The 57,671-nt window shown below is 64.7% G+C and carries 47 protein-coding genes and 1 tRNA gene (2 of these 48 running past the window's edge); 27 read left to right on the top strand and 21 right to left on the bottom strand.

From position 1 onward, the window contains the following. A protein-coding gene (locus tag K4G67_RS07965) for an intermembrane phospholipid transport YdbH family protein (protein ID WP_239805849.1) crosses the window boundary here: on the bottom strand, positions 1–1,390 show its 5' portion. The gene continues 1,817 nt to the left of window position 1, outside the view; only the first 1,390 of its 3,207 coding nucleotides appear in the window; its start codon is at positions 1,388–1,390; its stop codon lies off the left edge, out of view. A 176-nt stretch (positions 1,391–1,566) separates the two neighbouring features. On the opposite strand from K4G67_RS07965, the gene radC reads away from it, so the two are divergent. From radC to K4G67_RS07915, 10 genes are all read left to right on the top strand, one after another. Further along, positions 1,567–2,277 (top strand): RadC family protein, encoded by a 711-nt coding sequence (radC, locus tag K4G67_RS07960; protein ID WP_239805886.1) that lies wholly within the window; start codon positions 1,567–1,569, stop codon positions 2,275–2,277. Positions 2,278–2,398: 121 nt separating this feature from the next. Further along, entirely contained in the window at positions 2,399–3,709 is a 1,311-nt protein-coding gene (gene purB, locus K4G67_RS07955) for an adenylosuccinate lyase (RefSeq protein WP_239805848.1), read from the top strand. 95 nt (positions 3,710–3,804) lie between these two features. After that, a complete protein-coding gene (locus tag K4G67_RS07950; protein ID WP_239805847.1) occupies positions 3,805–4,125 on the top strand; it encodes a LapA family protein in 321 nt (106 codons plus the stop codon). Beyond that, entirely contained in the window at positions 4,122–4,796 is a 675-nt protein-coding gene (gene pyrF / locus K4G67_RS07945; RefSeq protein WP_239805846.1) for an orotidine-5'-phosphate decarboxylase, read from the top strand. The genes K4G67_RS07950 and pyrF overlap by 4 nt, the downstream gene beginning before the upstream one ends. A 12-nt stretch (positions 4,797–4,808) precedes the next feature. Next, positions 4,809–5,321 carry a GNAT family N-acetyltransferase gene (locus tag K4G67_RS07940; RefSeq protein ID WP_239805845.1) on the top strand — a complete coding sequence of 171 codons (513 nt, stop codon included), beginning with the start codon at positions 4,809–4,811 and terminating at the stop codon, positions 5,319–5,321. Then, entirely contained in the window at positions 5,318–5,956 is a 639-nt protein-coding gene (locus K4G67_RS07935) for a phosphoribosylanthranilate isomerase (protein ID WP_239805844.1), read from the top strand. Before K4G67_RS07940 ends, K4G67_RS07935 begins: the two co-directional genes overlap by 4 nt. Positions 5,957–5,998: 42 nt before the next feature. Continuing rightward, positions 5,999–7,246, top strand: coding sequence for a tryptophan synthase subunit beta (trpB, locus tag K4G67_RS07930; protein ID WP_239805843.1), 1,248 nt, complete (start codon positions 5,999–6,001; stop codon positions 7,244–7,246). Then, entirely contained in the window at positions 7,243–8,034 is a 792-nt protein-coding gene (trpA, locus tag K4G67_RS07925) for a tryptophan synthase subunit alpha (RefSeq protein ID WP_239805842.1), read from the top strand. The genes trpB and trpA overlap by 4 nt, the downstream gene beginning before the upstream one ends. Further along, positions 8,031–8,882 carry an acetyl-CoA carboxylase, carboxyltransferase subunit beta gene (gene accD / locus K4G67_RS07920; protein ID WP_239805841.1) on the top strand — a complete coding sequence of 284 codons (852 nt, stop codon included), beginning with the start codon at positions 8,031–8,033 and terminating at the stop codon, positions 8,880–8,882. The genes trpA and accD overlap by 4 nt, the downstream gene beginning before the upstream one ends. Then, positions 8,866–10,206 (top strand): bifunctional folylpolyglutamate synthase/dihydrofolate synthase, encoded by a 1,341-nt coding sequence (locus tag K4G67_RS07915; protein ID WP_239805840.1) that lies wholly within the window; start codon positions 8,866–8,868, stop codon positions 10,204–10,206. Before accD ends, K4G67_RS07915 begins: the two co-directional genes overlap by 17 nt. On the opposite strand, the gene K4G67_RS07910 is transcribed toward K4G67_RS07915, so the two are convergent. Continuing rightward, on the bottom strand, positions 10,203–11,939 hold the full coding sequence (locus tag K4G67_RS07910; RefSeq protein ID WP_239805839.1) for an AmpG family muropeptide MFS transporter: 1,737 nt from the start codon (positions 11,937–11,939) through the stop codon (positions 10,203–10,205). The two genes, K4G67_RS07915 and K4G67_RS07910, sit on opposite strands and share 4 nt — an antisense overlap. A gap of 92 nt (positions 11,940–12,031) precedes the next feature. On the opposite strand from K4G67_RS07910, the gene K4G67_RS07905 reads away from it, so the two are divergent. Next, positions 12,032–12,991, top strand: a complete 960-nt coding sequence (locus K4G67_RS07905) for a pseudouridine synthase (protein ID WP_420830016.1) — start codon at positions 12,032–12,034, stop codon at positions 12,989–12,991. Beyond that, positions 12,988–13,530 (top strand): 16S rRNA (guanine(966)-N(2))-methyltransferase RsmD, encoded by a 543-nt coding sequence (gene rsmD, locus K4G67_RS07900; RefSeq protein WP_239805837.1) that lies wholly within the window; start codon positions 12,988–12,990, stop codon positions 13,528–13,530. The genes K4G67_RS07905 and rsmD overlap by 4 nt, the downstream gene beginning before the upstream one ends. A gap of 89 nt (positions 13,531–13,619) precedes the next feature. On the opposite strand, the gene K4G67_RS07895 is transcribed toward rsmD, so the two are convergent. Further along, the gene (locus tag K4G67_RS07895) at positions 13,620–14,252 is read right to left on the bottom strand and encodes a hypothetical protein (protein ID WP_239805836.1); all 633 of its coding nucleotides are present in this window, start codon (positions 14,250–14,252) and stop codon (positions 13,620–13,622) included. A 127-nt stretch (positions 14,253–14,379) separates the two neighbouring features. Between K4G67_RS07895 and K4G67_RS07890 the strand changes: the two genes are divergently transcribed. Next, positions 14,380–16,695, top strand: a complete 2,316-nt coding sequence (locus tag K4G67_RS07890; RefSeq protein WP_420830015.1) for an ATP-dependent helicase — start codon at positions 14,380–14,382, stop codon at positions 16,693–16,695. A gap of 52 nt (positions 16,696–16,747) precedes the next feature. Here K4G67_RS07890 and K4G67_RS07885 read toward each other — a convergent pair whose 3' ends face one another. Both K4G67_RS07885 and K4G67_RS07880 read right to left on the bottom strand, forming a co-directional pair. After that, a complete protein-coding gene (locus K4G67_RS07885; RefSeq protein ID WP_239805835.1) occupies positions 16,748–18,196 on the bottom strand; it encodes a DEAD/DEAH box helicase in 1,449 nt (482 codons plus the stop codon). A 271-nt stretch (positions 18,197–18,467) separates the two neighbouring features. Then, on the bottom strand, positions 18,468–18,962 hold the full coding sequence (locus K4G67_RS07880; RefSeq protein WP_239805834.1) for a hypothetical protein: 495 nt from the start codon (positions 18,960–18,962) through the stop codon (positions 18,468–18,470). Positions 18,963–19,197: 235 nt separating this feature from the next. Between K4G67_RS07880 and K4G67_RS07875 the strand changes: the two genes are divergently transcribed. Both K4G67_RS07875 and K4G67_RS07870 read left to right on the top strand, forming a co-directional pair. Continuing rightward, the gene (locus K4G67_RS07875) at positions 19,198–20,631 is read left to right on the top strand and encodes an FAD-binding oxidoreductase (RefSeq protein WP_239805884.1); all 1,434 of its coding nucleotides are present in this window, start codon (positions 19,198–19,200) and stop codon (positions 20,629–20,631) included. 147 nt (positions 20,632–20,778) lie between these two features. Next, on the top strand, positions 20,779–21,558 hold the full coding sequence (locus K4G67_RS07870) for a SapC family protein (protein WP_239805833.1): 780 nt from the start codon (positions 20,779–20,781) through the stop codon (positions 21,556–21,558). Between the two features lie 231 nt (positions 21,559–21,789). On the opposite strand, the gene K4G67_RS07865 is transcribed toward K4G67_RS07870, so the two are convergent. Beyond that, positions 21,790–22,773: an N-formylglutamate amidohydrolase gene (locus tag K4G67_RS07865; protein WP_239805832.1), complete on the bottom strand. Its 984-nt coding sequence runs from the start codon at positions 22,771–22,773 to the stop codon at positions 21,790–21,792. Between the two features lie 156 nt (positions 22,774–22,929). Between K4G67_RS07865 and cpdR the strand changes: the two genes are divergently transcribed. The 5 genes from cpdR (at position 22,930) to K4G67_RS07840 (ending at position 28,447) form a co-directional block, all read left to right on the top strand. Further along, on the top strand, positions 22,930–23,307 hold the full coding sequence (cpdR, locus tag K4G67_RS07860; RefSeq protein ID WP_239805831.1) for a cell cycle two-component system response regulator CpdR: 378 nt from the start codon (positions 22,930–22,932) through the stop codon (positions 23,305–23,307). 131 nt (positions 23,308–23,438) lie between these two features. Continuing rightward, positions 23,439–23,513, top strand: a tRNA-Val gene (locus K4G67_RS07855). A gap of 153 nt (positions 23,514–23,666) precedes the next feature. Next, positions 23,667–24,890: an NADP-dependent isocitrate dehydrogenase gene (locus tag K4G67_RS07850; RefSeq protein ID WP_239805830.1), complete on the top strand. Its 1,224-nt coding sequence runs from the start codon at positions 23,667–23,669 to the stop codon at positions 24,888–24,890. A 92-nt stretch (positions 24,891–24,982) separates the two neighbouring features. Beyond that, positions 24,983–26,608: a GNAT family N-acetyltransferase gene (locus K4G67_RS07845; protein WP_239805829.1), complete on the top strand. Its 1,626-nt coding sequence runs from the start codon at positions 24,983–24,985 to the stop codon at positions 26,606–26,608. A 48-nt stretch (positions 26,609–26,656) separates the two neighbouring features. Then, on the top strand, positions 26,657–28,447 hold the full coding sequence (locus K4G67_RS07840) for a cation:proton antiporter domain-containing protein (RefSeq protein WP_239805828.1): 1,791 nt from the start codon (positions 26,657–26,659) through the stop codon (positions 28,445–28,447). 19 nt (positions 28,448–28,466) lie between these two features. Here the strand turns inward: K4G67_RS07840 and alaS are convergent, their stop codons facing one another. The 6 genes from alaS to dapA form a co-directional block, all read right to left on the bottom strand. Further along, the gene (gene alaS, locus K4G67_RS07835; protein ID WP_239805827.1) at positions 28,467–31,127 is read right to left on the bottom strand and encodes an alanine--tRNA ligase; all 2,661 of its coding nucleotides are present in this window, start codon (positions 31,125–31,127) and stop codon (positions 28,467–28,469) included. Between the two features lie 88 nt (positions 31,128–31,215). Next, positions 31,216–32,241, bottom strand: a complete 1,026-nt coding sequence (gene recA / locus K4G67_RS07830; protein ID WP_338026406.1) for a recombinase RecA — start codon at positions 32,239–32,241, stop codon at positions 31,216–31,218. Positions 32,242–32,376: 135 nt separating this feature from the next. Further along, positions 32,377–34,851, bottom strand: a complete 2,475-nt coding sequence (locus tag K4G67_RS07825; RefSeq protein ID WP_338026405.1) for a response regulator — start codon at positions 34,849–34,851, stop codon at positions 32,377–32,379. After that, positions 34,848–35,432, bottom strand: a complete 585-nt coding sequence (locus K4G67_RS07820) for a DUF2062 domain-containing protein (protein WP_239805826.1) — start codon at positions 35,430–35,432, stop codon at positions 34,848–34,850. The genes K4G67_RS07825 and K4G67_RS07820 overlap by 4 nt, the downstream gene beginning before the upstream one ends. 141 nt (positions 35,433–35,573) lie before the next feature. Continuing rightward, positions 35,574–36,056 (bottom strand): SsrA-binding protein SmpB, encoded by a 483-nt coding sequence (gene smpB, locus K4G67_RS07815; RefSeq protein WP_239805825.1) that lies wholly within the window; start codon positions 36,054–36,056, stop codon positions 35,574–35,576. A 60-nt stretch (positions 36,057–36,116) separates the two neighbouring features. Next, complete coding sequence (gene dapA, locus K4G67_RS07810) at positions 36,117–36,998, bottom strand: 4-hydroxy-tetrahydrodipicolinate synthase (protein ID WP_239805824.1); 882 nt, start codon at positions 36,996–36,998, stop codon at positions 36,117–36,119. A 204-nt stretch (positions 36,999–37,202) separates the two neighbouring features. Here dapA and K4G67_RS07805 point away from each other — a divergent pair, with 204 nt between their 5' ends. The 3 genes from K4G67_RS07805 to K4G67_RS07795 are packed head-to-tail and all read left to right on the top strand — an operon-like array spanning position 37,203 to position 40,449. Continuing rightward, a complete protein-coding gene (locus tag K4G67_RS07805) occupies positions 37,203–39,182 on the top strand; it encodes a lytic transglycosylase domain-containing protein (RefSeq protein WP_239805823.1) in 1,980 nt (659 codons plus the stop codon). Between the two features lie 37 nt (positions 39,183–39,219). Beyond that, a complete protein-coding gene (greB, locus tag K4G67_RS07800) occupies positions 39,220–39,699 on the top strand; it encodes a transcription elongation factor GreB (protein WP_239805822.1) in 480 nt (159 codons plus the stop codon). Between the two features lie 12 nt (positions 39,700–39,711). Next, entirely contained in the window at positions 39,712–40,449 is a 738-nt protein-coding gene (locus K4G67_RS07795; RefSeq protein ID WP_239805821.1) for a 2OG-Fe(II) oxygenase, read from the top strand. A gap of 99 nt (positions 40,450–40,548) precedes the next feature. Here the strand turns inward: K4G67_RS07795 and K4G67_RS07790 are convergent, their stop codons facing one another. Continuing rightward, positions 40,549–41,208 carry an outer membrane protein gene (locus K4G67_RS07790; protein WP_239805820.1) on the bottom strand — a complete coding sequence of 220 codons (660 nt, stop codon included), beginning with the start codon at positions 41,206–41,208 and terminating at the stop codon, positions 40,549–40,551. A 272-nt stretch (positions 41,209–41,480) separates the two neighbouring features. Here K4G67_RS07790 and rlmN point away from each other — a divergent pair, with 272 nt between their 5' ends. Both rlmN and K4G67_RS07780 read left to right on the top strand, forming a co-directional pair. Beyond that, entirely contained in the window at positions 41,481–42,707 is a 1,227-nt protein-coding gene (gene rlmN, locus K4G67_RS07785) for a dual-specificity RNA methyltransferase RlmN (RefSeq protein WP_239805819.1), read from the top strand. Between the two features lie 79 nt (positions 42,708–42,786). Then, positions 42,787–43,383: an FMN-dependent NADH-azoreductase gene (locus tag K4G67_RS07780; RefSeq protein ID WP_239805818.1), complete on the top strand. Its 597-nt coding sequence runs from the start codon at positions 42,787–42,789 to the stop codon at positions 43,381–43,383. Between the two features lie 73 nt (positions 43,384–43,456). Here the strand turns inward: K4G67_RS07780 and secA are convergent, their stop codons facing one another. Together secA and K4G67_RS07770 are read right to left on the bottom strand one after the other, a co-directional pair. Continuing rightward, positions 43,457–46,225, bottom strand: coding sequence for a preprotein translocase subunit SecA (secA, locus tag K4G67_RS07775; RefSeq protein ID WP_239805817.1), 2,769 nt, complete (start codon positions 46,223–46,225; stop codon positions 43,457–43,459). Between the two features lie 109 nt (positions 46,226–46,334). After that, complete coding sequence (locus K4G67_RS07770) at positions 46,335–46,604, bottom strand: hypothetical protein (protein ID WP_239805816.1); 270 nt, start codon at positions 46,602–46,604, stop codon at positions 46,335–46,337. Positions 46,605–46,706: 102 nt separating this feature from the next. Between K4G67_RS07770 and argJ the strand changes: the two genes are divergently transcribed. Together argJ and K4G67_RS07760 are read left to right on the top strand one after the other, a co-directional pair. Further along, the gene (gene argJ / locus K4G67_RS07765; RefSeq protein WP_239805815.1) at positions 46,707–47,927 is read left to right on the top strand and encodes a bifunctional glutamate N-acetyltransferase/amino-acid acetyltransferase ArgJ; all 1,221 of its coding nucleotides are present in this window, start codon (positions 46,707–46,709) and stop codon (positions 47,925–47,927) included. Beyond that, a complete protein-coding gene (locus K4G67_RS07760; RefSeq protein ID WP_420830011.1) occupies positions 47,924–48,724 on the top strand; it encodes an inositol monophosphatase family protein in 801 nt (266 codons plus the stop codon). Before argJ ends, K4G67_RS07760 begins: the two co-directional genes overlap by 4 nt. Here K4G67_RS07760 and trxA read toward each other — a convergent pair. From trxA to tsaE, 6 genes are all read right to left on the bottom strand, one after another. Continuing rightward, positions 48,721–49,041, bottom strand: coding sequence for a thioredoxin (gene trxA, locus K4G67_RS07755; protein ID WP_239805814.1), 321 nt, complete (start codon positions 49,039–49,041; stop codon positions 48,721–48,723). The two genes, K4G67_RS07760 and trxA, sit on opposite strands and share 4 nt — an antisense overlap. Positions 49,042–49,117: 76 nt before the next feature. Further along, positions 49,118–52,600 carry a double-strand break repair helicase AddA gene (gene addA / locus K4G67_RS07750; RefSeq protein WP_239805813.1) on the bottom strand — a complete coding sequence of 1,161 codons (3,483 nt, stop codon included), beginning with the start codon at positions 52,598–52,600 and terminating at the stop codon, positions 49,118–49,120. Beyond that, on the bottom strand, positions 52,597–55,662 hold the full coding sequence (gene addB, locus K4G67_RS07745) for a double-strand break repair protein AddB (protein WP_239805812.1): 3,066 nt from the start codon (positions 55,660–55,662) through the stop codon (positions 52,597–52,599). The genes addA and addB overlap by 4 nt, the downstream gene beginning before the upstream one ends. Next, a complete protein-coding gene (locus K4G67_RS07740; protein WP_239805811.1) occupies positions 55,655–56,389 on the bottom strand; it encodes a nucleotidyltransferase family protein in 735 nt (244 codons plus the stop codon). Before K4G67_RS07740 ends, addB begins: the two co-directional genes overlap by 8 nt. Then, positions 56,386–57,429, bottom strand: coding sequence for an aminoglycoside phosphotransferase family protein (locus K4G67_RS07735; RefSeq protein ID WP_239805810.1), 1,044 nt, complete (start codon positions 57,427–57,429; stop codon positions 56,386–56,388). Before K4G67_RS07735 ends, K4G67_RS07740 begins: the two co-directional genes overlap by 4 nt. Beyond that, positions 57,426–57,671 carry the 3' portion of a tRNA (adenosine(37)-N6)-threonylcarbamoyltransferase complex ATPase subunit type 1 TsaE gene (tsaE, locus tag K4G67_RS07730; protein ID WP_239805809.1) on the bottom strand. It continues 219 nt past the right edge of the window, so 246 of the gene's 465 nt are visible here — the last part of the coding sequence; the start codon falls outside the window, past its right edge; its stop codon occupies positions 57,426–57,428. Before tsaE ends, K4G67_RS07735 begins: the two co-directional genes overlap by 4 nt.

Here is a 57,671-nt window from a genome sequence, read left to right as displayed (position 1 = left end):
TCCGTGCACCCCCCCCTGCATAATCCGCCATGCGCAGGCGGAGCTGCGGCCTGTCCCCTTCCCCGTCGATCGCGCCCACGATCCGGGGCATATCCGCGCCCCCGGTGGCGAAACGCGCGCGATGAAGGCGCAGGCTTTCGTCCAACCCGATCTGCACCTGACTGAGCGAGAGCAGCGGCGCGCCGTCCCCGCCGCGAAGGCCCGCACGCGCGATGGCAATGCGTGCGCCCCCTTCGTCGGCCCGCGCCTGCAGCGTGGCTGTGAAGGACGCGCCCGGCATCGACCGGCGCAGCACGGCGCGCAACCGGCCCGCAATCGGCGCCAGCAACGTGTCGGCGGCGGATTCCTGTACCTGTTGCAAGGCCGGATCGACGACACCGGACAAATCGAACCCGCCGCCGGCCACATCGCCCGCCAATTGCCAGCGATCGAACCCGCCCGCGCTTCGGATAATACCATCGAGCGAGAGGCGCGCGACCGCGGCCCCGGCAAACACCGCATCGCGGGCCGACAGGTCGAAATCCGCCACCATCGCGCCGCTGTCGCGCACGGATACGGCAAGCGGACCGTTGAGCGCACCGACCGCATTGCCGCCCACCGCAACCCGCCCGGTGCGCAGCGTGCCGGCCACCATGGCGCGGCTCATGTCCGCTTGTGCCTCGCCGCGCACGGTCCAGCTTGCCTGCACAAGCGACAGGTCCGATTCGGGGCACCTCGCCGCATCGGCGCGCAACGGCCCGACAAAGCGCGGTGTCTCGTCCGCGATGGCGAGACGGCCATAAAGGCTCAACCCGTCAATGGTGCAGCCCATGCCGGAAAGCCGCGGCACCACTGCCCCCATCGTCGCGGCGAAACCGTCGCGCAGATTGCCCCCGCCGGCAAGCTTCACCCCCAGATTGCCATGCGGCGACAGCACGCGCGCCCGCCCGTCCACAATATCGATGTCGAGATCGGGCAGGCGAAAGGGCTCCCCCGTGCTTTCGGGATAGAGCAAACGATCGAGCGCGCCGAAACTGACCCTGTCGCCGTGCAGCATGCCATAAAGCCGGGGCCGTACGAGCCGTACTCCCGTTATCTCCGGAACGCCGAAGCGCAGCCGCGTAGCCACCACCGCCTGTTCGATCACAAGGTCGGGACGGTCGCGGTCCCCCACCACGATATTGGCGAGTACCTGGCGATCCGGGCCGATTTCGGCAATGTCGTAGCGGGCGGGCAGGTCCATATCGGCGAGCATGTCGTCGACCACGCCGCGCACCAATCGTTCGCGCGCGATCCATATGCCAGCCGCGAGCAGAACCACGACCACGAGAACGCCCGCGACGAAGCGAGGCCATCGACGGCGGCGCACGGGCGAATCGCCACTCGCCCTATCGTCCTCGCCCTGCGTCATTGCGTCCTGCCGTCATTCCTCGTGCGTCCGCGCGGATCCGCGGCGGCGCAGACTTGCGCAGCATCGCGGCGAAAGGCAATGGAAAGCATGATCTGTCCACACACCTTCCCGGCGCGGCGCCCCGACCCTCATTTATGGCACGCGGCATCGTGACCAAACCGCAGGATGAATTGCCGATGGCAGCAGCACCCGCAGCATCGGCCGCGCCGAAAGCCGGAACCGACCCCAGCGGCCATCGCGCACGCCTGCGCAAGCGTCTGCTCGAAGGGGGGAACGACGCCTTGGCCGATCACGAGATCGTCGAATATCTCCTTATGACCGCGATCCCGCGCCGCGACGTCAAACCGCTCGCCCGCTCGCTCATGAACCGGTTCGGAAGCCTTGCCGGGATCTTCAACGCCGACAGGACCGCGCTCGAAAACCACCCCGGCATGGGGGAAACCAGTGCCGCGGCGATGAAGATCGTAGGCCTCGCCACGCGCCGGCTCGCCCGCGCGGAGGTCATGGACAAGCCCGTGCTGGGAAGCTGGCATGCCTTGCTAGACTATCTCACCATCGACATGGCGCATCTGCGGGTGGAGCGTGTGCGCGTGCTGTATCTCGACAAGCAGAACCGGCTCATCCGGGACGAACATCTGGGCGACGGCTCGCTGGACGAGGCCGCGATCCACCCGCGCGAGGTGATCGGCCGGGCCATGGAGCTGGGCGCTGCCGCGCTGATCCTCGCGCATAATCACCCCAGCGGCAATCCGCAGCCCAGCCGCGCCGACGTTCAGATCACCAATCGCATTGCCGAGGCAGGGCGCCTTTTGAACATCGCCGTGCACGACCATGTCATCATCGGGCGCGAGGGGACCGTTTCCATGAAGGCGAAGGGCCTGATCTGAGCCGCCGTGATCTGAGCTGACGTGATCTGACCCGAATTGCGCGGCCCGCCCTTGCCAAATGCGCAGCCGCACCCTAGCCGCGCGGCCAAAGCCCCAATTCTTGCGAACCGGAGTATGCCCGATGGTCCCACGCTATGCCCGCCCCGCCATGACCGCGATCTGGGAGCCGGAAGCGAAATATCGCATCTGGTTCGAGATCGAGGCCCATGCCACGCAGAAACTGGGCGAATTGGGCGTCGTGCCCGAAAGCGCAGCAAAGGCATTATGGGACTGGTGGGCGACCGAGCCTGCGATCGACGTGGAGGCGATCGACGCGATCGAGGCGGTGACCAAGCACGATGTCATCGCGTTCCTTACCTGGGTCGCGGAACAGGTCGGCGACGAGGCCCGCTTCATGCATCAGGGCATGACGAGTTCCGACGTGCTCGACACGACGCTCGCGGTACAGCTCGACCGGGCGGCGGCGATGCTGCTCGATGACATCGACGCGCTGCTCGCCGCGATCAAGAAGCGTGCCGAGGAACACAAATACACCCCCACCATCGGGCGAAGCCACGGCATTCATGCCGAACCCGTCACCTTTGGCCTGAAAATGGCAGAGGCCTACGCGGAATTCAGCCGGTGCCGCGAACGGCTCGAATTCGCACGGCGCGAAATCGCCACCTGCGCGATTTCGGGAGCGGTCGGAACCTTTGCCAATATCGATCCGTCGGTCGAGCGTCACGTCGCGGAAAAGATGGGCCTTGCGATCGAGCCTGTCTCGACGCAGGTCATCCCGCGCGACCGTCACGCGATGTTCTTTGCCGTGCTGGGCGTCATCGCGAGTTCGATCGAGCGGCTTTCGGTGGAGGTGCGGCACCTGCAACGCACCGAAGTGCTGGAGGCGGAGGAATATTTCTCCCCCGGCCAGAAAGGGTCGAGCGCCATGCCGCATAAGCGCAACCCCGTGCTGACCGAAAACCTCACCGGGCTTGCCCGCGTGGTGCGTTCCGCCGTGACGCCGGCGATGGAAAACGTGGCGCTGTGGCACGAACGCGACATTTCGCATTCCTCGGTCGAACGGTTCATCGGGCCGGATGCGACCATCACGCTCGATTTTGCGCTCGCGCGGCTGACGGGGGTGGTGGAAAAGCTGCTCGTCTATCCCGAACGCATGCAGAAGAATCTCGATCGGATGGGCGGGCTCGTCCATTCGCAGCGGGTTCTGCTCGCGCTTACGCAGGCCGGTGTCAGCCGGGAGGATGCCTATCGCCTGGTGCAGCGTAACGCGATGAAAGTATGGGAATCGGATGGCGAACTGTCATTGCTCGACCTGTTGAAAGCGGATGGGGAAGTCACCGCCGCCCTTTCGGCCGAGCAGATCGAGGAGAAATTCGATCTCGATTACCATTTCCGGCAGGTGGACACGATTTTCGACCGCGTGTTCGGTTGACCGGGGCCGCGTTTGCAGCAGGGTTGGCCAAACAGGCGTTGCGGCGTAGGCTGCACGCCCAGACGATCCGCGCTTGAGAGGAGGCCAGGAACGCCATGCAGGTTCTTCGCACGATAATATGGGTGGCGCTGCTGGTGGCGCTCGCGCTGTTTGCGGCGTTCAACTGGTATCCGGTCGATGTGCGGATCTGGGAAAACCTCGTGCTCGAAACGAAGCTGCCGATGGTGATCCTGGCCGCGTTTTTGATCGGGCTGGTTCCGATGTGGCTTTATCACAAATCGGCGAAATGGCGGCTCAAACGGCGGATCGCCTCGCTCGAAACCTCGCATCGCAGCCTCGTGTCGAGCCAGCAGGCCGAGCCCGCACACCCCGTTTACAATGCAGACGACGCCACCCTGCGCAGGACAGAGCCATGACCAATCCCGTTTATCTCGCGCTCGACGTGCCGCAGCTCGATGCGGCGAAATCGCTGGCGCAGAAGGTCAAAGGGCATGTCGGCGGGTTGAAGCTGGGCCTCGAATTCTTCTGTGCGCACGGGCACCACGGGGTGCATGAGCTGGCGCAGCTCGGCCTGCCGATCTTTCTCGATCTGAAACTGCACGATATTCCCAATACGGTGGCCGGCGCGATGCAGGCGATCCACGTGCTCGAACCCGCAATCGTCACCGTCCATGCGAGCGGGGGCCGTGCCATGATGGAAGACGCCAAGGCCGCGGCCGGCGAACATACGCGCGTCGTCGCCGTGACCATGCTCACCAGCCTCGATGACAAGGACCTGTCGCGCACCGGCGTTGCCGGCACCGCCCACGATCAGGTGATGCGCCTTGCCGAGCTTGCCGAGAAATCCGGGCTCGACGGGATCGTATGTTCGGGCGAGGAAGTCGCCGCCGTCCATGCACAGTGGAAGGGCGGCTATCTCGTGGTGCCCGGCCTGCGCCCCGCGGGCAGCAAGACGGGCGATCAGAAACGCACGGTCACCCCGCGCGCCGCCCGCGACAATGGAGCAAGCGTGCTGGTCATCGGACGGCCGATTTCGAAAGCGCCGGACCCGCTCGCCGCGGCGCGCGCGATCGAAGCGACGCTGTAGCCTGTCGATCCCGTGACCTTTGAACCTGCGATACGCCGGGCGGGGCCGGATGACGCCGCCATGTTGAAACCCCTGCTCGAAGGGGCGTATCGCGGCGAGCATGCGCGGCTGGGCTGGACGCACGAGGCCGACATCGTTCAGGGCGAGCGCATTGCCGAGGCTGAGCTTAGCGCGATGTTGCGCGATCCCCTGGTCCACATGCTACTGGCCACCGATCGCGCGACGGGGGCCGCCATCGGCTGTGTCGCGATCACGGAGAGGGGCGGCGGGCTTGCCTATCTCGGCATGCTGTGCATCGCGCCCGAATTGCAGAGCGCGGGCCTTGGCACCATGCTGCTTCACGCAGGGGAGGAGCGCGCCGCGTCCAGCGGCGCCGCGCGGATCGAGATGACCGTCATCGAAAATCGCGATACGCTGATCGCTTGGTATCTGCGCAAGGGATACAGGCAGACGGGCGAACGCCGCCCCTTCCCCGTGCCGCAGACGCCGCCGCTGTTCTTTATCGTTCTCGAAAAGGCGCTATGATCCCGCGCATCAAGATATGCGGCGTCAACACGTCCGCGGCGATGGAGGCGGCGATCGCCGCGCACATCGATTATGCGGGGCTTGTGTTCTTTGCCCGGTCGCCGCGCCATGTCGAGGCGGGCACCGCGCGCCAACTGGCCGCTCTCTCGGGCGATTCGATCCGGCGCACCGGATTGTTCGTGGATGCGGGCGACGAGGCGATCGCGGAGGGTGTCGCCGCCGGCAAGCTCAGCGCCATTCAGTTGCACGGTCATGAAACGCCGGAACGCGCCGCCGCCCTTCGCGCCCGGTTCGGCATCGCCGTGTGGAAGGCGCTTCCCATCGCGGGGCCGGACGATATTGCGCGGGCGCGCGATTATACGGGCGCGGTCGACATGCTCCTGTTCGATGCGAAAACGCCAGTGGGACAGCTTCCGGGCGGGATGGGCCTCCGCTTCGACTGGTCGCTCGTGCATGGGTACGATGGCGCGGTGCCCTGGGGCCTGGCGGGCGGGCTTTCGCCGGCGAATGTCGCCGACGCCATTGCCGAGGTGCGGCCCGCACTCGTCGATGTGTCGTCCGGTGTGGAAAGCGCGCCCGGCGTGAAGGATGCCGCCGCCATCGCCGCCTTCGCCCGCGCGGTTCGCACACGCTGACACGTCTGGACTTCGCCGCGATGCTCTGCCAATCGCGGGCGCATGGAAACCACATCGCAAACCGGCATGCCCAACAGCTTTCGCAATCAGCCTGACGAGCGCGGCCATTTCGGCCAGTTCGGCGGGCGATATGTGTCCGAAACGCTGATGCCGCTGGTCCTCGATCTCGACCGCGAATATCGTGCGGCGAAGGAAGACCCGGCCTTCGACGCGGAATTTCAGGATCTCCTCACCCATTACGTCGGACGGCCCAGCCCGCTTTATTTCGCAGAGCGGCTGACCGAGGAATTGCGCAAGGATGCACCGGCGGGCAAGGGCGCGCAGATCTGGTTCAAGCGCGACGAACTCAATCACACCGGCGCGCACAAGATCAACAATTGCATCGGGCAGATCCTGCTCGCCGTGCGCATGGGCAAGACGCGGATCATCGCCGAAACCGGCGCAGGACAGCATGGGGTGGCGACCGCGACGGTGGCGGCGCGTTTCGGCCTTCCCTGCGTGATCTACATGGGCGCAAAGGACGTAAAGCGGCAGCAGCCCAACGTGTTCCGCATGCGGCTGCTCGGCGCGAAGGTCGTGCCGGTCCGTTCCGGTTCCGCCACGCTGAAGGACGCGATGAACGATGCCATGCGCGATTGGGTCGCGAATGTGCATGACACCTTCTACATCATCGGAACGGCCGCGGGGCCGCACCCCTACCCCGAAATGGTCCGCGATTTTCAGAGCGTCATCGGCCGCGAGGCGCGCGAGCAGATGATGCAGCGGACAGGGCGCCTGCCCGACCTGCTCGTCGCGGCGATCGGCGGCGGGTCGAACGCGATCGGGCTGTTCCATCCGTTTCTCGACGATCCGGATGTCGGCATGCTGGGGATCGAGGCGGCGGGCCACGGGCTCGACAAGGAGCATGCCGCATCGCTCGCGGGCGGATCGCCGGGCATCCTCCACGGCAACAAGACGTACCTGCTGCAGGACGAGGACGGGCAGATCATCGAGGGCCACTCGATCAGCGCAGGCCTCGACTATCCCGGCATCGGGCCGGAGCATAGCTGGCTCATGGAATCGGGCCGGGTCGAATATTCGCACATCACGGACACAGAAGCGCTCGACGCGTTTCAGCTGCTCTGCCGGACGGAGGGTATCATCCCCGCGCTCGAACCCAGCCACGCCATTGCCGCGGTCGTGAAACGCGCGCGCGAAATGCCGCAGGACGCGATCATCCTCGCCAATCTGTGCGGACGCGGGGACAAGGACATCTTCACGGTCGCCGAAGCGTTGGGAGTGGATCTGTGAGCCGCTTTGAAAAGGCATTCGGCAAAGGGCATCCCGCGCTCATCTGTTTCGTGACGGCGGGCGATGGCGATACCGCCGCCAATCTCGACGCGCTGGTCGCGGGCGGCGCCGATGTGATCGAACTGGGCATGCCGTTCACCGATCCCATGGCCGACGGCCCGGCGATCGAGAATGCGAACCTGCGCGCGCTGGCCAAGGGCACGACGACGCGGGACATACTCGACCTGGCGAGCGGGTTTCGCACCCGCCATCCCGACGTGCCGCTCGTGCTCATGGGCTATGCCAATCCGATGGTGCGGCGCGGGGCGGACTGGTTCGCGCGCGCGGCGAAGGATGCCGGCGTCGACGGGGTGATCTGTGTCGACATCCCGCCCGAGGAGGATAGCGAGCTTGGCGCGCATCTTCGCGGCGAAGGGCTCGACATCATTCGCCTTGCCACGCCGACCACCGACGCGGCGCGGCTTCCCGCCGTGCTCGACGGTGCGGGCGGGTTTCTCTATTACGTGTCGGTCGCGGGCATCACCGGCAAGCAGCAGGCCGCGATGGACTCCATCGAGACGGCGGTCGCCGCATTGAAGGCCCGCACGAAGCTTCCGGTGGCGGTCGGTTTCGGCGTGCGCACCCCGGAACAGGCGGGCGCCATCGCGGCGGTCGCCGACGGCGTCGTGGTTGGCTCCGCGCTCGTCGAGCTGATCGCGGAACATGGGAACGCGGCGCCGGACCCCATTCGCGACCTGACCAAGGCGCTTGCCGATGCGGTTCACGGCGCAAGAAAGGATATCGCATGAGCTGGCTCACGCAGGTACGCAATCGCCTGCCTTTTACGAAAAAGCGGGAAACGCCTGACAATCTTTGGGTCAAGTGCCCGTCCTGCGAAGAAATGCTCTTCGTCAAGGATTACGAAGAAAACCTCTGGGTCTGCCCGAACTGCGAACATCATGGGCGGATCGGTGCCGATACCCGTCTGAAGCAGATCATGGACGAAGGATACGAGGTGCTACCCTCCCCTTCGGTTAGCGAGGATCCGCTCAAGTTCCGCGACACCAAGAAATATGCCGACAGGCTGAAGGCTGCGCGCCACAACGCGCCGCATCCCGACGCGCTGACCAATGCGCTGGGCACGATCGACGGGCGCCGCGCGGTCGTCGCGGTGCAGGATTTCGGCTTCATGGGCGGGTCCATGGGCATGGCGGTGGGCGCGGCCTTCCTCGCCGGGGTGGACCGCGCGGTGAAGGAGAAATGCCCGTTCGTCATCTTTACCGCGGCGGGCGGCGCGCGCATGCAGGAGGGCATATTGTCGCTCATGCAGATGCCGCGCACGACCGTCGCGATCCGAAGGCTGAAGGATGCGGGCCTGCCCTATATCGTCGTGCTGACCGACCCGACCACGGGCGGCGTCACGGCAAGCTATGCCATGCTCGGCGATATTCAGATGGCGGAACCCGGCGCGCTTATCGGCTTTGCGGGACAGCGCGTCATTCAGGACACGATTCGCGAAAAACTGCCCGCCGGGTTTCAGCGTGCCGAATATCTGCTTGAACACGGGATGATCGACATGGTGGTCGACCGGCACGACCTGCGCGAACGGCTGGTGACGATCATCGATTATCTGATGGCCGGTGCCAAGGCCGCCTGAACCTGCACGCCCGCGCGATTTCGCGACGTCGGACGATCCGCGGGTTCAGGAGCAGCTGAACCGGCTGGCCTCGCTCTCGCTGCCGCAGGGGCGGTTGAGCCTTGGCCCCGTGCGGCGATTGCTTGCCGCACTGGGCGATCCGCATCTGCGCCTTCCGCCGGTGTTTCATGTCGCGGGCACCAATGGCAAGGGGTCGACCTGTGCGTTTCTGCGCGCCATGCTGGAGGCGGCTGGAAAGCGGGTCCACCAATTCACCAGCCCCCATCTCGTGCGTTATAACGAGCGGATCCGCATCGCCGGTGAACTGGTCGGCGATGCCATGCTGGCCGATCTGCTGGCCGAGGTACTCGACGCGAGCGGGACGAGCGAGGCGAGCTTTTTCGAGATTACGACGGCGGCGGCGTTCCTTGCCTTCGCCCGGAACGACGCCGATGCCGCCATCGTGGAGGTAGGGCTTGGCGGCAGGTTCGATGCGACCAATGTCATCGCGGAGCCCGCGTGTTGCGGGATCGCGTCGCTCGGGCTCGACCACGAACAATTCCTGCTCGCGCCGGAGGATGGCGCGCCTGCCGAACCGATGGCGCGGATCGCGTTCGAAAAGTCCGGCATCGTAAAGCCCGGCCGCCCGGTCGTCACGCAATCCTATGGCCCCGATGCGCAGGCCGAGGTGGAACGTGCCGCGCGCACGGCCGGTGCGCCGCTTCACATGCGCGGGGCGGACTGGTCGATCACGGGCGGCGACATGATGGAATATCATGATCGTCACAGCGCGCTGACCCTGCCCCCGCCCGCCCTTCCCGGTGCGTTTCAGGTTCAGAATGCCGGGCTCGCCATCGCGATGCTCCGGCATCAGGATTTCGTCGCCGTGTCGCCCGATGCGATCGCGGCGGGGCTGCGCGATGCGCGTTGGCTTGGCCGGCTTCAATGGCTGGGCAAGGGGCCGCTGACGGCGATGGCGCCGGGGTATGACGTGCTGCTCGACGGGGGGCACAACCCGGATGCGGCGCGCGTGCTCGCGGCATATTGCGCGACATTGGATCGGCCCTTGCATGCGGTGATTGGCATGCTCGCGAACAAGGATGCGGAGCGTTTCCTCGCCCTCGTCTCACCGCATATGCAAAGCGTGACCGGCGTTCCGATACCCGGCCATCCGCATCATCCGCCCGAACGGATCGCGATGCTGAGCGGCGGGGGCACGGCGCGCAATGTGGGCGACGCGATAACCCGTATTGCCGGGCGCGGCGATGGCGGCGTCATCCTCATCGGCGGTTCGCTCTACCTCGCGGGCGAGGTGCTGCGCGTCAACCGCGAATTGCCGGACTAGGCGGCGCGGGTGCCGCGGCCCGCCACGCGTATCCATTCCAGTACGCACAGCACCACCGCCACCGCCCCGATGAGCGCGGTGAGCAGGAACACGTCGTAATAACCGCGCTCCTCGATAAGCTGTCCGAGCGCGCCCCGGCCCAATGTTCCGACCAAGAGCGTCAGCGAGGCAAGCAGCGCATATTGCACTGCGCTATACCCCTTCGCCACGATGGACGAAAGCCACGCGATATAGGCCGCGCCCGCAATCCCGACGGCAAGATTTTCGCCGGCGATGGTAATCATCAACCGCGCGAGCCGCTCCGTCCCGCCGAATGTTTCGACGAGGAACGTGAAACCGATCGCATCGCTGACCGCCTGCATCGTGGCGCCGCCGATGGCGAGATCGGCATAAAGCAGGTTCGTCGCCGCAGCCAGCACCGCCCCCAGCGTCAGCACCGCCATCCGGCCGAGCACGGTGATGAGATACCCGCCAAGCGCCAGCCCGAGGATGATCGCGCCCACGCCAAAGAATTTCGACGCGACGGCCACCTCGTCATTGGTGTAGTTCAGCTCGCCAAGGTAGAACGGATAGGCGAACGTACCCCATATCGCATCGCAGATCCGGTAAGTCAGCACGAGCGCGAAGATCAGCACGAGCGACCACCCCATCCGCCCGACAAATTCGGTGAGCGGCAGGATCAGCGCACGGTAAAGATGGTCGGCAACCGGGTTGGCGGCCTCCGCGCCATCCGCGCTTTCCAAAAGCACGTGGCGGCCCTCGCGCTGCATCCTGACCAGCCACGCCGCGATAAAGGACGGCAGCACGATCGTCGCCACCACGATGAGCGGACCATAGGTCGCCGTGAATTGCGTCGGATCGGGGCGCAATTCGGGCACGGCGGTCATCGACCGGTACATGAACAATCCCACGGTGACGAGCGCCCAACCCCACAGCAGCCCCACCGCGGCCAGCGCATAATGGCGGACCTTCGGCGTCAGCTCGCCCTTGGTGTAAAGCTGCTCCAGTTCCTCCGCACTCGCCGCGACGCTGGCCGCGCTGCCGGCACGGGCATCGGGCGCGAACAGGCCGACGATCCCGATGAACAGCATGATGCCGCCCATCATGACATAGGTTCCCGGCCATCCGATCCGCTCCGCCACGATCAGCGCGAGCGCACCGCCGACGAGCGATGCGAGCCGGAAGCCCATCTGCGTGATGGTGGACAATATGTCGATCGTCGCTTCTTCATCGGCGATGTCGATGCGCCAGGCATTGATGACGATATCCTGCGTCGCGCTGGCAAAGGCGCCGACCGCGGCCAAGAGGGAAAACCACCCGAGGCTCTCCCCCGGATTGAGCAGCGACATGGTGATGAGGATGATGCCGAGCAGCAATTGCGCCGGCGCGATCCATTGCTTGCGCTTGCCGAGGCGGCGGACAAACGGAATATCGACCCGGTCCACGAGCGGCGACCACAGGAACTGAAACGAATAGGCCAGCCCGATGAGCGAGAACACGCCCATCGTTTCAAGGTCGACATCGGCCTCCGTAAACCAGGCATAAAGCGTGCCGAGGAACAGCGCGAAGGGCAGGCCCGAGGCAAAACCGAACAGCGCCATATAGGCCGTCTTGCGGTTGCGCAGCGCGGCGAGCAAGTCCCGCCATCCAGGCTTTTTCCCCTGTTCGGGCGCGGCGTCGGCCGGGGTTTGTTCGCCGGTTGGCGTAGAATCGTTGCTCGTCGTCTCGGTCAATTGCCGCTCCTGTCCGTGCCGTGTCACCGGCGCCGCCGATGGTGTTAGAGCATCGCCGCACGTCTGCAAACGCCGCCGCCCGTTTCATGTCCATGCTTGTAACCAAAGAGCCGATGGCGCATGGCGCAAACGTGAACGACAAGCAACGCCCCCCATCGCGATCGTCCCGCCGGACGGACGGTTCCTCCCGCAACCGCCCGCGCTCCGAACGCGGCGATTTCGACCGCGCCAATCCGGATCGTGGGCGCCCGCGCAAGAAACCGGCGGGCCGCGACACGACGCGTCCCGAACCTTCGCTTCCCAAGCGTGAAGGCGACCGCATCGCCAAGCTGCTCGCGCGCGCAGGGGTCGCCTCGCGCCGGGAGGTGGAACGCATGATCGAGGATGGCCGCGTCACGCTTGACGGGGAAAGGCTCGACACACCGGCGGTGGTGCTGACCTCGCTGCGCGGTGTCGCGGTCGATGGGAAACCCGTCGGCGCGGCGGAGGCTCCGCGCCTGTTCCGCTTTCACAAGCCGAGCGGCCTGCTCACGGCGGAGCGTGATCCGAAGGGGCGCGCGACGATCTATGATGCGTTGCGCAATGCCCTGCCGCGCGGGGCGCCGCGGGTGATGCCGGTCGGACGGCTCGACCTCAATACCGAAGGGCTGCTCCTCATGACCAATGATGGCGAGTTGAAACGCGCCATGGAATTGCCGAGCAGCGAGATCCCGCGCACCTATCGCGCGCGCACATTCGGCGACGTAAGCCAGGAACAGCTCGAGGATCTGATGGACGGGATCGAGATCGAAGGTGTGCGATACGGCAGCATCGATGCCAATCTGGAACGGCGCACGGGCCGGAATCAGTGGATCGAACTGACTCTGACCGAGGGGAAAAACCGGGAGGTTCGCCGTGTGCTCGAACATCTCGGGCTGCAGGTTTCGCGGTTGATGCGATTGTCCTACGGTCCGTTCGCGCTGGACGATCTGCCGCGCGGCGCGGCGGATGAAATCCGGGGCAGCGACGTTGCGCAGTTTCGCAAGCAGATCATGCGAAAGCCCGCACGATGAGGATCATTGCCGGCGAATGGCGCGGGCGTGTGATCACCGCGCCCGATGGCGACGCCACGCGTCCCACGGCGGACCGCACGCGCGAAACGCTGTTTTCCATGTTGACGAGCAGGCTCGGCAGTTTCGACGGGCTGTTCGTGGCCGATCTGTTTGCAGGGTCGGGCGCGCTCGGGCTCGAAGCTCTTTCTCGCGGCGCGGCGCGGGCGTTGATGGTGGAGCAGGATGCCGCCGCGATCCGGGCACTGCGCCGCAATATCGCGAATTTGCGGGCGCAGGACCGCTGCGACGTGCGGGCGGCCTCCGTGCTTTCGCTCGGCCCGGCGCGGGAACAGCCCGATCTTGTCCTGATGGATGCGCCCTATGATACCGGGGCGGGATCGGTGGCGCTCGACCGGATGAACCGGCTCGGCTGGATCGCGCCCTCGGCCTGGATCAGCATCGAAACCGCACGCGGCGAAGACGTTTCGGTCAATGGCTTCGAGGTCGAAACCGTCCGCCATAGCGGAAAGGCCAGCCTGCATCTCCTGCGCCTGCGTTGAGGCATGATGCTCGCGGCCACGGCGAGGCGCGCATGGAAAAGGGCGGCCGCCTGCACGGGACCGCCCTTTTCCCTCTACCTGTATAGCGTTTACATCTCGCTTGCAGGCTTGCCGGGCCAGTAGTCGAGCGGCTTGGGCCCGCGCTGTCCTGCGGCATAGGGATTGATGCAGCTGTCGGTGACGGTGGCGCTGCACACCGGATATTCGGCGGGCTGCGTCGCGCGGGCACCGGCCTGCACGATTTCCTTCTTCACATAGCGGACCTGGCCATTGTTCGACGCCATCGACCCGCTATTGTTCATGGCGCTGCTGGTGGTGGTGTTTCTGGCGGATGCGGAATTGCCCTGCATCTGGTTGCGCATCTGCGTCGTGACGGCATCCCATGCGGCGCCGCGCTGATCCGCGTTCATTGCATAGAGCTTGTTGCGCTGCTCGGTCGTGAGGAGCCAGAACGCCTGCTGCTCCATGGGTTCGAGCATCCAGAAATCGGTCTGCTGCGCTTCGGGCAGGTTCCAGTAGCTCGTCTGACGCTCCATCGGCCAGCCATCGTACATCGACCGATCATTCGCGGGCCAGCCTTCATACGCGGACATCTGATCCGCGGTCATTTCGTAGGACGCGCCGTCTTCCATCATCGCGTTGTTCGACATGCCTTGCGCCGTCGCGGCCAGGGGGGCTGCGCCGAGCATCAATGCCGCACCTGCCATCAGAATGTTTTTCATAAAAGTCCTCCTTCATGTATTCGCCGTTCACCATAGTTACGTCCCGTCCGGCAAATTGTTCCGTTGGGACCGGCACCGGCGCTTGCGCGTGGGCGCTGCGTTCCCTACCTGTTCGCGTGTGACGCATATCGATCCCCCCGCCCCCGCCCGCCTTTCAGACGACCATCGTAAACAGCCGTGGCTGCGCGGGCTGAACCCGCCGCAACGCGATGCTGTGCTTACGACGGAGGGGCCGGTGCTCATGCTCGCCGGCGCCGGAACGGGGAAGACCGCGGCCCTTACCGCGCGGATGGCGCATCTCATCGCGACGCGCCGCGCCTGGCCGAGCGAGATTCTGTGCGTGACCTTCACGAACAAGGCCGCGCGCGAAATGCGCGAGCGCGTCGGCCATCATATCGGTCCTGCGGTCGAAGGCATGCCGTGGCTCGGCACGTTCCACGCCATCGCGGCCAAGATGCTGCGCCGCCATGCCGAGCTTGTCGGGCTGCAATCGAATTACACCATCATCGATACCGATGATCAGCTACGCCTGCTCAAACAGCTGATCGCCGCGAACGACGTGGATGAGAAACGCTTTCCGGCAAAGCAGCTTGCCGGGCTGATCGACCGGTGGAAGAACCGGGGGCTGAACCCCGGCGATCTCGATGCGGAGGAGAACGAGGCCTATGCCAACGGGCGCGGCGAACAGTTCTACCGCCTGTATCAGGACCGGTTGAAGGCGCTGAACGCATGTGATTTCGGCGATCTGCTGCTCCACATGCTGAACATCCTGCGGCGCGAGGCGGATGTCCTGGATCACTATCGCAGCCGTTTCAAATATATCATGGTGGACGAGTATCAGGACACCAACACGGTGCAGTATCTGTGGCTGCGCATGATCGCGCAGAGCAAGGGGCCGGACGGGCACAATATCTGCGTCGTGGGTGACGATGATCAGTCGATCTATTCATGGCGCGGCGCAGAAGTCGCCAATATCCTACGGTTCGAAAAGGATTTTCCCGGCGCGAAAGTGATCCGGCTCGAACAGAATTACCGTTCCACGCCGCAGATCCTCGCCGCCGCGTCACAGCTCATTGGCGCGAACAGCGAGCGGCTCGGCAAGACGCTCTGGACCGAGGCGGACGCCGGCGAGAAGGTCAAGGTGATCAGTGTGTGGGACGGGCCGGAGGAAGCACGGCGTATCGGCGAAATGGCCGAGACGATGATGCGCGACGGCATATCGCTCGACCGCGCGGCGATTCTCGTGCGGGCGCAGTTCCAGACCCGCGAGTTCGAGGACCGCTTCATTCAGATCGGTCTGAACTACAAGATCATCGGGGGCTTTCGTTTCTACGAACGGGCGGAGATCAGGGATGCGATCGCCTATCTTCGCATCATCGCGCAGCCGAGCGACGATCTCGCCTTCGAACGCATCTATAATACGCCCAAGCGTGGGCTGGGTCAGAAGACGCTTGAAAAGCTGCACCACCATGCGCGGGCGAATGCGATGCCGCTGGCCGCCGCCGCGCTAGACATTTGCGACAGCGACGAATTGCCGGCGCGGGCGCGCAATACGCTGCTCGCCCTGATGCGCGATTTCGCGCGTTGGCGCGAGGAGGCGAAGACGCTTTCGCCTGCGGAGCTGGCACGCATCGTGCTCGACGAGTCGGGCTATACCGAGGCGTTGCAGAAGGAAAAAAGCGCCGAGGCGGCAGGACGGCTCGAAAACCTGTCCGAACTCGCCCGCGCGATGGAGGATTACGAAACGCTGGGCGCATTCCTCGAACATGTCAGCCTGGTGATGGACAATGATCGCGTGGATCAGGAAAACACGCTGACGATCATGACGATCCACGCGGCCAAGGGACTGGAATTCGACTATTTGTTCCTGCCCGGCTGGGAAGAAGGGGTGTTCCCGTCACAGCGCGCGCTCGACGAAGGGGGGCTGCGTTCGCTCGAGGAGGAGCGGCGGCTGGCCTATGTCGCGATTACGCGGGCGCGGCGGCACTGCACCATACTCTATGCCGCCAATCGCCGCATTTATGGACAGTGGAACAGCGCGATCCCTTCCCGTTTCATCGAGGAATTGCCCGACGACATGATCGATGCGGAAACCACCATGTCGGGCGGCGCGTCGCTATGGCGCGCGAACTGGTCGGAACGGGACGACCCGTTTGCCCATGTGGCGAAGGCGCAACCTTCGCGCACGCAGACGCGGGGACCGGGATTCAAACGGGCCAGCGCCGGCAATTTCGACGCCGCACCCAAACGCATTGCGGAATCCCGACGCAGCGCGGCAAGCTTCGCCGCCAAGCCGCGCTCCGACATCGCCGTCGGACAGCGTGTGTTCCACGACAAGTTCGGTTATGGCGAGGTGCAGGGACAGGAGGGCAACAAGCTCGAAATCGCGTTCGAGAGCGGAACCGTCAAGCGCGTGATCGACAGCTTCGTGCAACTGGCCTGAAAATGCGCCGTCCTTCCGCCCGGTTACAGGGCGGAAGGACGGCAATAGCGGTTCAGGTCGCCGAAACCGCGAGGAATTCGGGAACCGGCCCATTCCATTCGCCCGCGGGGGTCGGCATCTGCGCCTTCGGCTCGCGCCGTGGTGGGGCGGGCGCCGGTGCTGCATCGGCGGCGGCGGTATCATCTGCGGACCTTGCGGCGCGATCCTTGCGCGGCCGCGCAGGCTGATCGTCCGCGTTCTGTCGTTTCGTTCTGCGGGCGCGCTTCGGCTTTTCCCCTGTGTCTTTTTCGCCCGTATCCTTTTCGCGACTGTCCTTTTCGGGGGCAGGCGTCGTATCTGCGGCCGCAGATTCGGCATCTTTCTTCTGCGATTTCGCGGGCTTGCCCTGCGCATCTTCGAAGCTTTCGAGCTTTGTCCCGGTCAGCTTCTCAATCTCGCGCAGCGCCTCCGCATCGGCTTCGGTGACGAAGGTAAAGGCACGGCCACTCGCCCCGCCGCGACCGGTCCGGCCCACCCGGTGCACGTAATCGTCCGGGTGCCACGGCGCATCATAGTTGAAGACGTGGCTCACCCCTTTGACGTCGAGACCGCGCGCGGCGACGTCGCTGGCGCAAAGGATGTTGATCTCGCCCGCCTTGAACCGTTCCAGCTCCTTCGTCCGGCTAGACTGGTCCATGTCGCCGTGGATTTCGCCCGCCTTGAAGCCATAGCTTTGTAGGTTCTTGGCCAGCTCCTTCACCGTGGTCTTGCGGTTGGAAAACACGATGGCCGTGCGAACATCGTCTTCCTTGAGCAGCTTGCGCAGCATGCCGCGCTTGCCCCGCGGGGTGACGGGCACCTTGAACTGCGTGATGTTGACATTCGTGGTCGCGGCGCGCGCCACCTCGATATGCTTGGGATTGGACAGGAACTTATCCGACAGCTTCTTGATCGGCGGGGGCATGGTCGCGGAAAAGAGCAGGGTCTGCCGCTGCGCCGGGAGTTTGGTGCATATATTCTCGATATCGGGAATGAAGCCCATGTCGAGCATGCGATCCGCCTCGTCGATGACGAGCAGGTCGCAGCCGGTCAGCAATATCTTACCCCGTTCGAACAGATCCATCAACCGGCCCGGCGTCGCGATCAGCACGTCGACCCCTTCGTCGAGCGCGCGGACCTGGTCGCCCATCTGCACCCCACCGATGAGCAGCGCCATCTTCAGATCGTGGTTGACGCCGTATTTCTCGAAATTTTCGGCAACCTGCGCGGCGAGTTCGCGCGTCGGTTCGAGGATGAGCGAGCGCGGCATGCGGGCGCGGCGGCGGCCATGGGCAAGGATGTCGATCATGGGAAGCACAAAACCCGCGGTCTTGCCCGTGCCGGTCTGCGCGATGCCGATTAAGTCGCGCATCATCAGCACCGAGGGGATCGCCTGCGCCTGGATCGGCGTGGGCTCGTCGTAACCGGCCTCTTCAACCGATTTCAGCAATTCTTCGGAAAGGCCGAGATCGGCAAATTTCATGAAGCACTCTATTCAAAGGGGATACGAAGAACGGTCGCATCCGGGACCGGGTGCCGACCGATGGGCGGACGGCAACGATGGGATGACAACAGGCCGCGGCGCATGCGATCACGCCCCGCATCCCTGCTGTATTCGGCGGCAAGCCGGGATATGCCCGCATTCGAAAGGCCTTGATCAAAGCCTCGGATGACTGCGGCGAACCGTCCGCGCGGCTATGGAGCAAAGCAGGAAAAAGTCAAGTTCTCCCTCGTATTTGCGGGTTTGCCGAGAATTAATCTTCCGCTGTCATGCCGCGAAAACTGCTGAGCGTGCAATCGGCGCCGGACCGGGCGTGCAACTCTTCCCGCCCGGCGCAGATCCGCCCGTCACTCGGCCGCTCGACGTAGAAGCCGGAGTAAAAGCTTTCGACAGGGCACGACCGTTCGAAATTCGCGCTGTAGATGCGGCGGTCGCGCATGAAAAGCAGCAGCCGCCCCTGCCCCAACCGAACGCCCGCCACATCGGCGAGAGGCAGGCATTCCTCGCTCTTTTCCGCGAGCGGCCGCAATTGCGTGACCGTCTGCCGCTGCGGATCGCGCTTTTGCGAACCGAAGGGCGTAACCCTCACCACGATGCGGCTTCGCGTCTGTTCGAAGACGAGATCGTCGCCGGGAAAATGCACGGCGTCGTCGGCCTCGTTCGGGTTCCAGCCCATCTCCGCCGCGCCGAACGCGAACGCCCCGCTGAGCAGCGAAAGTGGCGCAATCCAGAGGATGTCGAAAGCCATTATGATAGTCCGGAACCCACCCCTTATCGGTTGAACGTCAACCGATATGAAACCGCTGCTGTGCAGGTGCAACATGCAATTTGGGGCCGTCTGCACGTCTCGCCTTGAATGATGGCTTAACCTCGTGAATTCGATCGGCAATTTCCTTGCCGCGCAGAAATCGGGCCACGCGCGTCTGGCGGGGCGCCGCAAACGGGGGCGACATGGCGTGCGCGATCTGGCAAGGCGCGATGCCATGACGATTGCGAACGACCACGATTCCGAAACCTTCCTTGCACGCGCGCACGACATCCTGGGCGACAAGGGGTTGAGCCGCGACGCGGATATCATGGAACCCTGGCTGACCGATTGGCGCGGACGCTATACCGGCCGCGCGCTCGCGCTTGCGCAGCCTGCCGATACGGCGCAGCTTTCCCGCATCGTGGCACTGTGCGCCGAACATGGCGTGCCGATCGTGCCGCAGGGCGGGAACAGCGGCATGGTCGGCGGGGCCACCCCCGATGAAAGCGGCGATGCGCTGCTCCTTTCGCTGCGCCGGATGAACGCCATGACCATCGACGGCGATGCCCGCACCGCGCGATGCGGCGCGGGCGTCGTGCTTCAAACCCTTCACGAAGCGGCGGAGGCGGAGCGGCTGCGCTTCCCCCTTTCGCTCGGCGGGAAAGGGTCGGCCACGGTCGGTGGGTTGATCGCGACGAATGCGGGCGGGACGCAGGTGCTGCGTCACGGGGCGATGCGCAGCCTCGTCGCCGGGATCGAGGTCGTGCTCCCCGATGGACGCATGCTCGACATGACGGCGGCGTTGAAGAAGGACAATCGCGGTTTCGACCTCAAGCAATTGTGGATCGGTTCCGAAGGGACGCTCGGCATCGTCAGCACCGCGGTACTGCGCCTTTCGCCCGCCATCGCGGAGCGGCGCGTGGTCTGGGCGGGCGTGCCCGACCTTCACCAGGCACGCCGGCTCCTTCTCCATTGCGAGGGCGTGATGGGCGACGCACTCGAAGGGTTCGAGGTCTTGCCGCAACGCTGTCTCGACGATGTGATCGCCTATCTCCCCGATGCGCAGGCGCCGTTGCAGGAAGCGCATGGCTGGCACGCATTGCTCGAATTCGTGGGCGACGAGAATGACGCCGACACGCTTGGCGAGCGGGTGGAGGGCGCGATGATGGCCGCGTTCGAGGATGGGCTGGTCGAGGATGCCGCCATCGCCGCCAATGAAACGCAGGCGGAGGCGTTCTGGCAATTGCGCGAGACGATTTCACCTGCGGAAAAGGCCCGCGGCCCGGCGGTGCAGCACGATATTTCCGTGCCGGTCGCGAAAATGCCAGATTTCATGGATTTCATCGCCGACGACATCGCCGCCGACTGGCCCGGCCACGACGTCGTGGGGTTCGGCCATCTGGGCGACGGCAATATCCATTTGCACGTGATCGCGCCCGACGGCGCCGACGAAGCCGCGTGGGAGGCAACCGACGGCAAGGCGATCAGCCGCCGCGTCTACACACGCGTCGGCGAATGGGGCGGCTCGATCTCCGCCGAACACGGCATCGGGCAGGACAAGCGCGACATGCTGCGCGATACGCATGCGGCGGCCGCGCTCGACGTGATGGCGGCGGTCAAGCATGCGCTCGACCCCAGGAATATCATGAACCCCGGCAAGCTCATCTGATGCTGTCGGCACAGCTTTGGCCGCGATGCGACCGCCTTGCACCACCTTCACCGCTCGCCTAAAGCGCCATGCCATCCAGGGGCGTCACGTCCCCGCACGATATTTTCGCAACGACCCGAAGCTTGTTTTCAGTACCGGAGAATCCCTATGGCCAGCGCGCCGCAAAACGCCAACCTGCCGATCTTCTACAATGGCCTCGTTCCGCTCAACAGCAATGAACACGGCAATTTCCGTGCGCTGAGCACGCAAAAGGCGCCCTGGCTGGCCAAGCAGCATGCCGTTCCGCTCACGGTCGAGGAGTTCCCTTCGGCGCAGCGCAATTATCCGATCATCTTTTCGTCAGGCGACAATCCGGTTCCGCTCGCGCTGATGGGACTGAACGAAGGGGTCAACACCTTCTTCGACGACGAAGGCACGATGACGACGCCGGCCTATGTCCCCGCTTACGCGCGGCGTTATCCCTTCCTCCTTGCCAAGCTGTCGCCCGATACCGATCAGCTTTCGCTGTGCTACGACCCGTCGAGCAATCTCGTCGGCGAATTCGAGGAGGGCGAGCGGCTCTTCGACGACGAGGGGCAGCCGAGCACGGCGACGCAGAACATCCTGAAGTTCAACGAGCAGTTCGAACAGGCCGGTCAGCGCACCGCCGCGTTCATGCAGGAGCTTAAGAAGCACGAATTGTTGATGGATGGCGAGGTTGCCATTCGCCGGGACGAAAGCAGCGACCCGTTCATCTATCGCGGTTTTCAGATGGTCGATCAGGAAAAGCTGCGCGAAATGCGCGGCGATCAGCTTCGCACCTGGAATCAGAACGGCCTGCTGTCGCTGATTTATGCGCATCTCTTCTCGCTCGACCTGACGCGGGAAATCTTCGGCCGACAGGTGAGCCAGGGCAAGGGCCCCGTTTCGCAGACGGCCAACGCCTGATTCGGCTTGCCCGCAAAACATGCGCCGGCCGCGCCAAAAACGGGGCCGGCGCTTTTGTTCCTGACTAGAACAAATATTTGTTTTGTGATGCAGGCTTGTCACGATCCGACAATCAACCTATCTTAGGATCGTTCTCGCCGGTTTCCCTCATGGCCGGCAGACAGGCGCCATTGGCGCCACCTCCCTGAACCTTGACCACCTCGCGCGTTGCGCGGGGTGGTTTTTTGTGAGCTATTCGGCGGCCTGCGCACGCGCCGCCCGGTCGCGAGCCACCGCCGCGAGCGCATGGATCAGATCGGTGATCAGGCTGGCCTGTTGCTCGACCCCGTCATCACGGAGCGCATGATCGTCGCCGAGATAGGTCGCCCGGTCGATCTCCAGCTGTATCGCATGAACCCCGCCCCGCGGATCGCCATGCCTGTCGAGCACATACCCCCCCGCATAGGGCCGGTTAAAGGCAATCTCGACCCCGCCCCGCTCCAGCGTATGGAGCGCCGCAGCGGCGAAATCGCCCGCACAGCTGCGCCCGAACCGCGTCCCGACGACATGCGTTGCGACCGACCCGCCGTCATCAGCAGGAGCGAGCGAGGGCATAGAATGGAGGTCGAGCAGGACCGCTTCACCAAATCGCGCCTGAATATCGGCCAGGATCCGGCCCAGACATTCGTGATAGGGCGCATGGATCGCAGCGATGCGGCGGCCCGCATCGTGCGCCGGGATGCTTCCGCGCCAGATGTCGCCCATTCCGGAAAGACGCCGCGGAAACAGGCCAAGCCCGCGCAGCGAACGCGCACCCGCCACCATCCCGGTGCGATCGCCGCGGAACATTGCCGGATCGATGTCACCCGGATCGCGGTTGAGATCGATTATCGCACGCGGCGCCTGCGCGATGAGCAGTGCCGCGCCGGTCTTGTCCGCAACGCGGCGCGCGATGGCGTCGACATGCCGATCCTCGAGCCGGACCATCGCCTCGCCCGGATCGCGCATATGGTCGAGGATCGCAGGCGGATAGGCCCGCCCCGCATGGGGAACCGCGATCAACAGCGGAAGGCCGCCCCGGCCCCCTGCGCCATCATCCCGCCGGCCGCTTTGATAGGTGAACGCGGCACGGGCGAGCCCCGGGATCGATCCGCCGGATTGCGCCGTGTCGCGCACGGCACTTGCCGTATTGTCCCCGTCGGCTCCCGCCACATTATCACCATCGCCATCGTGCATCGGTCGGAACGATGCCCGCTTCCCGCCATTGAATCAATTGCCGTAGGGGGTTGCCCTCGCTTGCACAGGATTTGTTTACGCGGCACCTACTATATCGCAACTGCGTAGCAGGTTCGGACATTCGGACTTGCACGCCCAACCTTGACCGAGGCAACCATGATTCGAATTTTGCTGGCCGAAGACGAGGAGGCCATGCGCACATATCTGCACCGCGCGCTCGAAAACGCGGGATACGAAGTGGTGGCCGTCAACAAGGGCACGACCGCCTTGCCGCTCTTGCAGACACATCATTTCGATCTCCTTTTGTCCGATATCGTGATGCCGGAGATGGATGGCATCGAGCTTGCGCAACGCTGCGCGCAGGTGTCGCCGACGACGAAGGTCATGTTCATCACCGGTTTCGCGGCGGTGAGCATGCGCGCCAGCAAGGAAGCACCACAGGCCAAGGTGCTGTCCAAACCCTTCCACCTCAAACATCTCGTCGCCGAGGTGGAGCAGCTTTTCGAACGTGCCCCGGCGCGTGGGCCGCGCTGAACCTCTGTAAAAGAGAAGCGCGCCGCAAAAACTTTGCAATGACGACTTGCGCAATGCGAAAAGCCCCGTTAGTGGGACGCGCCTACCGGCGGTAAACGGGCTCCCCCTTCCGCCGGTCGATGCCGATGAGTGGGCGTATAGCTCAGTGGTAGAGCACTGTATTGACATTGCAGGGGTCGGAAGTTCAATCCTTCCTACGCCCACCATCGGCTCCATCCTCATGTTCTGACATTCGCGTGATCGCTGCGGCGGTTCGCTTTGCATGCCCGCGCCCCTTGCGCCCCGTCGCACCTTTGCTAAGAGGCCTTCGACGCGGGCCGATGGCGCCCATTTCATGCAAATGAGAAAGAACGAGGCCGATGGAGAAGATCAAGGTTAAGAACCCCGTCGTGGAGATCGACGGCGACGAGATGACGCGGATCATCTGGGAATGGATTCGCGAGCGCCTCATTCTGCCCTATCTCGACATCGATCTGAAATATTACGATCTGTCGGTGCAGAAGCGCGACGAGACCGATGACCAGATCACCGTCGACGCCGCCAACGCGATCAAGGAACATGGCGTCGGCGTGAAATGCGCAACGATCACCCCCGACGAACAGCGGGTCGAGGAATTCGATCTCAAGCAGATGTGGCGTTCGCCCAATGGCACGATCCGCAACATCCTTGGCGGCGTGGTGTTCCGCGAACCCATCGTGATCGACAACGTGCCGCGGCTCGTCCCCGGCTGGACCGATCCGATCGTCGTGGGCCGTCACGCATTCGGCGACCAGTACAAGGCGACCGACACGCTGATCCCCGGCCCGGGCAAGCTGCGCCTAGTGTTCGAGGGTGACGATGGCCAGGTCATCGATAAGGAAGTGTTCGAATTCCCCAGCCCCGGCGTCGCGATGGCGATGTATAACCTGGACGATTCGATCCGCGATTTCGCACGGGCCAGCTTCAACTACGGGCTGAACCTCGGCTGGCCGGTGTATCTGTCGACCAAGAACACGATCATGAAAGCCTATGACGGCCGCTTCAAGGATCTGTTCCAGGAGGTGTTCGATACCGAAGGCTTCGCCGAAAAATTCGCAGAAGCGAAGATCACTTACGAACACCGCCTGATCGACGATATGGTCGCCTCCGCGCTGAAGTGGAGCGGCAAGTTCGTGTGGGCGTGCAAAAACTATGACGGTGACGTGCAATCGGATACCGTTGCGCAGGGTTATGGCTCGCTCGGCCTGATGACCTCGGTGCTGATGGCGCCCGACGGCAAGACGGTCGAGGCCGAGGCCGCCCACGGCACCGTCACCCGCCACTATCGTCAGCATCAGCAGGGCAAGGCGACCAGCACCAACCCCATCGCGTCGATTTTCGCATGGACGCGCGGCCTGATGTATCGCGGCAAGTTCGACGAAACGCCCGAAGTGGTGAAATTTGCCGAAACGCTTGAAAAGGTCTGCATTCAGACGGTCGAGAACGGCCAGATGACCAAGGATCTTGCCTTGCTCATCGGCCCGGATCAGAACTGGCTGACGACCGAGCAGTTCTTCGAGGCCATCGTGAACGGCCTCGAAACCGAAATGGGCAAGCGCGGCTGATCGCACCGCTCTTCCCGGATTATGGGAAACACCGGTCGCGCAGGGTGCGTGGCCGGTGTTTCTTGCTTTGACGACCACAAACGGAGCCCATCATGGCCAACACCACCGCCCGCCTCGAAGTGCGCCAGGCCCGGCCCAGCGATGTGAGCGGCATCGCCGCGCTGATCCGCCGTGCCTATGCCGATCTGCCCGCCTATACCTATGGCGAGATCCGGGGGCAGATGAACAACTATCCCGAGGGTTGCTTCGTCGCGAAGCTCGACGGGAAGGTCGTGGGCTATTGCGCATCGATGCGGCTGGGCTCGGTCGCGCTGCGCCCGCATAGCTGGGACGAGATTACGGGCAACGGGTTCGGTTCGCGTCACAATCCGACGGGTGAGTGGCTCTATGGCTATGAGATGTGCGTCGATCCCAAGGTGCGGGGAACGCGGATCGGGCGGCGTCTTTACGAAGAACGACGTGCGCTGGCCGAACGGCTCGACCTTACCGGGATCACCTTTGGCGGGCGGCTGCCGAACCTGTCGCGGCATTGGCGCAAGGTCGATGGCCCGCAGGATTACGTCGATCAGGTCGTTGCCGGAAAGCTTCACGATCCGGTGTTGAGGTTTCAGCTTGCAAACGGCTTCGAACCCATTGGTATTCTTGAAAAATACCTTCCCGAAGATAAGAAATCGAAATCCTACGCCGCCCATATGGTGTGGCGTAATCCCTTCGTCGATCGCGATCAGCCGACGAAGTTCCGCCTGCCTCGCGACGTGGAAAGCGTGCGCGTCGCCACCTGTCAGCTGCAGGCCCGGCAGGTCAAGGATTACGAGGAATTCATGCGCGGCATCGAATATTTCGTCGATGTAGCAGCGGATTACGACGCCGACTTCATCCTGTTTCCCGAATTGTTCACCCTGCCCCTTCTATCCTTTGCGGATCAGGAATTGTCGCCGAGCGAGGCGATCGAGGTATTGTCGAACTACACGCCGAAGATCCGCAAGGCGCTGTCGAAGATGGCGCTGGAATACAACATCAATATCATCGGCGGTTCGCACCCGACGCGGATGGAGGACGGTGATATTCACAATGTCGCCTATGTCTGCCTGCGCGACGGATCGGTCCACGAACAGGAGAAGATCCACCCCACCCCGAACGAGGATTACTGGTGGAACATCAAGGGCGGTGACAGCATCGACGCGATTCAGACCGATTGCGGCCCGATCGGCGTGCTGATCTGCTACGACAGCGAATTTCCGGAGCTGGCCCGCCGCCTTGTTGACGAGGGCGCACGCATCATCTTCGTCCCGTTCTGCACCGACAGCCGTCAGGGTTACATGCGGGTGCGCTATTGCGCGCAGGCCCGCGCGATCGAGAATCAGTGCTTCGTCGTGATGAGCGGGAATGTCGGCAACCTGCCCAATGTCGGCAACATGGACATTCAATACGCGCAAAGCTGTATCCTGACGCCGTGCGATTTCCCGTTCGCGCGCGACGGCATCGCGGCCGAAGCGACCGAGAATGTCGAAACGCTCACCATCAGCGACGTGAACCTCGCCGACCTGTCCTGGGCCCGGGCGGAGGGCACGGTGCGCAACCTCGCCGACCGCCGTTTCGACCTTTATCAGATCGAATGGGCCGGCAAGGTCGGAAAGCCGCTCGAAGACAAGGTCGGACAGAACGACGAGGCCGCTGGCGGGCAGCCGCTCGGCCCGCGTTCGCCGGGCGGCGGTTGATGGCTGCGCTTTCACAAATTCTCGGTTCGGTATAATCGGAAAACCACGATGGCGAGCGAACTTCATTTTTCTCCGGTCCTGTCCGACGCGCTGGTCATTCTCGGGGCGGCGGGCATCGTCATTCCGGTTTTTGCCCGGTTCCGAATCACGCCGATCATCGGCTTCATCCTGGTCGGCATGCTGGTCGGGCCGTTCGGCCTTGGCCGGTTCGTGTTCGAGTATCCCTGGCTTCAATACATAACCATCACCGATCCGCAGGGGCTCGAACCGTTTGCCGAGTTCGGGATCATCCTGCTTCTGTTCACGATCGGGCTGGAGCTGTCGTTCAACCGGCTCTGGTCGATGCGGCGGCTCGTCTTCGGGCTCGGCGCGTTCGAGCTTGCGATTTCGGCGGCATTGATCGCCTTCGTGCTCATGGTGATGGGGCAATACTGGACAGGCGCGATGGGGCTGGGGCTGGCGCTGGCGTTGTCATCGACGGCGCTGGTGCTGCCACTGTCCGGCACGCGGTCGCCGGTGGGCAAGGCAGCGCTGTCGATGCTGTTGTTCGAGGATATCGCCATCGTGCCGATCATCTTCCTCCTCGGCGCCATGGCCCCCTATGCCGCGTCGGAGGGGATGGAGGGACTGGTCCATACACTATGGACAGGCGCATTGACGGTCGCGGTGCTGATGGTCGCCGGGCGGCTGATGCTGCCGCGTCTCTTCGCGCAGGCGGCACGTACCAAAAGCCCGGAGCTGTTCCTTGCCGCCAGCCTGCTCGTGGTGATCGTCGCCTCGCTCGCGACCGCGGCGGTCGGGCTTTCGCCGATCGTGGGTGCGTTGCTCGCCGGTTTGCTGATCGCCGAAACCGAATATCATACCGAGGTCGAGGGCATCACCGCACCGTTCAAGGGCCTCGCCCTCGGCGTCTTTCTGATCACGGTCGGCATGGGCGTGGACCTTAGCGTGATCGCCGCCAATATCTGGCCCATCACGCTGGCGGTGACTGGAATCCTGCTGCTTAAATCGGTCGTGACGGGGTTCTTGCTGCGGATGATGGGCGCACGGCGCGGCACCGCGGTGGAAACCGGCATCATGATGAGCAGCCCGTCGGAAACCACGCTCATCGTGCTGTCTGCCGCGGCGAGCGCACAATTGATTCAGCCGACCACCGCGCAATTCTGGCAGATCGTGACGGCCATCGGCCTGACCATCACGCCGATCCTGGCGCTGATCGGGCGGAAAATGGCGCGGCGGATCGACGCCGCGGGGCTGCCTCCGCTCGACACGGATACGGAGGCCGCAAACCGCGCCATCATCATCGGTTACGGACGCGTCGGGCGCCTGATCGCCGATATGATGGTCAAGCACGACCGCCCGTTTCTCGCCATCGACAGCGACCCGGAATGCGTGACCATCGCGCGCGCGCGAAAACATCCGTTGCTGTTCGCCGATGCGCGTGGGCCCGCGCTCGACCGCATCGATATTTCAGAAGCATCTGCCGTCATTCTGACCATGGACGAGCCGGTGCTCGCGGCGAGATTGGTGAAGAAGCTGCGCGCGGCTTACCCGCAAATGCCGATATTGTCGCGCGCGCGCGATTCGGCCCATGCGGCGGAACTCTATCGCGCAGGCGCGACCGACGCGGTGCCCGAGACGTTGGAAAGCTCGCTACAGCTGTCCGAATCCGTGCTGGTCAACATGGGAGTCGCGGTCGGACCGGTCATTGCGTCCATCCATGAAAAGCGCGACGAATTTCGCGAGCGCATCATGCGGGAAGGCAAGCTCAGCCAGAAGCCCAAGCTCAAGACGTCGCTTTCCGACCGCGAATTGCACGCGGCCGCCGAAACCCTATAAGCGACGCAGCGGCGGGCGTTCAGCCCGCCAGCGCCGCCCGCACCGAATCGAGTGCGGCATCCGCCTTGTCACCGTCGGGGCCGCCGCCCTGCGCCATGTCGGCCCGGCCGCCGCCGCCCTTTCCGCCCAGTTCCGCCACGCCGACCCGCACGAGATCGACCGCGCTGAACCGTTCGGTGAGGTCGTCGGTCACGGCGACCGCGAAGGCGGCGCGCCCTTCGTTCACGGCCGCAATCGCCGCGACCCCGGAGCCGAGCCGCTTCTTCGCCTCGTCCAGCAGGCCGCGCAATTGCTTCGGGTCCATGTTCTGTAACACCTGACCTGAAAAACCGATGCCGCCAATATCTTCGGCCGCGCTCGCCTGCGCGGTGCCGCCGCCCGACGCTTCGGCCAGCGCGAGCGCCTTGCGCACCTCGGCCAGTTCCTTTTCGAGGCGGCGGCGTTCCTCCACCATGGCGCGCACGCGTTCTGCGGCATCGTCGGGGCTGGTTTTCAGGCTGCTGGCGACCTGCTTCAACGCATCGTCACGCCCCACCATCCAGAGCCGCGCGGCTTCGCCGGTAAGCGCCTCGATCCGGCGCACGCCCGAGGATACGGCGCTTTCCGACACGATGCGGAACAGACCGATATTGCCCAGCGCATCGACATGGGTGCCGCCGCAAAGTTCGACCGAGTAGGAGCGCGCATCGCCATCCGCCCGGCCCATGGACAGGACGCGGACCTCATCGCCGTATTTCTCGCCGAAAAGGGCCATGGCCCCCGCCTCGATCGCCTCATCCGGGGTCATCAGGCGGGTTGTGACGGGCTCGTTATGGCGGATTTCGGCATTCACCTCGGCCTCGATCCCGGCGATCTCCTCATCGGAAAGCGGCTTGGGATGCGAGAAATCGAAGCGCAGCCGGTCCCGCGTGACGAGCGAGCCTTTCTGCGTCACATGATCGCCAAGCGCACGCCGCAACGCCGCATGAAGAAGATGTGTCGCGGAATGGTTCGCGCGAATCGCGTCGCGGCGCTCCGCGTCGATCGCCATCTGTACGGTTTGCCCGACGGCGATGCTGCCCTTCTCGACCTCGCCGTGATGCGTGATCAGACGGCCGAGCGGTTTGCCGCAATCATCGATGCGGAGGGTCAGCCGGTCCTCGTCGCGGATCATGCCGGCATCGCCGCTCTGACCGCCGCTCTCGCCATAGAACGGCGTCTGGTTGGTGAGCACGGTGACGGTTTCGCCGGCGTCGGCCTGCTGCACTTCCTTGCCGTCCTTGACGATGGCGACGACGCGGCCCTCACCCTTCGTCGTCGTGTAGCCTGTAAATTCGGTCGCGCCTTCGCGCTCGGCAATGTCGAACCAGATTTCGTCGGAGGTCGCCTCACCCGAACCCTTCCATGCGGCGCGGGCGGCGGCTTTCTGTTCGGCCATCGCGGCGTCGAAACCGGCCCGGTCGACGCCGATATCGCGGGCGCGCAAGGCATCCTCGGTCAGATCGTAGGGGAAGCCATAGGTGTCGTAGAGCTTGAACGCGGTCGTGCCGGGCAGGCTGTCGCCAGCGCTCATCGCGGCGGTTTCATCGTCGAGCAGGCGCAACCCCTTGTCGAGCGTCTGCCGGAAACGGGTCTCCTCGCGCTCCAGCACCTCCTCGATCAGGGCCTGCCCCCGGCCCAGTTCGGGATAGGCCTGCCCCATCTCGCCGATGAGCGCGGGCACGAGCCGGTGCATTAACGGTTCCTCCGCGCCGAGGAGATGCGCATGCCGCATGGCCCGACGCATGATCCGCCGCAGGACATAGCCGCGCCCCTCGTTCGAGGGCAGTACCCCGTCCGCCAGAAGGAAGCTCGTCGAACGCAGATGGTCGGCGATGACCCGGTGGCTCGCCACGCGGTCGCCCTCCGCCTTGACGCCGGTGAGCGCTTCCGACGCGGCAATCAGCGCGCGAAACGTGTCGATGTCGTAATTGTCATGCTCGCCCTGAAGCACGGCGGCGATGCGTTCCAGCCCCATGCCCGTGTCGATCGACGGGCGCGGCAATGGCTCGCGCGTGCCGTCGGCCGATTGCTCGAACTGCATGAAGACGAGGTTCCAGATCTCGATGAAACGGTCGCCATCCTCGTCCGGCGAACCGGGCGGCCCGCCGAAAATATCCTCACCATGGTCGTAGAAGATCTCGCTGCACGGGCCGCAGGGGCCGGTGTCGCCCATGGACCAGAAATTGTCCGCGGTCGCGATGCGGATGATGCGCTCGTCCGGCAGGCCGGCGATCTTCTTCCACAGATCGAACGCCTCGTCATCGCTGTGATAGACCGTCGCCGTCAGCCGGTCGGGATCGAGCCCCCATTCCTTCGTCAGCAGCGTCCACGCATTCAGGATCGCCTCTTCCTTGAAATAATCGCCGAAGGAAAAATTGCCGAGCATCTCGAAAAACGTGTGATGCCGCGCGGTATAGCCGACATTGTCGAGATCGTTGTGCTTGCCGCCGGCGCGCACGCATTTCTGCGACGATGTGGCGCGCGGGCGGTCCCGCTTTTCAAGGCCGGTAAACACGTTCTTGAACGGGACCATCCCGGCGTTCACGAACATCAGGGTCGGATCGTTATACGGGACCAGCGGCGCGGAATGCACCTTTTCGTGGTCCTTTCCGGCGAAATAGTCGAGAAAGGATGCGCGGATGTCGTTCGTCGAAGTCATGGCACGCAGTTAGGACAGCGCGCGATGCCGGGCAAGCCGGGAAATGCGCGCAGGCGGGGTCATCGGCCCGCCTGCGCGACCCTATGTCCTACTCGTCACCATCATTGCCGGGATTGACCATCATCTCCTCGGCGACCTCATCGGTCTTGCCGCGAATCGCGGCCTCCAGCTTTTCGCGAAGTTCGTCGTTATCCTTGAGGAAATTCTTCGCATTTTCCCGGCCCTGGCCGATCCGCACGCTGTCGTAGCTGAACCATGCGCCGGATTTCTCGACCAGCCCGGCCTTCACACCGAGATCGAGGATCTCGCCGATCTTGGAAATGCCCTCGCCATACATGATGTCGAACTCCACCTGCTTGAACGGCGGGGCGACCTTGTTCTTCACGACCTTCACGCGGGTCGAATTGCCGACGATCTCGTCGCGGTCCTTGATCTGTCCGGTGCGGCGGATGTCGAGCCGGACCGAGGCGTAGAATTTCAGTGCATTGCCGCCGGTCGTCGTTTCCGGATTGCCGTACATCACGCCGATCTTCATGCGCAGCTGATTGATGAAGATCACCATGCATTTCGACCGGTTGATCGACCCGGTCAGCTTGCGCAGCGACTGGCTCATCAAGCGCGCCTGAAGGCCGACGTGGCTGTCGCCCATCTCGCCCTCGATCTCCGCACGCGGGACCAGCGCCGCGACCGAATCGACCACCAGCACGTCGATCGCATTCGACCGAACCAGCGTGTCGGTGATCTCAAGCGCCTGCTCACCCGTGTCAGGCTGCGACACGATCAGCTCGTCGACATCGACGCCCAGCTTCTTCGCATAAACGGGATCGAGCGCGTGTTCGGCATCGACAAACGCGGCCGTTCCGCCGTTCTTCTGCGCCTCTGCGATGACATGGAGCGCCAGCGTCGTCTTGCCCGAACTTTCGGGGCCATACACCTCGATCACGCGGCCCTTGGGCAGCCCGCCGATGCCGAGCGCGATGTCGAGCCCGAGCGAACCGGTCGAGATCGCCTCGACATTCATGGCCTCCCGGCTGCCCAGTTTCATGGCCGAGCCCTTGCCGAAGGCCCTGTCGATCTGCGCGAGTGCGGCGTCGAGCGCCTTTTGCCGGTCCACGATAGAATTCCTTCACGAAAAAATGAGATTCGCTGCCGGTGAAGGCAACGTATCAATGCCTAGGCGGCCGACACGAAACGTCAACCGCAAGAGGTATGTATTCATTTTGTTCCGCCGGGACAAGATGGCGGGTTCTCATTCGATGGGCGAATTTTGTGCGCCCGCCCCGCCCCCTTCGCGCGCCCTGGCAAGAACGCGGGCGACCTGTTCACCGATCTGCGCCACCGAAAACGGTTTGGCGAGGAAATACATGCCTGCGATGTCGATTTCGCGGCGCAGCTGTTCCTCCGCGTAACCGGACATGAAGATGACCGGGATGTGCGGATATTGCTTGCGAATTTCGCGGACCATCGCCGGCCCATCCATCGTCGGCATGACGACATCGCTCACCACAAGGTCAAACCCGCCGTCGCGCGCGATGATCTCCAGCCCCTCCTCGCCATCGGCAGCGCAGGTCACCTCGTAGCCCTGCCTCTTGAGCGCACGCTCCGCGACCGCGCGCACCGTATGCTCGTCCTCGACAAGCAGGATCGCGCCATTGCCGCCAAAGCTTACCGCGCTTTCCGGCTCCTTTGCCGGCTTGGCATTCTGCTCGGCGGCGATCTCGCCCGGCTGCACCGTGTGCACGGGCAGGTAAACGGTGAATTGCGCGCCGCCGCCGGGCGGGCTGTCGGCAAAGATATAACCGCCCGATTGCTTCACGATGCCATACACGGTGGACAGGCCAAGGCCTGTGCCCTTGCCCGTTTCCTTCGTCGTGTAGAACGGCTCGAAAATCTTGCCGAGCTTGTCGACCGGAATGCCACCACCCGTATCGGCGACACATAGCGCAGTATAATGCCCCTTCGGCAGGATATCATTGTTGAGCTCGTGCACCTCCGCCGGGCCGATACGATGGGTGGAAATCTTGAGCGTGCCGCCATCGCTCTTGGCGAGCATCGCGTCGCGGGCATTGACGGCGAGGTTGACGATGACCTGCTCCAGCTGTCCCGGATCCGCGCGCACCGGTCCCAGCGCACGGTCATGCGTCACCACGAGCCGGATCTTCTCACCGATAAGCCGTTTTAGAAGGACTGAAACCTCGGATATCACGTCGGGAAGCTGCAGCGTTTGCGGGCGCAAGGTCTGCTGCCGCGAAAAGGCCAGCAATTGCCGGGTCAGCGATGCGGCGCGATTGGAATTGGCCTTGATCTGTTGAATATCGTCATAATCGATGTCGCCCGGCGTATGGCGCAGCAACATGAGATCGCAATAACCGATGATCGCGGTCAGCACATTGTTGAAATCATGCGCGACACCGCCGGCAAGCTGCCCGACAGCCTGCATCTTGGTGGCCTGCGCGACCTGACGTTTGAGCCGGGTTTCCTCGGTCGAATCCTTGAGGCTGAGCATGACCGCCGCGTCCCCCAGCCCGCGCACGCTTGCAAGGCTGATCGAAACGGTTTCCTCGGGCATGGTCTCGAGGCGGACGGGCACCTTGGCGGAACCGGGCGTGCCCGCCGCATGACGACGCACCGCATCGGCGAGCGCGCTCTTGTCCTCGTGCACCACGAGTTCGGCGGGGAAGGACGGCGTCTCCACCTTTTCGTCGAGTGCCACGGCGCGGCGGAATGCGCGATTGACGAAGAGAAACCGCCCGTCCCTGTCCGCCATGGCGAGCCCCAGCGGCAGAAGCGACATCAGTGCCTCGATATCGGGAAGGCTCGACACGGCCGATGCGCGCGGTCCGCTGTTGAGGATCAGGAACAATGTTGGCGGGAGATCCGGAATGTCGCCCGGCGCGATATCCGGATCCGCAATGGGCAGATGGACGAGCGTGAGCGGCTCGCCGTCCTCCCCCTCCCGCGCGTAGAAATAGCGTTCGTATTCGTCACCTGTCAGGAAATCGACGAAATCCCGCCCCGTGGTCGAACCGTCCGCGCGCCCGGTTGCACGCGCCGCAAAGGCATCGTTCGCGCCGAGAATGGTCCCGTCGGGGGTGACCGCCGCCGCCTGGATCCCCGCTGCGCCGAGCGCGCGCCCCACGCGGCCGCGCAGGTGACGGACGACCTCCGCCACCTGGTTCTCGCTCGCCACCGGGGTGAAGGTCCAGATGAGGTAATCCTCGCCCCGCCCTGCCCTCGCAAGCTTGAGATTCCAGCGCCCGTTTCGCCGCACCAGCCGGTCGAGCGATGCCTCCCCGCTCCGCCAGGCATCCTTGACCGCCTGCGGGAGCCGTTCCGCATCGCCGCGTTCGAACGGGCCGCCCGGCGTCGCATCGTCGAAACCGAACCATTCGCCATAACGCGCATTGGCGCACACGATGCGTCCCTGACGATTGGTGATCGCCATGGCAACGTCGGGCCATTCGATGGCCGCCGCCGTCACGGACCAGTCCTCGACATCCAGGCTGTCGGCCTCGGCCATGGAGAAGCGCGCTGAAATCCGCGGCAGCACCACCCAAAGAATGCCAAACATCACCGCCACGCCGCCCAGATAGACGCTCGTGAGCAGCCATTGCCCTGAGGCCATTTGCAGCATCATGCCGCTCAGCACTGCCGCCACGGCGAGCCAGATGCCGTCCCGCCCGCGAATCGGCAATCGGGCGCGCGCGGGCTCTGCCGGGGTCAATCGCCCGACCCGGCCTGACGTTCGCGGGCCAGCATGCGGGCCTCCTGCCGGATGGAAAGCGCAAGGCGGCGGCGGCGCCCCACCTGCCAGCGCCACAGCCAGCCGGACACGAAATAGCCCACAATGGCGGAGCCCACCGCAAGCACGACGAAACCGAACGCGGTCACGCCGGCGGTTTCGAACAACTGCCCCATCCGGCTCCACCAGCCATTGTCGATATGATCGGAAAGGGCCGCCCCGGCATAATAATCCGCCCGCAAGAGCGCGCCGCCGACCCGGTTTGCGAACACGACCCAGAACGGCACGGTGAAGGGATTGGTCACGAATGTCACCGCCGCCGCGAGCGGTACGTTCGCCCGCGTGGGAAGCGCCAGGAACGCGGCGAGGAAAATCTGACCCAGCGGCACGATGAACGCGGCAAAAAGGCCGAGCGCGACGCCGCGCGGGACGGATCGGCGGGTAAAGCGCCACAATTCTGGGCTCAGGAAACGATGCGCGATCGGGGCGAGAAAGCGGTTGTCCGCCATCCCCTCGCGCGTGGGCATGCGGCCCCGCGTCCAATCGATCAGTCGCTTTTTCATCCGCCGCTCTTCATCGTCGGTTCTGCAAGTACGCCGTGGCCCCGCTGCGCGCAATACGCATTGCCGGGACTATAACGGACGGTATGCGCAAAACATAAGCGCGCCGGTCTGCATCGCGAATGAACCGCGGTGCCGATCCGTTCAGCTATGCTCGCGCAGGATACGCTGCTGCTGCCGTTTCCAGTCCCGATCCTTTACCGTCGCGCGCTTGTCCGCGACATTCTTGCCGCGGGCGAGCGCGAGTTCAACCTTCGCCCGGCCCTGTCCGTTGAAATAGACAGACAGCGGCACGAGCGTCATGCCCTTTCGCTCCACCGCGCCGTGAAGCTTGGAAATCTGCCGTTCGTGGAGCAGCAGCTTGCGCGGGCGTTTCGGCTCGTGATTGAAACGGTTGCCGTGGCTGAATTCCGGCACGTTGGCATTGACGAGCCAGACCTCGCCCTTGCGCAATTCGGCATAGCTCTCCGCGATCGAGCCTTCACCCCCGCGCAGGCTCTTCACCTCCGTGCCGGTGAGCGCGATGCCCGCCTCGAAAACCTCGTCGATATGGTAATCGAAGCGGGCGCGCCGGTTTTCGGCGACGGTCTTCTGCTTGTCGAAGCTTGTGGGTTTGGGAAGTGCCATAGGCGCAGCGATGTAGGGTGCGATCGCGTCGAATGAAAGGGCGATCCGCCAATTACCCGGTTATAGCAGCCCCGCATGATCGAGCGCGGCATCGACTGCGCGCCGCGCAGGTTCGCTGCACAGGGTGAGCGGCAGCCGCAGTTCGTCGCTGATCCAGTCGTGCACGCGCGACAGCGCATATTTGACCGGCGCGGGGGAGCTATCCTCGAACATGGCGTAATGCAGGGGGTAGAGCCGGTCGTTGATCCGGCGGGCCTCGGCAAAATCGTTTTCGACACAGGCCTGCTGAAACTCGGCGCACAGCTTGGGGGCGACATTGGCGGTCACCGAAATGCACCCCACCGCGCCCGCCGCATTGGCTGGAAGCGAAAGCTCGTCATCGCCCGAAAGCTGACAGAACGTGCGCCCGATACCCATGCGGTGATCGACGACGCGCGACAGATCGCCGCTCGCATCCTTGATGCCGACGATCTTGTCGGGAAACAGGTTCACAAGCTCGCACACCGTCTCCGGCTCGATATCCGTCACCGTGCGCCCCGGAACGTTATAAAGCACGATGGGCAGCGAGGAATTGTTCGCAAGATGCGAGAAATGCGCGATCAACCCGGCCTGGCTCGGCTTGTTGTAATAGGGCGCGACGACGAGCGCGGCATCCGCGCCGAACTTCTCGGAATATTCCATGTGCATGAGCGCGCTTGCCGTGTCGTTCGAGCCGCAGCCTGCGATGACCGGCACGCGGCCCGCGGTCTGTTCGACGCATACTTCGATCACGCGGTGATGTTCATCGTTGGTCAGCGTCGAATTTTCACCCGTCGTGCCGCACGGAACCAACGCCTTCGATCCGTTCTCGATCTGCCAGTCGATCAGACGGCGAAACGCCTTTTCATCGAAGGCCCCGTCGCGAAAGGGGGTCACCAAGGCAGGAATGGACCCTGAAAACATCGACATGGCTCCGTATCACATAACAGGTTGCGCGCCGGCGACGACCGACACGTTGCACAGGCCGGAACGCGATGCGCCGCCGACCGTTCAGCGCGTGATAAGGAGGGTCGCCCCATAATGTCCAGCATGAGCACGAACCAATCCCAAATTCGCCATCCCCGAACGCGTAAACCGAAGCGGCGCGACCGTTTGATGCGTGCCGGGATGGCAACCGCGCTGGCGATGGGGCTTGTCAGCTCCGCGCCCTTACTGGCCCAGGATGCGGGCAGCTTTTCCGATATTCGCTGGTCGCCCTCCGACTGGGACCGGGCGCGGATGCAGAACATGGCGGTCGCCCCCGGCCCGATGGCGCGTGCGGTGATGCAGTGGAACACGCTGATCGCGCGGCGCGACGCAGGGTTCGACGCCTATGCGAACTTCCTCAACCAATATCCCGGCTTTCCGCAGCAGGACACGCTTCGCCTTCGCGCGGAGGCAGCGTTGGGCGACGAATATGTCGATCCCGCGCGGCAGGTCGCCTATTTCGACAGGCATCCGCCGATCGGAAATTCGGCGCGAGCGCAATATGCCCTCGCTCTCAAGGCGCTCGGCCGTCCCGAGGCCACCGGAATGGCGCGCGCGGCATGGCGCGGCGGCGAGATGAGCCCCACGGCGGAGGCGAGCCTAGCCGCGTTCTACGGCCCGTTGTTCACGAGCGAGGACCACGAATCGCGCATGGATTCGCTTCTGTGGCAAGGCGCGAGGGAGGCAGCGGAGCGTCAGATCGGTTTCGTCACCGGCGAACGGCGACAGATCGACATGGCCCGCCTCGCCGCGATGCAGGGCACCGCTCCTTCCGCAATCGGGCTTCAGGTTCCGGCATCGGCGAACAGCGATCCCGGCTATATCTACAATCGGGCGCGGCAATTGCGCGAATCGAACCAGTTCTCCGCGGCGCAGAGCCTGCTCGCCAATGCGCCGCCGCTGTCGGGGCTTCCCGACGATGCGGAGCACTGGATCGAGGAATTGCGCCGCAATGCGGAATTCGCGTTGCAATCGGGCGATGTCGGCACCGCCGCGCGCATCGCCGACCGCGCGGGGGAGGCCTTCGCCCCCGGAACGGATGTGAGCAAGCTTTCCGGCAGCATTCGCGACGATTACGAAAAACTGTTCTACCCCATTGGCGAGGCTGCGCTGGCGCGGGGCGACACGGGCACGGCGGCGCGCATGTTCGCCACCTATGGCGCATCGCAGCGCACCGCCCCTGCCCGGACGAAAGGGTTCTATTTCGCCGGGCTCGCCGCCGAACGCGCCGGGATGGCCGACTTTTCGCGCCAACAGTACGAGGCCGCGGCAGGCTATCCCGATCAGTTCTATGGGCAGCTCGCGCTCGAACGGCTTGGCCGGGCGCTCAACGCGCCGGCCGCCACGCTCCCCACCCCGACGAGCCAGGCGCGCGTGCAATTCGCCGCACGCCCGCTGGTGCAGGCGGTGCGCGAGGTGGGCCGGATCGGCGACTGGCGCACGGCGGTCTATTTCTTCCGCGAACTGGCCGAAAGCGCGCAGACGCCGGAAGATTTCGCGCTCATCGCCGAGCTTGCCCGCGAAACCGGGCGCCGCGATCTTGCCGTGATCGCCGGGCGCGAGGCCGCGACGAAGCAGGTGTATGGCTTTTCGCAATATGCCTTCCCGCGCATCGACGTACCGGCGGGACACGAACACCACTGGTCCATTATCCACGCCATCGCGCGCCAGGAAAGCCAGTTCGCGACCGACGCGGTCAGCCATGCCGGCGCACGCGGGCTGATGCAGCTTATGCCCGGCACCGCGCGGGAACAGGCGGGCAAGCAGAACCTGTCCTATCAATCGAGCGCGCTGATCGACGATCCGCAATATAACATGCGGCTGGGCGCGGGATATTTCGGGCGCATGCTCGACAATTACGGGAGCTACCCGCTTGCCGTTGCGGCCTATAACGCTGGGCCGGGCAATGTGAACAAATGGCTGCGGACCAATGGCGACCCGCGCAATGGCGGCATCGGCTGGGTCGAGTGGATCGAAGCGATCCCGTTTACGGAAACACGACGCTATGTCGCACGTGTGCTCGAAAACGCGGCCTATTACGATGCGCTCTACCCCGATGCCGGAATGCGCAGCGGTCCGTATCCGCTCAGCCATTATCTGGGGAAACAGCCCGGTCGGTGATGACAATAATCGCCCCCGCCCGATATGGGTGGGGGCGATGAAGACACCGGGCAACCCCATATCGCCGCAGGGCATGGCCGCCCTGCGCGCACGTTACGATCAGCTTTTGAACGAGGAACGGCCGCGCATCGTCGACATCGTAAGCTGGGCCGCGGGCAATGGCGATCGCAGCGAGAACGGCGATTATATCTATGGCCGCAAGCGTCTGCGCGAAATCGACCGGGAGCTTGGCCATCTTTCACGCAGGATGAAGGCGGCGCGCGTCATCGACCCCGGTGCGCCGACCGATCCCGACCGCGTATTTTTCGGTGCGCGCGTCACCATCGCGGATGAGGATGATGCGCAGCGAATCGTGCGGCTCGTCGGCGATGACGAAGCGGACGCGGGTGACGGGCGCATCGGGTGGGGTTCGCCGCTTGCGCGGGCGCTGCGCGGGGCGGCTGTCGGCGATCTGCGCACCGTCCGCCTGCCCGCCGGGGACAAGGAGTGGGAAATTGTCGCGATCGAATATGATTAGGCGAGGCCGGGCATGCAGCGGGCGGCGGCGGTGACGCCTTTCGCCCTATCGCTGACCCGTGACCGCGCGGTCCGTCTGTCGAACACCTTCGCGCAGGACGGCCGGCTGCGTATCGGCGATATTCTCGCGCCCGGCGATGCCGACGCGCTCTATCGATATCTGACCGAGGACGGCGAATGGTGGCGCACGCTGAACATGGGGGAGAAAAGCTGGGATCTTGGCCCGGAATCGATTGCCGCCCTCACGCAAGAACAAGAGCGCGAATTGACCGCCGCGATCCATGCGCAGGCGCAAGACGGGTTCCAGTATGTTTACGACCGTATCCGCGTCTCCGACGATCCTGCTGAACGGTGTGAACGTAACTGGCCGGTCGATCGTTTTGTCGAGGCGATGAACAGGCCCGAAACCCTCGCTATCCTGCGCATGATAACCGGTAATGACGCGATTTCCTACGTCGATGGGCAGGCCACGCGCTACCTTCCGGGTCAGTTCCTGACCGCGCACGACGATGCGATCGCTAGAAAGAACCGGATCGCGGCCTATGTCCTCAACCTCACACCGCAATGGCGCGGCGAATGGGGTGGGCTTTTGCAATTTCACGCACAGGACGGCGATATCGAACGCGCATTTACGCCGGGGTACAATATCCTCAACCTGTTTCGCGTGCCGCAGATGCACAGCGTATCGCTGGTCGCGCCATTCGCCGGGGGGCCCCGGCTCGCGATTACCGGATGGCTCCGCCACGATTAAAGCGCCCACGACATGGCCAGGCGGGCCGGAACCAACGATGTGGCTCCGGCCCGCCGCCGGCGTCATCGCGCCTCGAAAGGCGATGTCATTTTTCGCGGATCAGAAGCGGATGCCCGCCGATGCCACGATCTGATGACGATCGGTATCGATGTCGTAACGGTTGGAATCGATGCCGTCGAAGTCGATTTCCGCCTTGCCGTAGTTCGAGTAGCGATACTCGATCTTGGTGAAGGTATTCTGGTTCAGCGCATATTCGAGACCGGCACCCAGGCGATAACCATCGGCGTCGATGTTCTCGCGAACCTCGCGCTCACCATCACGGCTGAGCACGTTGTAGCGCGCATTGGTATAGCCGCCCTTTACATAGGCAAGAACGTCCGGGCGGACCTTCGCGCCGACGCGCGCGCCGATATAGAGGTCGCGTCCGGTGTCGACACGGCCAAGGCCAAAGCCTTCGAAATCGGTCCCGTCGCTGAACTCCGTCTTTGCCGTGGAATCGGTATATTCACCTTCCACGCCAACGACCGCGCCGCCCAGATCGACGTCGTAACCGACGCCCACGCCGTAGAGCAGGCCGTCGATCGATTGATCGTCCTGATCGTTGATGTCGTTGTCCGCATCGCTGCCGGCCTTCGAAATGTCATAACCGAGAATGGCCTCCGCGCGCGGCCCGGTAAAGGTCGCGTCCTGCGCCATGGCCGGTGCGGCGAGGCCCAGGAATGCGGTGCCGGTTGCAAGTGCGATAGCTGTCTTTTTCATGGTAACTCCAGTGTATCCCTCATGGGTTGGACCGGAGAAATGAGCGAACGGCGGTTCGGTTTCATTAACCTCAAACAACATGATCATGAACGCAGGACAACAAACGTAATACCGATTACACGGCACGTTTCGCCGCGAAATCGCTCCATCCATCGCGGTTTTCCGCGACAATCTGCGACAGAAAACGGGCGGCTGTCGTTGCCGCCAGTCATGATATGATGACCTTTGCGCAATGGGGACGAAATGCCTATATCGCGCCGATGGATATACGCATGGATATACCGGGCCACATCGATCCCGTCCCCGTCCCCCGCCCCGTCACCCCGCGCGCGGATGGGCGCACCGACATTCTCGGCCTGCCCAAGGCGCAGATCGCGGACCTTTTTCGTGAGGCCGGGCTGGACGCGAAACAGGCGAAACTGCGCGCGAAGCAGGTGTGGCACTGGATCTATCATCGCGGCGTCTCCGCGTTCGAGGATATGACCGACATCGCGAAAACGATGCGCCCGTGGCTGGCCGAACGTTTCGTCATCGCCCGGCCCGAGGTGGTCGAGGCGCAACATTCGTCGGACGGAACGCGCAAATGGTTGCTCCGCACCGCGGACAATCACGATTTCGAGATGGTGTTCATTCCGGACGCCGATCGCGGCACGCTATGTGTGTCGAGCCAGGTCGGTTGCACGCTGAATTGCCGGTTCTGTCATACCGGCACCATGCGGCTGGTGCGCAATTTGACGCCGGGAGAAATCGTGGGTCAGGTCATGCTGGCCCGCGATGCGCTCGGCGAATGGCCGAAGGGGCGCATGGACGTCGGCGAGGTCGAGGACGAAAGCGAATATCGCGCCGATGGCCGCCTTCTCACCAATATCGTGATGATGGGCATGGGCGAGCCGCTCTATAATTTCGACAATGTTCGCGACGCGCTGAAAATTGTGATGGATGCCGAGGGGCTGGCCCTGTCACGGCGGCGGATCACCCTTTCGACCAGCGGCGTCGTGCCGATGATGGATCGCTGCGGGCGCGAGATTGGCGTCAATCTCGCCGTGTCGCTGCATGCCGTGAACAAGGAAACCCGCGACGAGATCGTTCCGCTCAACCGGAAATACGGGATCGAGGATCTGCTGCAGGCCTGCGCCGATTATCATGGCGCGTCGAATGCGCGGCGGATCACCTTCGAATATGTCATGCTGAAGGATAAGAACGACAGCGACGAGGACGCGCGTGAGCTTGTCCGGCTCATCCGGAAATACGATCTGCCGGCGAAGGTGAACCTCATCCCGTTCAACCCGTGGGACGGCTCCGCCTACGAATGTTCGGACCCGGCGCGGATCCGTGCGTTTTCCAATATCGTGTTCGAGGCCGGCATCAGCGCGCCGGTGCGCACCCCGCGCGGCCGCGACATCGACGCCGCCTGCGGACAGCTCAAGACAGCGGCGGAGCGCAAGAGCCGCGCCGAACTCGACCGGCTGGCGGAGGAGAAGCAGGCCGCGCTCGGCTAAGCATGCGTGGGGGTTGAACTTCGATGGTGCGCCGCACCATATGGGCGGTCAATCGAACCACTATCGGAGTAATCCCCCCATGCAGATCCTTCGCATCGACAGCAGCACCAATGGCGCGAGTTCGGTCAGCCGTCAGCTGACGCAGGCCACGCTCGACCATTTCAAGGAGAAGCACCCCGATGCGACGATCGTCGAGCGTGACCTCGGCACGATGCCGCTCGCCCATCTCAACCCGGTAACGACGGGCGCGATCCGGATGCCCCCCGAACAGCATACGGACGACATGGCCGCCGCCTTCGGACCCGAGCGCGAGGTGCTCGACGAATTTCTTGCCAGCGATATCGTCATCATCGGTGCACCGCTCTATAATTTTACCATTCCGAGCGCGCTGAAAAGCTGGATCGACAGGCTTGGCGTGGCGGGCGTGACGTTCAGATATGGCGAGAACGGGCCGGTGGGCCTTGCCGGTGGGCGCCGCCTCATCATCGCATCGGCGCAGGGCGGGCAATATGGTGACGACGGCGCGACGGAGCATCAGGAAAGCCTGCTCAAGACGTTCTTCGGCTTCATCGGTATCGAGGATATCGAGATCGTCCGCGTCGACAAGGTCGGTTTCGGCGAAGACGTGCGCGAGGCGGGCATCAAGGCCGCGAAGGAGCAGATCGCAAAACTCTGATCCGCGCGCTCCTGCCGCAAAAGAAAAGCCCCGCCAACCGGCGGGGCTTTTCTATGTCCGGGGCGAAAGGGGTTCAGACCGCCGCGCCGTGGCAATGCTTGTACTTGTTGCCCGAACCGCATGGGCACGGGGCGTTGCGGCTGATGTCCTGCCCGGCCCAGGGGTTATCGGTCTCCGCCCCGCCCGGCCCGGCCTGCGCAAAGCTCGACCCGGCGAGCGCGCCGAACAAGGCTTCCTGCCCGCGCGACCCGTCGCCATCGTTGGAATTGTCCCGCCCGGTCAGCGGATCGACATGGCCGGTCATCATGCCCGGATTGGTCAGGAATTCGGGAAGGTCCGGCAACACCGGCGGCGGCGCCTGCTCCGTCATGCGAAGCTGGCTCTTCATCAACAGGCCGGTGACATCCTCGCGAATGACCTCCAACATGCGTTCGAACAGGGCGAAGGCCTCCTGCTTGTATTCGTTGAGCGGCGTCTTTTGCGCATAGGCGCGCAGGAACACCACCTGCCGCAGCGCGTCCAGCGTCGCCAGATGCTCCTTCCAATGGTGGTCGAGCCGGTCGAGCAACACGGATTTTTCGACCTGGCGCCACATGTCGATTTCCACATCGGCCATCTTCGCGTCGATCTTCGCATCGGCAATCGCGGCAAGACGCTGCTCGATATCTTCGGGATCAATGCCGTCCTCTTCCATCCACGCCTCGATCGGCGCATCTTCGCCGGTGATCTCGGCAAAACGGGTTTTCAGCCCCTCGACATCCCATTGCTCGGGATAGGATCCGGGCGGACAGGCATCGGCCGTGATCGCGTTGATCGTGTCCTGTCGCATTTCGACGACGACATCGTCGACTGTCGCGGAATCCATGATGTCGGCACGCTGCTCATAAATCACGGTGCGCTGATCGTTCATCACATTGTCGTATTCGACGACCTGCTTGCGAATGTCGTAATTGCGCGCCTCGACCTTTTTCTGGGCCGTTTCGATGGCCTTCGACAGCCATTTGGACCCGATCGCCTCGCCATCCTCAAGATTGGAATTCATCATTTTCGAGAACATCGTATCCGGCCCGAAAATTCGGAGCAGGTCGTCTTCGAGACACAGGTAGAACCGCGACAGGCCGGGATCGCCCTGACGTCCCGAACGGCCGCGCAGCTGATTGTCGATCCGTCGGCTCTCGTGCCGCTCGGTGCCGAGCACGAAAAGCCCCCCAGCGTCGAGCACCTGCTGACGCTCGGCGGCGACCTCCTCCTTGATCCGGGCAATGGCGGCATCGCGTTCCGGCCCTTCCGGCATTCCCGAAAGCTCGTCCTCGGTACGAAATTCGACATTGCCGCCAAGCTGAATATCCGTGCCGCGCCCCGCCATGTTGGTGGCGATGGTAACCGCGTTCAACCGCCCCGCCTGCGCGACGATATGGGCCTCGCGTTCATGCATGCGGGCGTTGAGCACCTCGTGTTTTACGCCTTCCTCGGTCAGGAAGCGCGACAGGAGTTCGGATTTCTCGATCGACACCGTACCGACGAGCACCGGCTGCCCCGTTTCGTTCTTTTCGGCGATGGCGCGGGCGATGGCGCGGAACTTGTCCTGCGTGTTCTTGAAGAACTGGTCCTCCTCGTCCACCCGGCGGATCGGCAGGTTGGTCGGGATGGTGACGACGTTCATCTTGTAGATGTCGAAGAATTCCGCCGCCTCGGTCGCGGCGGTGCCGGTCATGCCCGACAGTTTGGGATACATGCGAAAGTAATTCTGGAACGTGATCGAGGCCATGGTCTGGTTTTCCGGCTCGATCTTCACGCCTTCCTTCGCCTCGACCGCCTGGTGCAGGCCGTTGGACCAGCGGCGGCCGTCCATCATGCGTCCCGTGAACTCGTCGATGATGACGACCTTGTCATCCTTCACGATGTAATCGGTGTCGCGCTTGAACATCACATTGGCCTTGAGCGCCTGATCGAGGTGATGAACGACCTGCGTATTCTCGAAATCGTAGAGGTTCTCGGTTTCGAGAAGCCCTGCCTCCTTCAGCAATTGTTCGGCATGTTCGATGCCGTCCTCGGTCATGGTGATGGAGCGGCTCTTTTCGTCCTTCTCGTAATCGTCCTCGGTCATTTGTGTGACGACCTCGTGGACTTTCACGTAAAGCTCGGACTTGTCGTCGGTCGGGCCGGAGATGATGAGCGGGGTCCGCGCCTCGTCGATGAGGATGGAATCGACCTCGTCGACGATGGCATAGTTGAACGGGCGGTGGACCTGCTGCTCGCGCGTGTGCTTCATATTGTCGCGCAGATAGTCGAAACCGAGCTCGTTGTTCGTCGCATAGGTGATGTCGCAGCGATAGGCCTCGCGGCGCTGCATCTCGTTCATCCTGGGGACGATGGTGCCGACCGTCAGGCCGAGGAAATTGTAAAGCTGCCCCATCCATTCCGCGTCGCGCGCGGCGAGATAGTCGTTCACGGTGACGACATGGACGCCCTTGCCCTCAAGCGCGTTGAGATACACGGCGAGCGTCGCGACAAGCGTCTTGCCCTCGCCCGTGCGCATTTCGGCGATCTCGCCCCGATGCAGGACGATGCCGCCGACCATCTGCACGTCGAAATGGCGCATGCCGAACACGCGCTTGCCGCCTTCACGCACCGTGGCAAATGCCTCGGGAAGCAGATCGTCGAGCGTTTCGCCGGCGTTCAGCCGCTCCCGGAACGCGGCGGTCTGGCCGGTGATCTGCTCGTCCGACATCGCCTCGAATTCCGGTTCGAGAGCGTTGATGCGGGCGACGATCTTGTCGAGCGATTTGACGTAGCGGTCGTTGGAAGACCCGAAAAGCGATTTGGCCAGGGCGCCGAACATGGGCGTTTCCTTTTGCGATAATGAGAAGAGAATGCACGGCGAAGGCTCGTGCGCAAAGTCGGGTAACCGGGGAGCCGGGCGGCAACGCGGCCAGCCTGAAGGCCGGATGCTATTCGTGCGCGCGGTCGGCGGACAGGATCACTGTTCGCGCGATCATGGCCGGAGCCGGTTGCAGGCGCGGATGCCCCGGATGGGCGAGATCCGCCGCGCGCGGCCGCACCATTGCAATGATCGCGGCCGCCGCATCGTCGATGGCGGCGCCATCGTCATGCGCGCCGCTGGCCGCGATTTCGTCCTGCGTGCGCGCGAATGCCATGCGCGCCTGCGCCGGTGTCACCACCGCCGCCAGGCCAAGCATCACCATAAAAAGAGCGATCACGCGTTTCATTGCGCCGCAAAGATAAGTCACCCCGCCGCATCCGTAAAGGCGGCGCGCGGTATTTATTGCGAGGTGCCGGTAAAGCCATTACTCGGTCCCGCCATGAACACCTCGCCCCTCGCCCGCCCGTTTCCTGCCATGCCGCCCATCGCGGGCGCGGTGCCGCGCGTCGCGCGCGCACGGTACAAGGAATGGGACCGGTGCGACCTGACCTTCGTCGAACTGTGCGAGGGAACGACGGTTGCGGGCGTGTTCACGAAGAACATATGCTGCTCCACCGAGGTCGAGATGGGGCGGGAGCAGGTCCGGCTCGGCCGGGCGCGCGCATTGGTCGTGAACGCGGGCAATTCCAATGCCTTCACCGGTCATCGCGGGCGCGAAGCGGTGGAGCAGATCATGGCGCAGGTGGCGGGCCATCTCGGCTGCGAGCCGAGCGACGTGTTCGTGTCCTCCACCGGCGTGATCGGCGTGCCGCTTCCGCTGGACAAGGCGCGTGACGGCGTGGAAAGCGTGCTGCGCGCGCAGCCGTGCGACTGGCGCGCGGCGGCGGACACCATCGGCACCACCGACACCTTTGCCAAGGGCGCGCAGGCGAGCGCCATGATCGGCGATACCTGCATCGAGATCGCCGCCATCATCAAGGGCAGCGGCATGATCGCGCCCGACATGGCGACGATGCTGGGCTATCTGTTCACCGATGCGCGGGTCGCTCCCGCCTTCCTGCAACACTGCCTCTCCGCCGCGAACGAGGCCACGTTCAGTTGCATCACCGTGGACAGCGACACCTCGACCAGCGACACCGTGCTCGCCTTTGCCACTGGACAGGCCGGCAATGACGAGCTTGTCGATTTCGACAGCCCCGGCGCCGATGCCTTTGCCGCCGCAATCCATGATGTATGCCGGCAGATGGCGCATCTCGTCGTGCGCGATGGCGAAGGGGCGAGCAAGTTCATCGAAGTCGCCGTGACCGGCGCAAAGGACGACGACAGCGCGCGCATGATCGGCCTCGCCATCGCGAATTCGCCGCTCGTCAAAACTGCCATCGCGGGTGAGGATGCGAACTGGGGCCGTGTCGTCATGGCCGTGGGCAAGGCGGGCGAGCCGGCGGATCGTGACAAGCTTTCCATCGGTTTCGGCGGTGTATGGGCCGCGCGCGATGGCCTGCCGCTCCCCGATTATGATGAGGAGCCGGTGGCACGCCATCTTCGCGGGCAGGATATTCGCATCGACGTCGATATCGGCATCGGCGATGGACGTGCGACCGTGTGGACCTGCGACCTGACGCATGGCTATATCTCGATCAACGCGGATTACCGGACGTGACCGACGCACTGACCCGCGATGTCGCGGCCCTGATGCGGCGTGCCGCGCGTGAGGCGGTGATGCCGCATTATCGCGCGCTTACGGATGCACAGATCGTCGAGAAAGCGCCCGACGATCTTGTCACCGTGGCCGATCGCAAATCGGAAGCCTTGTTAAGCGAAGGGCTTGCCGCGATCCTGCCCAAGGCTACCATCGTGGGCGAGGAGGCCGCACACGCCGATCCCGCGATCCTGGACCGGTTGGGCGATTCGCTGTGCTGGATCATCGACCCGATCGACGGCACCCATAATTTCGCGCATGGCCGCCCGCCCTTCGGGATCATCGTCGCACTGGCCGAACATGGCGAGACGGTCGCGGGCTGGATCTACGACCCGCTAAAGGACCGCCTGTGCCATGCGCGGCGCGGCGGCGGCGCCTTTATCGGCGAGGAACGGATCGCGGCGCGGAGCACGGGCGAAGACCCGCCGGTCGCGGCCATTTCCGTCATGTTCATGGACGAGGCGCAGCGCCACGCCGTCAAGCGTCACATCGCGCCGCATTACACGCTGACCGATATTCCGCGCTGCGCGGCGGAGCAATATCCCCGGCTCGCGCTGGGCACCAATGACGTATCGGTTTTCGAACGCACATTGGCCTGGGACCATGCCGCGGGCGTGCTCTGGCTCAACGAGGCGGGCGGCATGGCGGCGCGCCTCGATGGGAGTGCATATCGCGTGGACGACCGCCGGACCGGGATGATCGGTGCGGCGTCGCCTGCGATGTTCGACGCGCTGGCCGAACGGTTGGGCGCGCTTTAAAGCTCGCCTTCGATCCAGCTCTTGAGCTGCGTCTTGGGCGCCGCGCCGAGCTTTTGTGCGACCGGCTTGCCATCCTTGTAGAGGATCATCAGCGGTATCGACTGCACGCCGATTTCGCCGGGCACCTGCTGATTGGCCATGATGTCCATCTTTGCGATGGTGATTTGATCGGAAAGCTCCTCGCTGATTTCCTCCAGCGCGGGTGCGATCATCTTGCACGGGCCGCACCAGTCCGCCCAGAAATCGACGAGCACGGGCTTGTCGGATTTCAGAACGTCGGTTTCGAAGCTGTCGTCGGTTATGGTCTTGGTCGCCATGGCGTCTATTCTCCTGATTGCTTGGGCCCCATTTGGGGTCGCGGCGCGCAAATGCAAAGCCGGAGCGCGAAAACCATTATTCGCCCCCCTGCAAGGTCGCCTTGGCCGGCGCGATATCGGCATCCGAGAGCACGAACATCCGCGGCGCATGGGTATAGAGGAGCGCCGCCTCGACCTGGCTAGCCGGATAGATCGCCTCCAGCGCGGCGACATAGGCGGCCATCTGCCGGATATAGGCGGCGGGGATATCCTCCTTCGTCGCGGGCGGACGGCGGGCGGTCTTGAAATCGACGATGCGGATCGTCTCGCCCAGGCACAGGCGGTCGACGGTGCCCGAAATCACGCGCCCGCCCACGGTCGCGGCGATCGGCACCTCGACCAGCGCGTCCGGCCCGAATACGTCGGAGAAACCGGGGTGCGAAAGGACGCGCATCGCCGCATCGACCATCTCGCCCCGGTGCGCGACGTCGAGATCGGCCGCATGCCGGTCGAGCCAGCGGCGCGCGGCGCCCTCGCGCCGGTCATCCGCCACTTCGGGAAGACGTTCGAGCAGGCGGTGGACAAGCACGCCGCGCCGCGCCGCGTCCATGCCCGCGCCGGGGGGAAGCGGTGGATCGGGCGCGTCCTCCTCGCCCAGCGATGACGGGGCGAGCGGGCGCGGCGGGCGCGGCTCCGGCCCGACCGGCGTGGTCAGCCACCGCGGCAGCAGGGCGAGCTCGTCCTGTGCATCGGTCGCCGCATCGTGCATCGGTTCGTCCGGCGCCATGCCCCATTGCTTCGCCCCGGCCCAGACGGGATCGTCGCGCCACTCCTCCTCGAACAGGGGGAGCAGACGCGCGTACCAGCTATCTGCCGGCGCTTCCTCGGCGCGGGCCGGCAATGCGCCCGCGATGAACAATGCCTCCTCCGCCCGCGTCATCGCGACATAGAGCAGGCGCCAGTGTTCCTGCCGCTCGGCAAGGGCGGCGGCCTCCTGCGCCGCGGCGATACGCCCGCGGCGTTCCTCCTTGCGCAGGGCGGGCATCGGCAATGTGCGCGGGGCGAAACCGGGCGCATCCGACCCCGGCTCGGTCAGTTGCAGGGTGGAGGGCATGGACCGGTCCGGATCGTCCGCCGCATCGGCGAGGATGACGATCGGCGCCTGAAGCCCCTTCGACCCATGCACCGTCATGACCCGCACCAGCCCGCCTTCGCCACCCGCCTCGCGCTTCAGCTCGCCCGAACCTGCATCGAACCAGCGGATGAAGCCGGTGAGGCTCGGCGTCTGCGTCGCGGAGAAGGACAGCGCCGCGTTCAGCAATTCGTCGATCGGGTCGTTCGCTTCGGAGCCGAGCCGCGCGATCAGGCGCGCGCGCGCCTGCCACGGCCCGACGAGCAGCCAGTGCAGCAAACCCTGCGGCGGCTGATAATCCGCACGCGCCAGAAGGGGCAGGAGCCGTTCCACCGCGGCGCGCGGCAGGTCCGCCGTCGATGCGCGAAGATGGTCCCACAACGGGCGCCCCTTTTCGCGATAGCCATGTTCGAGCAATTCGTCCTGCGACCAGCCGAACATCGGCGAGACGAGTAGCGCGGCCAGCGAAAGATCGTCACCCGGCTGCACCGCAAAGCGCAGCGCCGCCATCAAATCGCGCACCGCCAGCGGCGCGCCGAGCCGCAGCCGGTCCACCCCCGCGACCGGCACGCCCCGCGCATGCAGCCGCGCCACGATCAGCCCGGCAAGCTCCTTGCGCTTGCGGACGAGCACCATGACATCGCCCGGCCCGGCCCGACGCGCCTGCCCGCGCTTTTCCCCCTTTACGAGCGGAAAGCCGGTGTGGATCCAGTGCGCGATCTGCTCCGCCACATTGTCGGCGACGCGCCGGTCGGGCCGCGAAAGCCAGCTTTCCTCGCCTGCATCGCCGGCGTCGTCCTCATCGTCCGGGGCGGCGCCGACCGCGCGCCAGATCACGACCTGCCCTGCGCGCATCTCGCCCACATGCTTGCCGGGATCGTCGCGCAGGCCGAAATTTTCCGGCGCGATCGCGTCTATGGCTCTATCCACGAAATCGAGCACTGGCTGCGCCGTGCGATAGCTGCGGCCGAGGCCGTATTCCTGTAACTCGCGCAGGTCCGGGCCGCCGCGCTGCGCCCCGACATTGGCGAAGGCCTCCGCCATGCGCGCCTTCACCCGCAGTTTCGCGGATTCGAAATTTTCGGGGCTGGTCCCCTGAAAGCGGAAGATCGCCTGCTTGTAATCGCCAACGACGAAGAGCGTACGCATCCGGTTTTCCCCGGCGCCCTGCCCGGCAAAGAACTCCTCGGTCAACGCCTCGATCACGTTCCATTGCGCGGCATTGGTGTCCTGCGCCTCGTCGATGAGGATATGATCGAAACGCCGGTCGAGCTTGTACCGGATCCAGTCCGCCATGTCGGAGCGTTGCAGGAGGCGCGCGGCCTGCCGGATCTGATCGTCGAAATCGATCAGCCCCTCGCGCTGCTTCGCCCGCCCCCATTCGAGCGCGAACGCGCGGCCCAGCATGAGGGCCGGTGTCAACCATTCGGCGAGCGTTGCAAGCGCGCGAAGCTCCTCGATCTCGTCAAGCTGTTCGCCCACCATGCCCGCGTGGGTCGCATAGGCCGGGTCGATCTTTTCCAGGTTGGCGAGGCGTTTGACATCGCCCTTCTGCGTGAACAGCGCGGACCGCAATTCCGGCAGGGTATCGGCCCGCCCCTGCGCATCGCGGGCCAGCCACGCGGCAATGGACGCCGCCATGTCGAGCCCGCTCTTCGTCCCCCAACCGGTCATTGCATCGCGGCACAGCAAAAGCGCGCGCGTATCGAAGCGATCCTCCCCGCACAGCGCGGCCACGTCGCCCGCCTCGAAATCCGCCGACAGGCCGAGCAGGCGATTGACCCGCGGGCGCAGTGGTGGCTGCCACGCCCCTGGCCCCTCCCATGCCTCCGCCGCGTCGGCACATGCCATGAGGAAACGTTCGATCGCCGATTGATCCGCGCGCAGGGACAGCGCCGACAGCGCCTCGATCAGCGCGTCGTCGCCCCGCTCCTCCGCCGAGACCAGCATGGCCGAAAGCACTTCGCGCAGCAAAAGCTCCCGGTCGCGATCCTCCATCGCGCGCGTGCCGGGCACAAGCCCCGCCTCCATCGGAAAGGCCGACAATAGCCATTGCGAGAAAGCGTGGATCGTCTCGATCCGCAGGCCGCCGCCCGGACAATCGAGCACCGCGGCAAAGCGTGTGCGCGCCCGGGCCCGCGTCTCCGGATCGGAGGACGCGCCGATCGCCTTGAGATCATGGGCGAGCGACGCGGCATCCGCCCTGACCCAGCTTGCCAGCACGTCATTGACCCGGTTCGCCATTTCGGCCGCGCCCGCCTTGGTGAACGTCAGGCACAGGATCTGCGATGGCTCCACCCCCGGTTCGAGGAGAAGGCGCAGCACGCGGGCGGACAGCACCTGTGTCTTGCCGGTGCCCGCACTCGCCGAAAGCCAGACCGTGTCGGCGGGGTCGACCGCCGCACGCTGATTATCCCGAAGTGGATAGACTTTTGCCGCGCCGCTCATGCCTCTTTCCCTTCCCCGGAATCGCGCCGCGCCCGCCCCTGCCATTCGTCGAGCCGCATGAGCTGATCATATTCGTTATATCCCGGCAGATCGGGGTTGAGCCGGGCGGTGAACGGCGCATTGCCGGTAATCCACCGGGCAATCGCATCGGACAGGTAAAACGCGCTCTGCTCGATAAATTCCTCCCGCGCGAGGCCTGTCCGCTTGCGCCCCTCCTTTACCGGTTCGTCGCGAAAGCCGAAACCGTCCTTCCCGCGTGCGAGCGACCAGTATTCGAAGCGGTCCGGCGTACCCTCGACCCCCGCATCGTGGAACCCGCCCCGCTCCGCCACCAGCGCGGTCGTGCCCAGTTGCAGGGCAAAGCCTTCCTCCACCATGGATGCGCTTGGCGGGCGTCCGGTCTTGTAATCGACGATGGCGAGCGTGCCGTCGGCAAGCCTGTCGATGCGGTCGGCGCGCGCCTCCACCCGCACGCCGTCGACGGTGATGACGCCCTTGCATTCGGTGGCGGCGATCGTGCGCCCGTCGGCGGCCAGTGCGGCCGTCTCCGCCTCGATCCAGTCGAGCGCGGCGAGCAGGCGCGGCTGCCACAATCCGCGCATGAAGGGATGGCCCGACATCGCGTTCAGCATGGCGCGCGCCAGATCGTGCAGGGTGCCGGGCGCCGCCCCATGGTCGCGGTGCCAGCGATGCAGGATGTCGTGCACCGCCGATCCGCGCCACGCCGGCGTCGGTTCGTCGTCGATCGCGTCGAGCGCATGGAGCCGCAGGATCGACCGGGCATAGAATTGATAGGGATCGGAACGCAGACGGTCGAGCCCGGTGGCCGACAGGCCGACACGGCGCTGCTCTGCCGAAGGCATCGGTTCCGGCTGTGGATGCGGGGGCACGGGTTCGGCCCTGTCGATCGCGGCGGACCACAAGGGTGCGTTGCCCTGCACATGGGTTTCGAGCAGTTTCGGGCCGAGCATCGCGCGCACGCGCAGTATGAACCGGCTCGCGATCACGGGCCCGCTGCTGTCGCGGCGCGCATGGCTGAGCACCACCTCCGGCGCCCCGAGTGCGGCGGCGAGATCGTGCGCCGAAAGCCCGATGCGGAAATCCCCGCCCGGCACGCCCAATGCGCGCAGCACGGCCGGCGCGATGAGAGGATCGGTCGTCGCCGGCTGCGGCCAGCTTCCTTCGTGAAGCGCGCCGCAGATGACGAGATCGGCACGGCTCATCCGCGCCTCGATCAGGCCGTAGATCGCGAGCCGCTCGTGCCCGCCATACGGCGGCCGCACCGCGACCTGCTCCATCGCGTCGCGCAGCATTGCGGGCAATTCGGCCGGTTCGAGCATCGTCGAAACGCCGCGCGCCTGTTCGCGCAGATCCTCGACAAAAGCGGCGAGCGCACGGCCGTCCGCCTCGCCCCAGATGGAAAGGCCGCAGATCCCCTCCGCCGCCGCGGCAAGCGCATCGAGGCTCGCGGCAAGGTCGATGCGCTCCTCGCTGCCCAGCGCGACGAGCGGGGTCAGCATCCGCTCCACCTCCTCCCACCATTCGCGCATCGCAGGCTCGCCCCGGCGCTCCGCCATGCGAAGCACCGCTTCGCGCAGCGGCGCCAGCCCGATATCGAGCCGCGGCCCCCGCATGGCGAGATCGAGCCGCCGCGCATGGGACAACCACGCCGCGCGGCGCTTGCCCCTCTCGTCCCCTCCCCCGCCGTGGAAGCCAAGTCCGGCATAGGGATGCACCAACACCGAAAGCAGCGGGATCGCCGCCCCCCGCTCCGCCAGCACCTCGGCCAGAAGGAGCAGCATCCGCCCCGCCACCGTCTGCGGCAAGGGGCGGCCCGCGGTATCGTCGGCGGCGATGTTCCACCGTTCGAGATGCGCGATCACCCGCCCGGCCAGCCCCCGATCCGGCGTGATCAGCGCCACCCGCCGTTCGGGTATTTCCAAGGCCTCGCGGATAAGAATGGCGATGGCCTGCGCCTCCTCCTCCGGATGGGCGGTTTCCATGACCCGCACGCCCGACAGGCGCCGTGCCTCGGGCGGAAGATCGATCCAGGTCGCGCTTTGCTCGGGCGGGAGGAACAGGTTCGAAATCGCGCGGCTGCGTTCGGGCGGGGCCTTGCTCATCCCCGCGCGGTGCCAGGGCCGGACTTCCCCGCGCGCCACGCCCATCCGGTTGAGCAGGAGTTTGAGATGATATTGCGGATGGGTGACCGCATCGCCCGGACCGATCGGCGGATCGTCCGGATTCTCCCCCTTGCCCGCCCGGCCAAGCCCGTCCCAGACCGCATCGTCCAGCGCGAGATCGAGATCGGGCAGAACCACGCTGCCCTGCGGCATCTGCGCGATCACGCGCAGCAGGCGGGCGATCGACGGGCTCGCGCTCGTCACGCCGGCGGCAACGATGGCCCCTGCGGGCGGGGTCCGGCTCCATTTTGCGGCGGCATGGTCGAACAGCCGGGTGCGGCGCGCCGGCGCATCGAGTTCGCCGCGTTCCTGCAACTCGGCGAGCCACATCGCCTGCACGCTGGCGAACAGGTGCAGATTGCGGACCCAGTGTTCGGACAATTCGCCAACCAGATCGAGCACGCGCGCGCTCATCAATTCCTCGGGGCCGATCCCCTCGACCAGCAGGCGATCCATGCCGCGGGCAATTTCACGTGCCTGCCGCAGCAAGGCGGCCTGTCCGGGGATGGGATCCATGCCTGCCCGCTCCATCGCAAGGCGCAGCATCTGCGCGAGGCGCAGCCAGCGGCGGGTGGGGTCCGCGGCGGGAGGAATTTCATTATCCACACCGATCGGATCGAGCAGCGCGCCCAGCGTTTCGTCGAGATCAAGATCGCCGATGACCGCCATGCGCGGCAACAGCAATCCGCCCCCGCTCAACCGCACGAACGCCTCCGTCACCGTGCGGATGGCGCGCCTGCTCGGCAAAAGCAGGGTCAGCCGCGCCAGCCCCGCGTCATCTTCGGCGTAGCGGGGGATCAGCCCCGCAACCAGCGCATCGGCAAAACCGCGATGCGCGGCAATGGAATAGAGCGAGAGCCGCGTCGCCGTTTCAGACACGCGTGAACAGTTCCTCTGCAGGTTTGATATGGTGCGGCTCGCCAATCTCGATCCATTCGCCGGCGTGAATGGTCCCGAACAGGCGCCCCTCCTCCATCGCGCGCTGCCAGAAGACATTGGTCGAGAATTTCGCCTCCGCCGGCGGATCGCGCAGGAGACGGCGGTGGATCAATTGTATCCCGCTGAAGACGAAAGGTGCGACCCGTCCCGGTGCGCGGCGCGACAGCTGCCCCACCGGATCGAGGTGGAAATCCCCCTGCCCCCGGTAATTATGCGTGCGCATATGCGGCACCAGCAGCAGCAGAGCGTCCATACGTTCAGGATCCCACGCCATGGAAAGTTGACGAAACACGTCGCGCGGCCCGTCGAGCCATATCGCATCGGAATTGAGGCAGAAGAAGCTGTCGGCATCCAGCAGCGGAAGCGCCTTTACCAGCCCGCCGCCCGTTTCGAGCAATTGCTCACGCTCGTCCGAAACGGTGACGGCGGGGGCGTTGCGCCGTTTTACGTGCGCCTCGATCGCGTCGGCAAGATAATGCACGTTCACCACCGCCCGCGCGACGCCCGCATCCGCCAGCCGGTCGAGCGCATGGTCCAGCATCGGCTTGCCGCACACCTTCACCATCGGTTTCGGCGTCGTCGCGGTGAGCGGGCGCATGCGTTTGCCAAGCCCCGCGGCCATCACCATCGCCACGTCGCTGGCAAGCGGTTCGCGGCCGAGCGTCATTGCCCGTCCCCGAGCGGCGCACCGTTCGCCATCCGGATTTCGGAGGGAATATTCGCATCGAACCACCGCGCGACGGGTGCCAGCGCAGGGTGGGCGAGGTCGCGTTCCATCGCGGCCCACACCCGCGGGATGAGCGATAGGTAGCGATGCTTTCCATCGCGGTGCGAAAGCCGCATGAAAATGCCGACGATCTTGGCGTTGCGCTGTGCGCCGAGCCGCGCATAATCGGCGCGGAACGCATCGCCCGCGCCGGTCCGGCTCGCATAATGGTCGAGCATTTCGGCCTCCAGCGTCTCGCTCACCTCGCGCCGTGCATCCTGAAGCAGGGAGACGAGGTCGTAGGCGGGATGACCGATCAGCGCGTCCTGAAAATCGAGAAGCCCCTGTCCATAAGGCGCGGCCCCGCCGGCACCGGCTTCCTCGTCGAGCAACATGATATTCTCCGCATGATAATCACGCAGCACCGTCACACCCGCGCCATCGTCGAGCGGTGACAGCACCTCACGCCAGGCCTGCTCGAACCCGTCGTCGTCGACGCGCAAGCCCCGCGGAATGCAGAACCACTCGGTGAACAGCTTCGCCTCGCGCAGATATTCGGACATGTCATAGGGCCGGAACGGACCGGCCGGTGCATCGCGCAAACGGGCCAGAACATCGACCGCATCGCGATAGACCGCGCTCTCATCCCCTGCGTGAAGGTCGAGATGGTCGCGCATGCGCCGGTCGCCGAAATCCTCGAGCAGGACGAGCCCGCGCGCCGCGTCCTGCGCCAGCACGCCGGGCGCGCGAAACCCGTGCCGCGTAAGATATTCTGCGGCGTCGAGGAACGGGCGCGGATCCTCGTTCGGGGGCGGGGCGTCCATCAACATGGCGCTCTCTCCCCCGCTCCGCCGCGCTCTGTAATACCGGCGAAAGGACGCATCACCGGGCAAAGGCTCGACATGCGCGTCCCCCCATCCGGCATTGTCGAGGAAGGCGAGGATGCGCGGCGGCACGGGCGATGCGGATTGTTCGGGGGGCGTATTCGTCTTTGCGGTCATGGCATTCGCCCTTGCCAATCCTTTGCGCCTTTCACAATGGCGATGCGCCCTTCGTCCGCGGGTTCGAGACGGATCGAAAGGCAGGCTGTGTCGAATTCGAAACCGCCGGCATGCTCCGGCCACTCCGCGATGAGCGCCGCCCCGTCACGATAGTCGTCGAGGCCGAGCTCCTCCACCTCCGCCGGATCGTCGAGCCGGTAGAAATCGGCATGGCATATCGGCAGCGAAACCGACGGCGGATC

This window comes from Croceicoccus hydrothermalis, assembly GCF_022378335.1.
GTDB lineage: Bacteria > Pseudomonadota > Alphaproteobacteria > Sphingomonadales > Sphingomonadaceae > Croceicoccus > Croceicoccus hydrothermalis.
The sequence above is the reverse complement of the archived record's forward strand: the minus strand, read 5'-3'. Positions and strand labels throughout refer to the sequence as shown.

What these genes read in the sequence shown, in the direction of transcription:
- radC (WP_239805886.1), top strand. Translation starts at nt 1,567, where the DNA reads ATGGCAGCAGCACCCGCAGCATCGGCCGCGCCGAAAGCCGGAACCGAC.
- purB (WP_239805848.1), top strand. Translation starts at nt 2,399, where the DNA reads ATGGTCCCACGCTATGCCCGCCCCGCCATGACCGCGATCTGGGAGCCG.
- K4G67_RS07950 (WP_239805847.1), top strand. Translation starts at nt 3,805, where the DNA reads ATGCAGGTTCTTCGCACGATAATATGGGTGGCGCTGCTGGTGGCGCTC.
- pyrF (WP_239805846.1), top strand. Translation starts at nt 4,122, where the DNA reads ATGACCAATCCCGTTTATCTCGCGCTCGACGTGCCGCAGCTCGATGCG.
- K4G67_RS07935 (WP_239805844.1), top strand. Translation starts at nt 5,318, where the DNA reads ATGATCCCGCGCATCAAGATATGCGGCGTCAACACGTCCGCGGCGATG.
- trpB (WP_239805843.1), top strand. Translation starts at nt 5,999, where the DNA reads ATGGAAACCACATCGCAAACCGGCATGCCCAACAGCTTTCGCAATCAG.
- accD (WP_239805841.1), top strand. Translation starts at nt 8,031, where the DNA reads ATGAGCTGGCTCACGCAGGTACGCAATCGCCTGCCTTTTACGAAAAAG.
- K4G67_RS07905 (WP_420830016.1), top strand. Translation starts at nt 12,032, where the DNA reads ATGCTTGTAACCAAAGAGCCGATGGCGCATGGCGCAAACGTGAACGAC.
- rsmD (WP_239805837.1), top strand. Translation starts at nt 12,988, where the DNA reads ATGAGGATCATTGCCGGCGAATGGCGCGGGCGTGTGATCACCGCGCCC.
- K4G67_RS07895 (WP_239805836.1), bottom strand. Translation starts at nt 14,252, where the DNA reads ATGAAAAACATTCTGATGGCAGGTGCGGCATTGATGCTCGGCGCAGCC.
- K4G67_RS07885 (WP_239805835.1), bottom strand. Translation starts at nt 18,196, where the DNA reads ATGAAATTTGCCGATCTCGGCCTTTCCGAAGAATTGCTGAAATCGGTT.
- K4G67_RS07880 (WP_239805834.1), bottom strand. Translation starts at nt 18,962, where the DNA reads ATGGCTTTCGACATCCTCTGGATTGCGCCACTTTCGCTGCTCAGCGGG.
- K4G67_RS07875 (WP_239805884.1), top strand. Translation starts at nt 19,198, where the DNA reads ATGACGATTGCGAACGACCACGATTCCGAAACCTTCCTTGCACGCGCG.
- K4G67_RS07870 (WP_239805833.1), top strand. Translation starts at nt 20,779, where the DNA reads ATGGCCAGCGCGCCGCAAAACGCCAACCTGCCGATCTTCTACAATGGC.
- K4G67_RS07865 (WP_239805832.1), bottom strand. Translation starts at nt 22,773, where the DNA reads ATGCACGATGGCGATGGTGATAATGTGGCGGGAGCCGACGGGGACAAT.
- cpdR (WP_239805831.1), top strand. Translation starts at nt 22,930, where the DNA reads ATGATTCGAATTTTGCTGGCCGAAGACGAGGAGGCCATGCGCACATAT.
- K4G67_RS07850 (WP_239805830.1), top strand. Translation starts at nt 23,667, where the DNA reads ATGGAGAAGATCAAGGTTAAGAACCCCGTCGTGGAGATCGACGGCGAC.
- K4G67_RS07845 (WP_239805829.1), top strand. Translation starts at nt 24,983, where the DNA reads ATGGCCAACACCACCGCCCGCCTCGAAGTGCGCCAGGCCCGGCCCAGC.
- K4G67_RS07840 (WP_239805828.1), top strand. Translation starts at nt 26,657, where the DNA reads ATGGCGAGCGAACTTCATTTTTCTCCGGTCCTGTCCGACGCGCTGGTC.
- alaS (WP_239805827.1), bottom strand. Translation starts at nt 31,127, where the DNA reads ATGACTTCGACGAACGACATCCGCGCATCCTTTCTCGACTATTTCGCC.
- K4G67_RS07820 (WP_239805826.1), bottom strand. Translation starts at nt 35,432, where the DNA reads ATGAAAAAGCGACTGATCGATTGGACGCGGGGCCGCATGCCCACGCGC.
- smpB (WP_239805825.1), bottom strand. Translation starts at nt 36,056, where the DNA reads ATGGCACTTCCCAAACCCACAAGCTTCGACAAGCAGAAGACCGTCGCC.
- dapA (WP_239805824.1), bottom strand. Translation starts at nt 36,998, where the DNA reads ATGTTTTCAGGGTCCATTCCTGCCTTGGTGACCCCCTTTCGCGACGGG.
- K4G67_RS07805 (WP_239805823.1), top strand. Translation starts at nt 37,203, where the DNA reads ATGGCAACCGCGCTGGCGATGGGGCTTGTCAGCTCCGCGCCCTTACTG.
- greB (WP_239805822.1), top strand. Translation starts at nt 39,220, where the DNA reads ATGAAGACACCGGGCAACCCCATATCGCCGCAGGGCATGGCCGCCCTG.
- K4G67_RS07795 (WP_239805821.1), top strand. Translation starts at nt 39,712, where the DNA reads ATGCAGCGGGCGGCGGCGGTGACGCCTTTCGCCCTATCGCTGACCCGT.
- K4G67_RS07790 (WP_239805820.1), bottom strand. Translation starts at nt 41,208, where the DNA reads ATGAAAAAGACAGCTATCGCACTTGCAACCGGCACCGCATTCCTGGGC.
- rlmN (WP_239805819.1), top strand. Translation starts at nt 41,481, where the DNA reads ATGGATATACCGGGCCACATCGATCCCGTCCCCGTCCCCCGCCCCGTC.
- K4G67_RS07780 (WP_239805818.1), top strand. Translation starts at nt 42,787, where the DNA reads ATGCAGATCCTTCGCATCGACAGCAGCACCAATGGCGCGAGTTCGGTC.
- secA (WP_239805817.1), bottom strand. Translation starts at nt 46,225, where the DNA reads ATGTTCGGCGCCCTGGCCAAATCGCTTTTCGGGTCTTCCAACGACCGC.
- argJ (WP_239805815.1), top strand. Translation starts at nt 46,707, where the DNA reads ATGAACACCTCGCCCCTCGCCCGCCCGTTTCCTGCCATGCCGCCCATC.
- trxA (WP_239805814.1), bottom strand. Translation starts at nt 49,041, where the DNA reads ATGGCGACCAAGACCATAACCGACGACAGCTTCGAAACCGACGTTCTG.
- addA (WP_239805813.1), bottom strand. Translation starts at nt 52,600, where the DNA reads ATGAGCGGCGCGGCAAAAGTCTATCCACTTCGGGATAATCAGCGTGCG.
- K4G67_RS07740 (WP_239805811.1), bottom strand. Translation starts at nt 56,389, where the DNA reads ATGACGCTCGGCCGCGAACCGCTTGCCAGCGACGTGGCGATGGTGATG.
- K4G67_RS07735 (WP_239805810.1), bottom strand. Translation starts at nt 57,429, where the DNA reads ATGACCGCAAAGACGAATACGCCCCCCGAACAATCCGCATCGCCCGTG.